Source organism: Sphingomonas sp. R86520, from assembly GCF_042466285.1.
Taxonomy (GTDB): domain Bacteria; phylum Pseudomonadota; class Alphaproteobacteria; order Sphingomonadales; family Sphingomonadaceae; genus Sphingomonas.
Map to the genome: position 1 here is coordinate 3,540,122 of NZ_JAXHBZ010000001.1, position 54,966 is coordinate 3,595,087.

Annotated in this window: 58 protein-coding genes, 2 tRNA genes and 1 riboswitch (1 of these 61 running past the window's edge); of the genes, 38 read left to right on the top strand and 22 right to left on the bottom strand. The window is 65.6% G+C overall.

What is annotated here, in order from left to right:
* Both SJY41_RS16245 and recQ read right to left on the bottom strand, forming a co-directional pair.
* Positions 1-128, bottom strand: the 5' portion of a protein-coding gene (locus SJY41_RS16245) for a TIGR01244 family sulfur transferase (protein WP_380783252.1). It extends 301 nt beyond the left edge of the window; 128 of the gene's 429 nt are visible here — the first part of the coding sequence; the start codon lies at positions 126-128; the stop codon falls past the left edge of the window.
* Entirely contained in the window at positions 125-1,894 is a 1,770-nt protein-coding gene (recQ, locus tag SJY41_RS16250) for a DNA helicase RecQ (protein WP_380783253.1), read from the bottom strand. The genes SJY41_RS16245 and recQ overlap by 4 nt, the downstream gene beginning before the upstream one ends.
* Positions 1,895-2,134: 240 nt before the next feature.
* Between recQ and SJY41_RS16255 the strand changes: the two genes are divergently transcribed.
* Positions 2,135-2,437: a metalloregulator ArsR/SmtB family transcription factor gene (locus SJY41_RS16255; RefSeq protein ID WP_380783254.1), complete on the top strand. Its 303-nt coding sequence runs from the start codon at positions 2,135-2,137 to the stop codon at positions 2,435-2,437.
* The gene (locus tag SJY41_RS16260) at positions 2,416-3,075 is read left to right on the top strand and encodes an SdpI family protein (protein ID WP_380783255.1); all 660 of its coding nucleotides are present in this window, start codon (positions 2,416-2,418) and stop codon (positions 3,073-3,075) included. The genes SJY41_RS16255 and SJY41_RS16260 overlap by 22 nt, the downstream gene beginning before the upstream one ends.
* 30 nt (positions 3,076-3,105) lie before the next feature.
* Here the strand turns inward: SJY41_RS16260 and SJY41_RS16265 are convergent, their stop codons facing one another.
* On the bottom strand, positions 3,106-4,935 hold the full coding sequence (locus tag SJY41_RS16265) for an ABCB family ABC transporter ATP-binding protein/permease (RefSeq protein WP_380783256.1): 1,830 nt from the start codon (positions 4,933-4,935) through the stop codon (positions 3,106-3,108).
* A 121-nt stretch (positions 4,936-5,056) separates the two neighbouring features.
* On the opposite strand from SJY41_RS16265, the gene SJY41_RS16270 reads away from it, so the two are divergent.
* The gene (locus tag SJY41_RS16270; RefSeq protein WP_380783257.1) at positions 5,057-5,287 is read left to right on the top strand and encodes a hypothetical protein; all 231 of its coding nucleotides are present in this window, start codon (positions 5,057-5,059) and stop codon (positions 5,285-5,287) included.
* A gap of 110 nt (positions 5,288-5,397) precedes the next feature.
* On the opposite strand, the gene SJY41_RS16275 is transcribed toward SJY41_RS16270, so the two are convergent.
* The 4 genes from SJY41_RS16275 to crtY all read right to left on the bottom strand — a co-directional run bounded on the left by SJY41_RS16275 (position 5,398) and on the right by crtY (position 9,909).
* Positions 5,398-6,348 (bottom strand): phytoene/squalene synthase family protein, encoded by a 951-nt coding sequence (locus SJY41_RS16275; protein ID WP_380783258.1) that lies wholly within the window; start codon positions 6,346-6,348, stop codon positions 5,398-5,400.
* A gap of 166 nt (positions 6,349-6,514) precedes the next feature.
* Positions 6,515-7,096 carry a TIGR00730 family Rossman fold protein gene (locus tag SJY41_RS16280; protein ID WP_380783259.1) on the bottom strand — a complete coding sequence of 194 codons (582 nt, stop codon included), beginning with the start codon at positions 7,094-7,096 and terminating at the stop codon, positions 6,515-6,517.
* A 174-nt stretch (positions 7,097-7,270) separates the two neighbouring features.
* Positions 7,271-8,749, bottom strand: a complete 1,479-nt coding sequence (locus tag SJY41_RS16285; RefSeq protein WP_380783260.1) for a phytoene desaturase — start codon at positions 8,747-8,749, stop codon at positions 7,271-7,273.
* On the bottom strand, positions 8,746-9,909 hold the full coding sequence (gene crtY / locus SJY41_RS16290; protein WP_380783261.1) for a lycopene beta-cyclase CrtY: 1,164 nt from the start codon (positions 9,907-9,909) through the stop codon (positions 8,746-8,748). The genes SJY41_RS16285 and crtY overlap by 4 nt, the downstream gene beginning before the upstream one ends.
* Before the next feature lie 227 nt (positions 9,910-10,136).
* On the opposite strand from crtY, the gene SJY41_RS16295 reads away from it, so the two are divergent.
* A complete protein-coding gene (locus tag SJY41_RS16295) occupies positions 10,137-10,655 on the top strand; it encodes a GNAT family N-acetyltransferase (protein WP_380783262.1) in 519 nt (172 codons plus the stop codon).
* A gap of 9 nt (positions 10,656-10,664) precedes the next feature.
* Here SJY41_RS16295 and SJY41_RS16300 read toward each other — a convergent pair whose 3' ends face one another.
* On the bottom strand, positions 10,665-10,829 hold the full coding sequence (locus SJY41_RS16300; RefSeq protein WP_380783263.1) for a hypothetical protein: 165 nt from the start codon (positions 10,827-10,829) through the stop codon (positions 10,665-10,667).
* A 127-nt stretch (positions 10,830-10,956) separates the two neighbouring features.
* Complete coding sequence (locus tag SJY41_RS16305) at positions 10,957-11,097, bottom strand: hypothetical protein (protein ID WP_380783264.1); 141 nt, start codon at positions 11,095-11,097, stop codon at positions 10,957-10,959.
* Between the two features lie 500 nt (positions 11,098-11,597).
* Between SJY41_RS16305 and SJY41_RS16310 the strand changes: the two genes are divergently transcribed.
* The 7 genes from SJY41_RS16310 (at position 11,598) to thiC (ending at position 19,445) form a co-directional block, all read left to right on the top strand.
* Complete coding sequence (locus SJY41_RS16310; protein WP_380784170.1) at positions 11,598-12,413, top strand: sterol desaturase family protein; 816 nt, start codon at positions 11,598-11,600, stop codon at positions 12,411-12,413.
* The gene (locus tag SJY41_RS16315) at positions 12,367-12,768 is read left to right on the top strand and encodes a DUF2141 domain-containing protein (protein ID WP_380783265.1); all 402 of its coding nucleotides are present in this window, start codon (positions 12,367-12,369) and stop codon (positions 12,766-12,768) included. Before SJY41_RS16310 ends, SJY41_RS16315 begins: the two co-directional genes overlap by 47 nt.
* A 68-nt stretch (positions 12,769-12,836) precedes the next feature.
* Complete coding sequence (locus SJY41_RS16320; RefSeq protein WP_380783266.1) at positions 12,837-13,700, top strand: MipA/OmpV family protein; 864 nt, start codon at positions 12,837-12,839, stop codon at positions 13,698-13,700.
* A 203-nt stretch (positions 13,701-13,903) separates the two neighbouring features.
* On the top strand, positions 13,904-14,896 hold the full coding sequence (locus tag SJY41_RS16325) for a ferritin-like domain-containing protein (RefSeq protein WP_380783267.1): 993 nt from the start codon (positions 13,904-13,906) through the stop codon (positions 14,894-14,896).
* Between the two features lie 50 nt (positions 14,897-14,946).
* Positions 14,947-15,975 (top strand): ferritin-like domain-containing protein, encoded by a 1,029-nt coding sequence (locus tag SJY41_RS16330; protein ID WP_380783268.1) that lies wholly within the window; start codon positions 14,947-14,949, stop codon positions 15,973-15,975.
* Between the two features lie 78 nt (positions 15,976-16,053).
* The gene (locus tag SJY41_RS16335) at positions 16,054-16,935 is read left to right on the top strand and encodes an outer membrane protein (protein WP_380783269.1); all 882 of its coding nucleotides are present in this window, start codon (positions 16,054-16,056) and stop codon (positions 16,933-16,935) included.
* A gap of 395 nt (positions 16,936-17,330) precedes the next feature.
* Positions 17,331-17,441: riboswitch (TPP riboswitch) on the top strand.
* Positions 17,442-17,480: 39 nt separating this feature from the next.
* Entirely contained in the window at positions 17,481-19,445 is a 1,965-nt protein-coding gene (thiC, locus tag SJY41_RS16340) for a phosphomethylpyrimidine synthase ThiC (protein WP_380783270.1), read from the top strand.
* A gap of 55 nt (positions 19,446-19,500) precedes the next feature.
* Here thiC and SJY41_RS16345 read toward each other — a convergent pair whose 3' ends face one another.
* Positions 19,501-19,800, bottom strand: a complete 300-nt coding sequence (locus SJY41_RS16345) for an alkylphosphonate utilization protein (RefSeq protein ID WP_380783271.1) — start codon at positions 19,798-19,800, stop codon at positions 19,501-19,503.
* Entirely contained in the window at positions 19,797-20,495 is a 699-nt protein-coding gene (gene ung, locus SJY41_RS16350; protein WP_380783272.1) for a uracil-DNA glycosylase, read from the bottom strand. The genes SJY41_RS16345 and ung overlap by 4 nt, the downstream gene beginning before the upstream one ends.
* Before the next feature lie 173 nt (positions 20,496-20,668).
* On the opposite strand from ung, the gene aguB reads away from it, so the two are divergent.
* Complete coding sequence (gene aguB / locus SJY41_RS16355) at positions 20,669-21,529, top strand: N-carbamoylputrescine amidase (protein ID WP_380783273.1); 861 nt, start codon at positions 20,669-20,671, stop codon at positions 21,527-21,529.
* A gap of 127 nt (positions 21,530-21,656) precedes the next feature.
* Here the strand turns inward: aguB and SJY41_RS16360 are convergent, their stop codons facing one another.
* Positions 21,657-22,232: a DUF4337 domain-containing protein gene (locus SJY41_RS16360; protein WP_380783274.1), complete on the bottom strand. Its 576-nt coding sequence runs from the start codon at positions 22,230-22,232 to the stop codon at positions 21,657-21,659.
* Between the two features lie 133 nt (positions 22,233-22,365).
* On the opposite strand from SJY41_RS16360, the gene SJY41_RS16365 reads away from it, so the two are divergent.
* Positions 22,366-23,343, top strand: coding sequence for an MBL fold metallo-hydrolase (locus SJY41_RS16365; protein ID WP_380783275.1), 978 nt, complete (start codon positions 22,366-22,368; stop codon positions 23,341-23,343).
* A 201-nt stretch (positions 23,344-23,544) separates the two neighbouring features.
* Here the strand turns inward: SJY41_RS16365 and SJY41_RS16370 are convergent, their stop codons facing one another.
* On the bottom strand, positions 23,545-24,294 hold the full coding sequence (locus SJY41_RS16370) for a uracil-DNA glycosylase (RefSeq protein WP_380783276.1): 750 nt from the start codon (positions 24,292-24,294) through the stop codon (positions 23,545-23,547).
* A gap of 22 nt (positions 24,295-24,316) precedes the next feature.
* On the opposite strand from SJY41_RS16370, the gene folK reads away from it, so the two are divergent.
* From folK to SJY41_RS16385, 3 genes are all read left to right on the top strand, one after another.
* The gene (gene folK / locus SJY41_RS16375; RefSeq protein ID WP_380783277.1) at positions 24,317-24,826 is read left to right on the top strand and encodes a 2-amino-4-hydroxy-6-hydroxymethyldihydropteridine diphosphokinase; all 510 of its coding nucleotides are present in this window, start codon (positions 24,317-24,319) and stop codon (positions 24,824-24,826) included.
* Positions 24,827-24,847: 21 nt separating this feature from the next.
* A tRNA-Lys gene (locus tag SJY41_RS16380) sits at positions 24,848-24,923 on the top strand.
* 227 nt (positions 24,924-25,150) lie between these two features.
* Positions 25,151-25,648: a phosphatase PAP2 family protein gene (locus tag SJY41_RS16385; protein WP_380783278.1), complete on the top strand. Its 498-nt coding sequence runs from the start codon at positions 25,151-25,153 to the stop codon at positions 25,646-25,648.
* Here the strand turns inward: SJY41_RS16385 and galE are convergent.
* Positions 25,645-26,643 (bottom strand): UDP-glucose 4-epimerase GalE, encoded by a 999-nt coding sequence (galE, locus tag SJY41_RS16390; RefSeq protein ID WP_380783279.1) that lies wholly within the window; start codon positions 26,641-26,643, stop codon positions 25,645-25,647. The two genes, SJY41_RS16385 and galE, sit on opposite strands and share 4 nt — an antisense overlap.
* Before the next feature lie 59 nt (positions 26,644-26,702).
* Here galE and msrA point away from each other — a divergent pair, with 59 nt between their 5' ends.
* On the top strand, positions 26,703-27,245 hold the full coding sequence (msrA, locus tag SJY41_RS16395) for a peptide-methionine (S)-S-oxide reductase MsrA (RefSeq protein ID WP_380783280.1): 543 nt from the start codon (positions 26,703-26,705) through the stop codon (positions 27,243-27,245).
* 97 nt (positions 27,246-27,342) lie between these two features.
* Here the strand turns inward: msrA and SJY41_RS16400 are convergent, their stop codons facing one another.
* Positions 27,343-28,362: an L-threonylcarbamoyladenylate synthase gene (locus SJY41_RS16400; RefSeq protein ID WP_380783281.1), complete on the bottom strand. Its 1,020-nt coding sequence runs from the start codon at positions 28,360-28,362 to the stop codon at positions 27,343-27,345.
* 46 nt (positions 28,363-28,408) lie between these two features.
* Here SJY41_RS16400 and SJY41_RS16405 point away from each other — a divergent pair, with 46 nt between their 5' ends.
* Positions 28,409-30,121, top strand: coding sequence for an acyl-CoA dehydrogenase (locus tag SJY41_RS16405; RefSeq protein WP_380783282.1), 1,713 nt, complete (start codon positions 28,409-28,411; stop codon positions 30,119-30,121).
* A gap of 173 nt (positions 30,122-30,294) precedes the next feature.
* Complete coding sequence (locus SJY41_RS16410; protein WP_380783284.1) at positions 30,295-31,125, top strand: arylamine N-acetyltransferase; 831 nt, start codon at positions 30,295-30,297, stop codon at positions 31,123-31,125.
* Between the two features lie 209 nt (positions 31,126-31,334).
* Here SJY41_RS16410 and SJY41_RS16415 read toward each other — a convergent pair whose 3' ends face one another.
* Complete coding sequence (locus SJY41_RS16415; RefSeq protein ID WP_380783285.1) at positions 31,335-31,691, bottom strand: GntR family transcriptional regulator; 357 nt, start codon at positions 31,689-31,691, stop codon at positions 31,335-31,337.
* Positions 31,692-31,729: 38 nt separating this feature from the next.
* Positions 31,730-32,305 (bottom strand): nitroreductase, encoded by a 576-nt coding sequence (locus SJY41_RS16420; RefSeq protein ID WP_380783287.1) that lies wholly within the window; start codon positions 32,303-32,305, stop codon positions 31,730-31,732.
* A gap of 117 nt (positions 32,306-32,422) precedes the next feature.
* Here SJY41_RS16420 and SJY41_RS16425 point away from each other — a divergent pair, with 117 nt between their 5' ends.
* Entirely contained in the window at positions 32,423-34,216 is a 1,794-nt protein-coding gene (locus tag SJY41_RS16425; protein ID WP_380783288.1) for a peptide MFS transporter, read from the top strand.
* A 118-nt stretch (positions 34,217-34,334) separates the two neighbouring features.
* Here SJY41_RS16425 and SJY41_RS16430 read toward each other — a convergent pair whose 3' ends face one another.
* A complete protein-coding gene (locus SJY41_RS16430; protein WP_380783289.1) occupies positions 34,335-35,327 on the bottom strand; it encodes an aldo/keto reductase in 993 nt (330 codons plus the stop codon).
* Positions 35,302-36,579, bottom strand: coding sequence for a dicarboxylate/amino acid:cation symporter (locus SJY41_RS16435; RefSeq protein WP_380783290.1), 1,278 nt, complete (start codon positions 36,577-36,579; stop codon positions 35,302-35,304). Before SJY41_RS16435 ends, SJY41_RS16430 begins: the two co-directional genes overlap by 26 nt.
* Positions 36,580-36,647: 68 nt before the next feature.
* Between SJY41_RS16435 and glmM the strand changes: the two genes are divergently transcribed.
* The 7 genes from glmM to SJY41_RS16470 all read left to right on the top strand — a co-directional run bounded on the left by glmM (position 36,648) and on the right by SJY41_RS16470 (position 43,529).
* Positions 36,648-37,988 (top strand): phosphoglucosamine mutase, encoded by a 1,341-nt coding sequence (gene glmM / locus SJY41_RS16440; RefSeq protein ID WP_380784171.1) that lies wholly within the window; start codon positions 36,648-36,650, stop codon positions 37,986-37,988.
* A complete protein-coding gene (locus tag SJY41_RS16445; RefSeq protein WP_380783291.1) occupies positions 37,988-38,203 on the top strand; it encodes a DUF1272 domain-containing protein in 216 nt (71 codons plus the stop codon). The genes glmM and SJY41_RS16445 overlap by 1 nt, the downstream gene beginning before the upstream one ends.
* A gap of 315 nt (positions 38,204-38,518) precedes the next feature.
* Positions 38,519-39,415, top strand: a complete 897-nt coding sequence (locus SJY41_RS16450) for a hydroxymethylpyrimidine/phosphomethylpyrimidine kinase (RefSeq protein ID WP_380783292.1) — start codon at positions 38,519-38,521, stop codon at positions 39,413-39,415.
* A gap of 1 nt (position 39,416) precedes the next feature.
* Positions 39,417-40,055, top strand: coding sequence for a ribonuclease HII (locus SJY41_RS16455; protein WP_380783293.1), 639 nt, complete (start codon positions 39,417-39,419; stop codon positions 40,053-40,055).
* 176 nt (positions 40,056-40,231) lie between these two features.
* Positions 40,232-41,371, top strand: coding sequence for a site-specific DNA-methyltransferase (locus SJY41_RS16460; protein WP_380783294.1), 1,140 nt, complete (start codon positions 40,232-40,234; stop codon positions 41,369-41,371).
* Between the two features lie 147 nt (positions 41,372-41,518).
* Complete coding sequence (gene folP / locus SJY41_RS16465; protein WP_380783295.1) at positions 41,519-42,577, top strand: dihydropteroate synthase; 1,059 nt, start codon at positions 41,519-41,521, stop codon at positions 42,575-42,577.
* Positions 42,578-42,644: 67 nt separating this feature from the next.
* Positions 42,645-43,529: a bestrophin family protein gene (locus SJY41_RS16470; protein WP_380783296.1), complete on the top strand. Its 885-nt coding sequence runs from the start codon at positions 42,645-42,647 to the stop codon at positions 43,527-43,529.
* A 30-nt stretch (positions 43,530-43,559) separates the two neighbouring features.
* Here the strand turns inward: SJY41_RS16470 and SJY41_RS16475 are convergent, their stop codons facing one another.
* Positions 43,560-44,975, bottom strand: coding sequence for a sigma-54-dependent transcriptional regulator (locus SJY41_RS16475; RefSeq protein WP_380783297.1), 1,416 nt, complete (start codon positions 44,973-44,975; stop codon positions 43,560-43,562).
* A 163-nt stretch (positions 44,976-45,138) separates the two neighbouring features.
* On the opposite strand from SJY41_RS16475, the gene SJY41_RS16480 reads away from it, so the two are divergent.
* The 7 genes from SJY41_RS16480 (at position 45,139) to SJY41_RS16510 (ending at position 50,005) form a co-directional block, all read left to right on the top strand.
* Entirely contained in the window at positions 45,139-45,261 is a 123-nt protein-coding gene (locus SJY41_RS16480) for an aa3-type cytochrome c oxidase subunit IV (RefSeq protein ID WP_380783298.1), read from the top strand.
* A gap of 4 nt (positions 45,262-45,265) precedes the next feature.
* Entirely contained in the window at positions 45,266-46,387 is a 1,122-nt protein-coding gene (locus SJY41_RS16485; RefSeq protein WP_380783299.1) for an NAD(P) transhydrogenase subunit alpha, read from the top strand.
* Positions 46,384-46,836: an endonuclease domain-containing protein gene (locus tag SJY41_RS16490; protein WP_380783300.1), complete on the top strand. Its 453-nt coding sequence runs from the start codon at positions 46,384-46,386 to the stop codon at positions 46,834-46,836. The genes SJY41_RS16485 and SJY41_RS16490 overlap by 4 nt, the downstream gene beginning before the upstream one ends.
* Before the next feature lies 1 nt (position 46,837).
* Complete coding sequence (locus SJY41_RS16495) at positions 46,838-47,143, top strand: NAD(P) transhydrogenase subunit alpha (protein WP_380783301.1); 306 nt, start codon at positions 46,838-46,840, stop codon at positions 47,141-47,143.
* Positions 47,144-47,284: 141 nt separating this feature from the next.
* Positions 47,285-48,781 (top strand): NAD(P)(+) transhydrogenase (Re/Si-specific) subunit beta, encoded by a 1,497-nt coding sequence (locus SJY41_RS16500; RefSeq protein ID WP_380783303.1) that lies wholly within the window; start codon positions 47,285-47,287, stop codon positions 48,779-48,781.
* Positions 48,782-48,881: 100 nt separating this feature from the next.
* Positions 48,882-49,823 carry a hypothetical protein gene (locus SJY41_RS16505; protein WP_380783304.1) on the top strand — a complete coding sequence of 314 codons (942 nt, stop codon included), beginning with the start codon at positions 48,882-48,884 and terminating at the stop codon, positions 49,821-49,823.
* Positions 49,824-49,929: 106 nt separating this feature from the next.
* Positions 49,930-50,005: transfer RNA gene (locus tag SJY41_RS16510), tRNA-Val, on the top strand.
* 3 nt (positions 50,006-50,008) lie between these two features.
* On the opposite strand, the gene SJY41_RS16515 is transcribed toward SJY41_RS16510, so the two are convergent.
* Complete coding sequence (locus SJY41_RS16515; RefSeq protein ID WP_380783305.1) at positions 50,009-50,572, bottom strand: helix-turn-helix domain-containing protein; 564 nt, start codon at positions 50,570-50,572, stop codon at positions 50,009-50,011.
* A gap of 85 nt (positions 50,573-50,657) precedes the next feature.
* On the opposite strand from SJY41_RS16515, the gene SJY41_RS16520 reads away from it, so the two are divergent.
* The 3 genes from SJY41_RS16520 (at position 50,658) to SJY41_RS16530 (ending at position 52,739) form a co-directional block, all read left to right on the top strand.
* Positions 50,658-51,122, top strand: a complete 465-nt coding sequence (locus tag SJY41_RS16520) for a DUF6456 domain-containing protein (RefSeq protein ID WP_380783306.1) — start codon at positions 50,658-50,660, stop codon at positions 51,120-51,122.
* 39 nt (positions 51,123-51,161) lie between these two features.
* Positions 51,162-52,100 (top strand): diaminopimelate epimerase, encoded by a 939-nt coding sequence (gene dapF / locus SJY41_RS16525; RefSeq protein WP_380783307.1) that lies wholly within the window; start codon positions 51,162-51,164, stop codon positions 52,098-52,100.
* A gap of 84 nt (positions 52,101-52,184) precedes the next feature.
* A complete protein-coding gene (locus SJY41_RS16530) occupies positions 52,185-52,739 on the top strand; it encodes a fasciclin domain-containing protein (protein WP_380783308.1) in 555 nt (184 codons plus the stop codon).
* Between the two features lie 117 nt (positions 52,740-52,856).
* On the opposite strand, the gene SJY41_RS16535 is transcribed toward SJY41_RS16530, so the two are convergent.
* Positions 52,857-54,122 carry a NupC/NupG family nucleoside CNT transporter gene (locus SJY41_RS16535; RefSeq protein ID WP_380783309.1) on the bottom strand — a complete coding sequence of 422 codons (1,266 nt, stop codon included), beginning with the start codon at positions 54,120-54,122 and terminating at the stop codon, positions 52,857-52,859.
* A 127-nt stretch (positions 54,123-54,249) separates the two neighbouring features.
* Here SJY41_RS16535 and SJY41_RS16540 point away from each other — a divergent pair, with 127 nt between their 5' ends.
* Entirely contained in the window at positions 54,250-54,912 is a 663-nt protein-coding gene (locus SJY41_RS16540; RefSeq protein WP_380783310.1) for a queuosine precursor transporter, read from the top strand.
* Positions 54,913-54,966: the final 54 nt, after the last annotated feature.

Below are 54,966 nucleotides of genomic sequence, written 5' to 3' on the forward strand. Positions count from 1 at the left end.
TGTCCCGCATCCTCGTCGTCGGGCCGGTTGTTGACGATCGTCTTGAAGCCCGCCACGGCGATCTCCGCGACCTGCTCGACCGCGATCTGCGGCGCGACCGAAATACTTTCGTTGATGTGCCGTATCATGCGGACTCGCGGATAACCTGGAGGAAGGCATCCCCATAGGCGTCGAGTTTCCGCGCGCCAATGCCTGAAATCAGGCTGAGCTCGGCACGCGACGCCGGCCGCTGCCGCGCAATGTCACGCAACACCGAGTCGTGGAAGATCACATACGGTGGAACGCCCGCTTCCTTCGCCAGATCGCGCCGTCGCACGCGCAGAGCCTCGAACAGCGGATCGTCTACGGGGTTCGGCACGGCGCCAACCGCGCCCTTCCGCCGCCGCTCGCGCTTGGGCGGCACGACGATCGACACTGCCGCCTCACCCTTGAGGATAGCCTTCGCCGCCGGTCCGAACTCTAGCCCGCCATGCGGATTGGTGCGCAGCGCATCCTTCAGCATCAGCGCGCGCGACACGGGTTTGAGCAACGCCACCTCGTCGCCATCGACGATTCCGTACACCGACAGGGCCTCGTGGCCGTTCATCAGGCTCCGCTCCGACGAAACGCCGGTCAGAATACCCTCGATATACCCCACCCCGAACATCTGCCCGGTCCGGAACACCGCCGACAGGAATTTCCGCGCGGTCTCGGTCGCATCCACCGCATCGACATTGCCGAGGCAATTGTCGCAATTCCCGCAATCCTCCAGCCGTTCCTCGCCGAAATGCTTGAGCAGGATTCGCCGCCGGCACCCGGCCGTCTCGACCAGCCCACCCATCGCGGTCAGCCGCTGTCGTTCGCCCGCCTGTCGCTCGGGTTCGACCTCGCCGATCCGCTGTCGCGCGCGCGCGAAATCCTCCGCGCCCCAGAACAGGTGCGCGATCGCCGGATCTCCGTCACGGCCCGCGCGCCCGGTTTCCTGATAATACGCCTCGATCGACTTCGGCAGCCCGGCATGTGCCACGAACCGCACGTCGGGCTTGTCGATCCCCATCCCGAACGCGACCGTCGCGCAGATCACCATGTCCTCGCTCGCGACGAAATCCGCCTGGTTCTTCGCGCGTACCTGCGGATCGAGGCCGGCGTGATAGGCCCGTGTCGGCCGCCCGCTCCGCCCCAGCGCCTCCGCTAGCTTCTCGGTCGCCGCGCGCGTCTGCGCGTAGACGATCCCCGGCCCCGGGATCCTCTCCAGGATATCCGCGATCTGCCGGTTGACGTTGTCGCGTCCGGAGATCGCATAGCGGATGTTCGGCCGGTCGAACCCCGACACGATCAATCCCTCCTGCGAGATCCCCAGCTGCTCGAGGATATCCGCCCGCGTATGCGCATCCGCGGTCGCCGTCAGCGCCAGCCGGGGAACCTCCGGAAAACTGTCGAGCAACGGCCGCAACAACCGGTAGTCCGGCCGGAAGTCATGCCCCCACTCGCTGACGCAATGCGCCTCGTCGATCGCAAACAAGCTGAGCTTGGCCTGGCTCAGCAGGTTCCGAAAACTTTCGTTCGAAGCCCGTTCCGGCGCCACGTATAGCAAGTCGAGATCGCCCGCACGAAACCGCGCGATCGTCTCCTCGCGGTTGGTATCGACGGAGGTAAGCGTCGCCGCCTTGATCCCGACCGCCGTCGCTGCGCGCAACTGGTCGTGCATCAGCGCGATCAGCGGCGACACGACCACGCACGTCCCCTCCAGCATCGTCGCCGGCAACTGGTAGCACAGCGACTTGCCCGCACCCGTCGGCATGACGGCCAGCGTCCGCTGCCCTGCCAGCACCCGATCGACGACATCGCGCTGCACGCCGCGGAAATCAGGAAAGCCGAAGATGCGCTGAAGGTCGGGAAGAGGGTCGAGTGCCATTACCGCCTAGGTAGCGATCCACGGGGCGATGTCGAGGAGAGCGGTGTTATCGTGACGAAGCACCGCTACCCTGGCGCAGGCCCGACCTAATTGTGAAGGGTGGCGTAACCGTACACCGTCTTCCATTGGCAACGCTTCCCAATTGAACTCCGGCTTCCGCCGAGGTGGTTCACAAGAGAACCGCAGGCAAATCTAATTAGCCACATTGCTAATTAGCCAGACTACTAATACAAGCCTCACATGGACTCGGTCTTCGACGCCCTCGCGCACCCGACGCGCCGCCGCATCCTCGAATTGCTGAAAAGCGGCGCGATGACCGCGGGCGCGCTGGCGGATGCGTTCGCGGTGTCGAAGCCGACCATGTCGAACCACTTCGCCAAGCTGAAGGCGGCGGGCCTGATCCAGGCTGAAAACCGCGGCACGTCGATCGTCTACACGCTCGACCTGTCGGTGATGGAAGACGTGGTGATGGGCTTCATGGGCCGGCTCCGCGTCGGCGATACGCAAAAGGGGGAGGACAGATGCGCTACCGAAACCTCATGATCGCGTCGGGACTGACCGCGGTCGGGCTCGCAATCGTCGCCGCCATCGCGCTCGGACGATTGCCCGCCGGCACGCAACTGCCGACGCACTGGGGGCCCGATGGCCTGCCCGATCGCTTCGCCGACGCCGACATCGCGCTGTTCATGCCGGTCGCGCTCACGCTGGTCGTTTCTCTGTCGATGGCTGCCTTGCCCTCGCTCGAACCGCTGCAGGACAAGCTCGAACAGTCTGCACCGCTCTACCGCACGGCCTGGATCGGCTTGCTAGGGATCATGATCCTGGTCGAGACGCTCGTCGCGGCACCCGCGTTCGGCATCGTTTTGCCTGCGACGACGATGCTCGCCGGCATGGGCGTGTTCCTTGCCGCGCTCGGCAACGTCCTCCCCAAATCGCGGCCCGGCTTCTTCGTCGGAATCCGCACGCCCTGGGCGATCATCGATCCCGACAACTGGATTGCCACGCACCGCTATGGCGGCCGGATCATGATGGCATCGGGGCTCGCGCTGATCGTCCTGGCAGCACTCCCGATGCAGAGCGAAACGCGCGCCTCGTTCGTGATCGCGCTGCTGCTGACGACCGTCGCGACCCCGATCCTCTACTCCTTCTTCTACTGGCGCCGTACCCGCCGCACCGGCTAGATCGACGATCGCGGTCGTCTGCCCCCGCGCCTATTCCGCCGCCAGCGCCCCATCATCCTCGCCAGCCCGCTCCTGCGCCTGGCGGTTCCACATTTCCGCATACACACCGTCCCGCCGCAGCAAGTCGGCATGCGTGCCCTTCTCTATGATCCGCCCGGCCTCCAGCACGACGATCTGGTCCGCATGCACCACGGTCGACAACCGGTGCGCGATCACGATCGTGGTGCGCCCGCGCTCGATCGCCTCCAGCGTGTCGAGGATCTCCGCCTCGGTCCGGCTGTCCAGCGCGCTCGTCGCCTCGTCCAGGATCAAGATCGGCGGGTTCTTCAGCAGCGTCCGCGCGATCGCCACGCGCTGCTTCTCGCCGCCCGACAGCTTCAACCCACGCTCGCCTACGCGCGTCTCGTACCCCAGGGGCTGGCGCTCGATGAACCCGGCAATCGCCGCGCCCTTCGCCGCCGCCTCGACCTCGGGCATCGCCGCCCCCTCGCGACCGTAAGCGATATTGTACCCGATCGTGTCGTTGAACAGCACAGTATCCTGCGGCACGATGCCGATCGCGGCGCGCAAGGACGCCTGCGCCACCTGCGAAATATCCTGCCTGTCAACGGTGATCCGCCCGCCGGTCAGGTCGTAGAACCGGTACAGCAACCGCGCGAGCGTCGACTTGCCCGCCCCCGACGACCCGACCACCGCCAGCGTCGATCCCGCCGGCACGTCCAGGTTCAGGTCGCTCAGGATCGGTCGTCCGGCGTCATACCCGAACGAAACCCCCTCGAACCGTACATGCCCCGCACTCACCGCCAGCGCCCGCGCGCCCGGCACGTCCACGACGGTAGCGGGCGTATCGATCAGGTCGAACATCGCCGCCATGTCGAGCGCGCCCTGCCGGATCGTGCGATACACCATCCCTAACAGGTCGAGCGGCCGGAACAGCTGAGCCAGCAGCGTCGACACGAACACCACGTCGCCCGCCGACGCCTCGCCCCGGCTCCACCGCCACACGACGAACCCCATGCCACCCGCCAGCATCACGTTGGTGATCAGCGCTTGGCCGAGGTTCAGCCACGCGAGCGAATTCTCGCTCTTCACCGCCGCCTCGGAATAGGCCGTGATCGCGCTGTCGTACCGCCGCGCCTCGCGCTCCTCCGCACCGAAATATTTGACCGTCTCGAAGTTCAACAGTGAATCCACCGCATGCGCGACCGCACCGGTGTCGAGATCGTTCATCCGCGCGCGCAGGGCGTTGCGCCAGTCGGTCACCATCCGCGTGAACGCGATATAGCCGACCACCATCACCACCGTCGCGACGACCAGAGGCCAGCCGAACTTGGTCCAGAACAGCCCCAGCACCAGCGTCAATTCGAACACGGTGGGCGCGATGTTGAACAGCAGGAAATACAGCATCGTATCGATGCTCTTGGTCCCGCGCTCGACCACCTTGGTGACCGCACCCGTTCGCCTGGACAGGTGGAAATCGAGACTCAGCGCATGCAGATGGCGAAACACCTGGGCCGCCAGCCGCCGCGACGCATCCTGCCCGACGCGCTCGAATACCGCATTGCGCAGATTGTCGAACAACGTCGTCCCGAACCGCGACGCGGCATACCCGACCACCAGCAGCACGACGAGCGTGAGCGCAGTGCGGTCGTTCCCCGCCATCCGGTCGACCGCGTATTTCAAGGTGAACGCCGCGCCAAAGACCTGGATCAGCTTCGAGGCGATCACGAGCAGCATCGCGACAACGATCCGCGCCTTCAGCTTGGGCTGCCCGGCCGGCCACAAGAACGGCAGGAAGCGGCGCAGGGTGGGGAGCAGCGGTTGATCCGTGCGGGTGGTTGAATAGCTGTCAGGGGGCATGGGTCGATGCGATGTAGGTGCAGTCAAGCCCCGGCGAAAGCAGTTGGGGGAACAATCCTGCCACTTCGTCGCTTTAATTACCGTGCCCAACGTCGGGCGCCGCGAGCCACTGGAGAATGAAATGGAACCGCTGTTCTACGTCATGGCCATCATGGGCTGCGGTGACGGCAACGTGAACTGCACTGAGGCGCGGGTCATCCCGGCGCGCTATGAGACGATGGCGCAATGTCGTGCGGCTCTGCCCGACCAGCTCGCGCAGAACACCGACGTTCCGTACCCGATGATTGGTGCGAACTGCCGTGCAAGCGGGCAGTTCATCGCCAAGACCGGCAAGGCCAAGTCGCAGGGCTGAACCAACCTTACTGTCATTCCCGCGGAGACGGGAACCCATACCGGCGAACGTTTCGAACGAATCGATACAGCATGAATTATGGATTCCCGAATTTGCGAGGATGACGAAGTTTAAACCCTAGGTCTGGTCCACAACCGTGCATCCCGCACAGTCCTTGGATACAGTTTCCCCCGTTGCCCTGCCTCTCGTGCTGCCGTCACGATAAATCCAAGCTTCTGTAATCCCGATGTGGTCACGCGGTGATCCCAGGCACGCTCTCCCCGCGCTGCAACGGTCCGCCCGATCGCGCCATAAATTCCCGCCGCCGACAACACTGCCCAGGCCGAGCGGAACGACAGCGCTGGCGTTCCCTGACGGGCACTCGCCTCGAACGCGGCGGCACGGTCGGCCATCCGCTTCGTCAACACCGCGAGCCTCGAACGAAACGGTGGCTTCATGTGCTGCCCCGGCGGGAAGTCCATCTCGACGAGCCATTCCTCAGGCAGATAGCACCGCCCGACCCGGTCATCTTCCTCGACGTCGCGCGCGATATTGGCGAGTTGGAACGCCATTCCCAGGTCGCACGCGCGATCGAGCGTATCCTCGTCCTCGGGATCGACGCCCATCGCCACCGCCATCATGCACCCGACGACGCCTGCGACATGATAGCAATATTTGTAGAGATCGTTCTCGGAGCGAGGCCGCCACTCACGCGCATCCAGTGCAAACCCCTCGACCAGATCGCGCGCGAACCGCTTCGGCAGCCGGCTCTCGGCCGCGAAGATCCTGAGCGCATCGAACGCCGGTTCGCCCACCACGTCGCCAGCCAGCGCCTGTTCGGTCATCGTTGACAGCGCCACCAGCCGGGCCGGGGCGTCCTCGACCACGGTCATCCCGTGCCCATGATCCTGCCCATCGGCGATATCGTCGCACCGACGGCACCACGCGTACAACAGCCACGCGCGCTCGCGCGTCGGTCTGTCGAACAACAGGCTGGCCGCAGCAAAACTCTTCGACCCGCGCGAGATCGATTCATGCGCAGTCGCGACGATCGCTTCGCGGGAGGGCAGGGTATAAGTCACGAGATCACCCCGCCAACTACCACCCCGGCGAAGGCCGGGGCCCAATTGGAAAGGTGAGAGTAATTGCGCGCAACGCTAACCAACTTGCGTTCCCCAATTGGGCCTCGGCCTTCGCCGGGGTGGCGGCGAGCGTTTGGGTGGCAGGTGTATAGGCGAGCCCGGAACCTCACAAATCCGACGCGTTCATCCGCACGATCGGCTGAGTCGGCACGTGCTCAGCCATCCGGTCGAGCAGCACGTCCAGCGTATCCGCGACGATCAGAAGATCCCGGTGCTGTGGCCGCAGAAAGCCGACCTCGCCCATCTTCTCCCAGAACGCGATAAGGTGATCGTAATAGCCAGCGGTATTCAGCAGCCCGACCGGATCCGCATGATACCCCAGCTGCGCCCAGCTCAGCGCCTCCCACAGCTCGTCCATCGTTCCCGTCCCGCCCGGGATCGTCACGAACCCGTCGGAAAGATCGGTGAACATCTGCTTCCGCTGGTGCATGCCGGTAACGACATGCAACTCGGTCAGCCCGCGATGTGCAACCTCAGCATCGACCAGCGCTTGCGGGATGACGCCGATAACCTCGCCACCGCCCTCCAGCGCGCCATCGGCAATTGCGCCCATCAACCCAAGCCGGCCCCCGCCATAAACGAGACCTATTCCCCGCTCGGCAAAAGTCCGCCCCAGCGCCCGCGCGCCCTCGATAAAAACAGGATCAGCCGGCGTCGCCGACCCACAATACACAGCAAGACGTTTCATACCGCCTCGCTACGGGAAGCGCGCGGGGTGCCGCAAGGGAAAGATTTTTCGCGCAGAGGCGCAGAGGAGAGTCGCCCGGAACGGGCATCAATGCCAACCCTAATTTGGCAATAAATCGCTCCGCGACAGGCGCAACACCTCAGCGTCCTCTGCGCCTCTGCGCGAAAAATCCTTCTACTTCTCGCCTTCCAGCATCAACCGCGCGGTAGCCTTGGCACTCCCCACGACCCCCGGAATGCCAGCCCCCGGATGAGTCCCAGCCCCCACGAAATACAGGTTCGGAATGTGATCATCCCGGTTGTGCACCCGGAAATACGCACTCTGCGTCAACACCGGCTCCAACGAGAACGCCGACCCCAGATGCGCGTTCAGGTCCTCCGCGAAATCCTTCGGCGCGTACGAGAATTTCGTCACGATCCGCTCGTGGATATCCGGGATCAACCGCCGCCCGATCTCGTCGAGGATGCGCTTCTCCAGGATCGGCCCGATCTCGTCCCAGTCGACCGGGAATTTCCCGAGATGCGGCACCGGCGCCAGCGCATAGAACGTGGAGTACCCCTCCGGCGCCAGCGAAGGATCGGTCACCGTCGGATGATGCAGGTACAGCGAGAAATCCTCGCTCAGCACGCCGTGATCGTAAATGTCCTCGAGCAGCCCCTTATAGCGCGGCCCGAACAGGATCATGTGGTGCGGAATGCCGGGCCACGTGCCCTTGATCCCGAAATGCACCACGAACAGCGACGGCGAATATTTCTTCCGCTCGAGCGACCCAGTCTTGCGCTTGGCACTGCGCGAGGTCGCCAGCAGGTCGCGGTACGTGTGCATGATGTCGCTGTTCGCCGCCACCGCATCCGCCTGCGCCGACCAGCCGCTCGCGCACGTTACGCCGGTCGCCCGGTCGCCCAGAGTCTCGATCGACGTTACCGGATCGTCGAGCCGCAGCACGCCGCCGAGCCGCTTGAACTGAGTCACCAGCGCCGCGACCAGACGGTTGGTCCCGCCACGCGCGAACCATACGCCGCCGTCGCGCTCCAGCTTGTGGATCAGCGCATAGATCGCGCTCGTCGTCATCGGATTGCCGCCGACCAGCAGCGTGTGGAACGACAGTGCCTCGCGCAATTTCTCCGACTTCACGAAGCTCGACACGATCGAATATACCGACCGCCACGCCTGGTATTTCGCCAGCGCCGGCGCCGCCTTGATCATCGACCCGAAGTCGAGAAACGCGACATGCCCGAGCTTCTCATAGCCTTCCTTGAACACGCCGGCGGAGTAATCGAGGAACTTCAGATACCCCGCCCAGTCGCCCGGATGCAGCTTCTCGATCTCCGACCGCATCAGCGTATCGTCGTTGGTATAGTCGAAGTTCGTCCCGTCGGGCCAGTTCAGCCGGTAGAACGGCAGCACCGGATCGAGCGTCACGTCCTCCGCCATGTCGCGCCCGGTCAGCGCCCACAGCTCGCGCAGGCAATCCGGATCGGTGATTACCGTCGGGCCCGCATCGAAGGTGAACCCGTCCCGCTCCCAGAAATACCCGCGCCCGCCCGGCTTGTCGCGGCTCTCGACGATCGTGGTCTGCACGCCCGCGGATTGCAGCCGGATCGCGAGCGCGAGGCCGCCAAACCCTGCGCCGATGACTATTGCGGTCTTCAAGAGCGTGCTCCGATGATAGCGCGAACGGCGCGCGAAATGGGGACCGGCGGCTTGCCGGTGAGAACTCGGGCCTTGTCGGTCATGGTCGATCGTCCGGCATAGAACCGCCCGATCAGCGCAGGCGACAGGCGGTAGAAGCGTTCGAGGATACGGTAGCGTTCCTCCGGCTCGGCGGCGCGGAACAACATCGTGTCGAGCATCCGGTAGAAGCCGCGGCTCTTCCACGTCGCCCGCGCCATCGCATGCGTCGCATCGTGCAGATTCGCGCCCGAGAAATCGCTGAGGCCAGCCAGCATCGCCGCGGTCCGCACCGCGTCGGGCAGTGAGTAGCCCGTGGTCGGATGAAACATTCCCGCGCGCATCCCGGCCTTAGCGACGCGTGCGCCACCGGACCGCCAATACGCCTCGAAATCGCCCCCCATCGCGACCGGCAGCACGCCCGACTCCTCCCGCACGACGCTCTCGACCGACCAGCCCCGCCCGGCGACATACGCGTCGATCCGACCGCCCAGCACCGCCACGTCGAGATCGGGCGTATCGCTATAATAGGTGTCCTCGACGAACATCCGCTCGGCCGAGAACGGCAGGCAGTAGACGAAGCGATACCCGTCGATCTGCGGAATGGTGGCGTCCATCACCATCGGCCGTGGGCTCGCGTGCGGCACGGCCAACGCCAGCTCGCGCCCGAGAAACTTTTGCCACGCCAAGTCCAGCAGCGACAGATCGCCCGGACCCCGCGTGTCGATAACCCCGGTCGCCTCGATCCGGTCGCCATCCGCCAGCACCACTGCGGTCGCACTCGCGCCCAGCACCTTCCGCCCCAGCATCAGCGCGTGAGCCGGCAACGCCTGGCGCACTTCGCGGTCGAGCCGCTCGCTCTCGATCGAATAATAGGTCGCATCGATCGTCCGCGCATGTGCCGGAAAGCGCACATCGTATCCGCGCCAGGCATGCACCACGAGCGGCGCGACGATCCAGCGATCGGCCTGCGCCACGTCGCTCCCAAAGAACGACCAGAGGTGATTGCCGCCGACGACTCCGGCCGAGTCGATCAGCCGCACGTCGAGCACGGGATGCTTTGCTTTCAGCGCCAGCGCGATCATCCCGCCGGCCAGGCCCGCGCCGACGATCGCAACGTCGCAGGAGATCGTCGATGCCATCCGCTCGGACTAGCGCAAAGCAGGGCCCCCGAAAACAACCTTTCCCGCCCGAAGACAACCTGCGTTGCCGTGGTGAGAGAGGGCAGGGCGGTATGCGGGGACCATCCTCAACCCATCACCGCCTCACGGAGTCTCTCCCTCTTTCAATGGACCAGGGAAGGCGCCCGCGACGGCTTCGTGGTGGGAAGGGTGAGGACGGCCCGAGGCAAAGTCGCTAGCTTGGGCCAATGTCCGTCCCCACGCTCACCACCTCTCGTCTGACCCTGACTGGCCATGCCGCGCCCGACCTCGAAGACTGTGCGACAATGTGGACCGACCCGCGCGTCTATACGATGATCGGCGGCCAGCCCCGCTCCCGCGAGGACGTCTGGATCCGCCTGCTCCGCTCGGTCGGCCAATGGACCTTGTTCGGCTACGGCAGCTGGATCGCGCGCGAAACCGCGACCGGCAAGCTGATCGGCGAACTCGGCCTGATCGAAGCCCGTCGCGCAATCCAGCCGTCGATCGACGCCACTCCCGAAGTCGGCTGGACGCTCACGGGCGACGCGCACGGCCAGGGCTATGCCTCCGAAGCGCTCGCCGCGATCTTCGCCTGGGCCGATGCGCGCATCCCGCGGACGGCGTGCATCATAGACCGCGCCAACGCCCCCTCGATCAAGCTCGCCGACCGCCTCGGCTACCAGTTGCAGACCGAAGGCCGCTACCGCGAAGCCCCGATCCTGATTTTCGGTCGCGACGCTCGTTGAGCGCCGGCGTTACTTCTGCGCGGTGACGATCGCAGGATGTGCGGTCGGGGCAACCGGATCGCCGTGATGGCCATAGAATGCCATCATCAAGACGCCGGCCGCCAGGACTCCGCCGGTGATGGTATAGATCAGGCCCTTATGGTCCTTGCTCGCGATGTCGCTGCGATTTGCCATGCATCTCTCTCCGAATCCGGCAGGTCATCCTGCTCTGATGACCGAAGCTACAGTGAATCCTGCCGTTGCATAGTGGCTTTTTCGCTGGGACTTTCGCATCGTCTCAAGCATTTCGCGGGCGAAACTCTCAGACCTTCCAGTCCTCGATCGCCGCGTCGTAGCGAGTCTTCTCGTCCTCGACGCTATCTCGCGCCGCCGTCAGGTCCGCGTCGCGCGCGTGTTCGAGATCGCGCCGTTCGCGCGCCAAGGCCGCCTCGCGCTCGGCCAAGGCGCGCAGCTTGTTCCGGTACGCTGCTTCCTGCGTTTCGAGTAATGCCTCGGCTGCGGCCAGTTTGGCTCGGCTTGGGCTTGGGCTGGGGCTGGGGCTTGGGCTTGGATTTGGACTCAACCTTGGGTTTCGGTGCAGGATCTGTCTCGCCCTCCGCCTGCGCCTTGACCGATCGCACCGCCCGCGCCGGCAACGCCGCGATCTGTTCCGCCGACGTCCCGCGAGATCGCTTGATGACCACGCCCGGCGACGCGAGTGGCTCCGCGGACAGGGCCGGATCCGTCACCAGTTCGGCGATCCCCCGCGCGAACAGGTCGTGATCGCTACCCCAGGCCGCCAGCGCCGCCTTCTGGCTCGGCGCCGCAACATAGGCGTCGTGGAAACCCGCAGCGGTCCGATACACCTTCAATTTTGCCGCTCGCGCCATGGCTCAGGCTACCGCCACCACGCGAACGAAGCCACCCATTACCCGGGAGGACGAACTCGCCTATAAGAGCGTCATGTGGCTCGCCATCCTCCTCTCCGCCGCGGCGATGACCGCGATCGTCGGTGTTCGGTATCTGATCGTCTCGGGCGCATTCGCGGCCGCCACCCGGGCCCGTCACCCAGGTCTTTACCGCGGTCTCGATACGCAGATGCGGCGCGAGATCCTGTGGAGCATCGCCTCGGCCGCGATCTACGGCGTGCCAGCGGGGATCGTCGCCTGGGGCTGGCAGAATCGTGGCTGGACCAAGGTCTATACCGACGTCCACGCCTACCCGCTCTGGTATCTGCCCGTCTCGGCGCTGCTGTTCCTGTTCGCGCACGATACCTGGTTCTACTGGACGCATCGCTGGATGCACCGGCCGGCGCCGTTCAAGCTGGCACACGCGGTCCATCACGCCAGTCGCCCGCCGACCGCATGGGCGGCGATGGCGTTCCACCCGATCGAGGCGATCACCGGCGCTGTGATAATTCCGCTACTGGTGTTCTTAATTCCGATCAACGTCGCCGCCTTGGGTTTGGTCCTGACGATCATGACGGTTATGGGTGTGACCAATCACATGGGATGGGAGATCTTCCCACGGTTCATGTGGCGGGGAGCATTGGGGGGATGGCTGATAACGGCCAGCCACCATCAGCGTCATCATGAACAATACGGATGCAATTATGGGCTATATTTCCGAGTCTGGGATCGGCTCTGCGGCACCGACCGGGGGCTCGGCGACTTCGCGAAATCGCATGCCAGGGCGCATGCGAAAGCTGTCGCGCGTGGCGGTGGGCGCGGCAATGGCCTGGGCGACACTGGCAGCGGCGGCACCGGTCACGCGGCTTGACGTCCACGTCGACAATCTCCGCTCGGCAAAGGGCCTGATCCGGATCTGCCTTACCGCCGATCCTAAGAACTTTCCTGCCTGTGTCGACGATGCCGACGCGCTCACCCGCTCGATCCCGGCCAGCGTCCATACCACCAGTTTCCCCGGCCTTCCGCAGCGCGGCTATGCGCTCGCCGTGATCCACGACGAGAACAGCAACGCCAAGCTCGACACCTTCGCCGGCATCCCGCGCGAGGGCTATGGCTTCTCGCGCGACGCCGCCGTCCGGTTCGGTCCGCCGCGGTTTGCCGCCGCCCGGTTCGTGCTGGCGGGTGATGCCGAAATGCAACAGGTGAAGATGCGTTACATCTTCTGACGAATCGTTACGGACCGAAACCACTCTTACGGCGTTCCGCGATGGAACCTTTTCTCCGGAGCATTTCCTTGCGCGCATTCTCTCTCATACTGACTGCCGCAACCGCGGCGGTCGCCGTCGCCACCCCGGCGCTCGCTCAGACCGACCCGAACCCGTCGCCGCCGATCACCAACCCGGCGGACAATAACCGCATCACGGTTGCCGTCGGCGTCGCGTCGCTACCCGATTACGAGGGTGCCGACAGCAACAGCTTCACGCCAGCCGGCGCCGTGATCGGCACGGTCCGCGGGCATGATTTCTTCACGCGCGGTACGCAGCTCTACGTCAATCTGATCCCGAACACGGGCAATGTGGGCATCAACTACGAATTGGGCGTCATCGGCGCGGTTCGCACCGATCGCACCGGCAAGGTCGACAATCGTCAGGTTCGTGCGCTCGGCAAGATCGACACCGCCTACGAAGTCGGCGGCTATGTCGGCATCGGCAAGACCGGCGTCATCACCAGCGACTACGACACGCTCACGGCACGCGTCGCCTATGTCCACGACGTGTCGGGCACGTATGACAGCTACGTCATCACGCCGCAGGTCAACTACACCACGCCGCTTTCGGTCCGCACGCTCGTTTCGCTCGGCGTCGCGGCGGACTATGTAGGCAAGGGCTATGGCCGCACCTATTCGTCGGTGACGCCGATCGGCACGCTCGCCAGCGGCCTGCGCACCTATGACATCGACGACAGCGGCTTCCGTCGCGTCAACGCGTCGTTCTTCGTTCTGCAGAGCCTGTCGGGCGATCTGCGCCACGGCTTCGGCATTGGCGCGGGCGTGCTCTACGGTCGCATGCTCGGCAAGTACAAGGACAGCCCGATCGTCGCCGATGTCGGCTCGGCGGACCAGTGGATGGGGGCCGCAGGCCTCACCTACACCTTCTAACCGAAAAATATTTTCGCACGGGTCTTGAACCCTGCATCCAAAAGCCGTCCGCAGTCGTTACTCGACCCGGACGGCTTTTTTTATGTCCGTAACAGAGCGGGTTACGAATGAGTTCCGGTAAACGGGACCGGTCGGATTCTGGGATGTTGCGTCATCGCCGCAGTGAATTTCGACGTCCGCAACAGCAAGGGGAGGACCCTGATATGACCGAGAGCGTGCACCTTATCGAAGCCCTCGATGCCCGCGTAGAGCGACGCAACGACCGGCGTGATTTCTTCAAGAACGCGCTTGGCGCCGCTGCGATGACCGCAGCCGGTGCGACCGCATTGTCCTTTTCCACGTCGGCCTCGGCACAGTCCGTCACCGATGCGGACGTTCTGAACTTCGCGCTCAACCTCGAATATCTCGAAGCGCAGTTCTATTCCTACGCCGCAACCGGCAACGGTCTCCCCAACTCGATGCTCACCGGCACCGGCACACAGGGCGCCGTCCTAGGCGGTCGCCAGGTCGCGTTCACCGACCCGATCGTCGCGCAATATGCCAAGGAAATCGCCGCCGACGAGATCGCGCACGTCAATTTCCTGCGCACCGCCCTCGGCGCGTCGGCAGTATCACAGCCGGCGATCGACGTCAGCGTCACCGCCACCAGCGCCTTCTCGAACGCAGCACGCGCTGCCGGCCTGATCGGCGCCGGCGCCTCGTTCGACGTCTATGCGAACGACGAGAACTTCCTGCTCGGCGCGTTCATCTTTGAGGACGTCGGTGTCACCGCCTACAAGGGTGCTGCCCCGCTGCTGACCAGCAAGGCGTATCTGGAGGCCGCAGCCGGCCTGCTCGCGGTCGAGGCGTATCACGCCGCGATCGTCCGCACGACGCTATACGGCAAGGGTATCGCGACGCCGTCGCTGCGCACGTCGGCCGATGCAATCTCGAACGCACGCGACAGCCTCGATGGCTCGACCGATCTCGATCAGGGTATCTCGCCGGTCACGCAGACGCCGATCAATCTGTCGACAACGCAGGCTGCGGTCACCGCATCGAACATCGTCCCGCTGGACGCCAACGGCGTCGCCTTCAGCCGTTCGACGAGCCAGGTGCTCAACATCGTGTACCTCAACAAGGGCGCAGCATCGGCAGGCGGGTTCTTCCCGGCTGGCATGAACGGCAACGTCAAGACGAGCACCGCAGCAGTCTGATCGCATCAGTCTGACCGCGCGCCTTCTTCGATATTTAGGGGATTAACCCAATGACCGATCTCAATACCAAGCTCGAAATATTCGACGCGATCGCCAGCCGTCGCAACGAACGCCGCAACTTCCTCCGCTTCGCCGGTGGCAGCGCCCTAGCCGTTGGTGGTGCATCGCTGCTCGCCGCCTGCGGCAGCGACGATCAGGACCTCGCGCCTGCACCGACGCCTACGCCGACCCCGGCCGCTGCGCTCAATGACGCGGACGTCCTGAACTTCGCCCTCAACCTCGAATATCTCGAAGCGCAGTTCTACGCGTTCGCAGCGTTCGGCGTCGGCCTGAACGCCAGCCTGCTGACCGGTACCGGTACGCAAGGGTCCGTCACGGGCGGCGCGCAGGTTCCCTTCACCGACACTGTCGTCCGTGAATACGCCCGCGAAATCGCGATTGACGAAGTCGCACACGTCGCGTTCCTTCGCACCGCGCTCGGCACTGCTGCCGTCGCACAACCTGCGATCGATATCTCGGCCGGCACGGCAGCCGCACCGGGTGCCTTCACCGCTGCGGCACGCGCTGCCGGCGTCGTCGGCGCAACCGGGATCTTCAACCCGTACGCGGACGACAACAGCTTCCTGCTCGGCGCGTATATCTTCGAGGACGTCGGCGTTTCGGCCTATAAGGGCGCCGCACCGCTGATCGCCAACAAGACGTATCTCGAGGCGGCTGCCGGCATCCTCGCGGCCGAGGCCTATCATGCGGGCCTGATCCGCACGATCCTGTACCGCAAGGGCCTGACCGTGCCGACGCTGCGTACTGCCGCCGGCCAGATCAGCGACGCGCGCGATAGCCTCGACGGCACCGTTACCAACGCCGCGACCGGCGTTATCGGCGACGACGATCAGGGCATCACCGGCACCGACGCCACCATGTCGAACATCGTGCCGACCGATGCCAACGGGCTCGCCTACAGCCGCTCGACCGGCCAGGTGCTCAACATCGTCTATCTCAACAAGGCCGCCGTCGCGATGGGCGGGTTCTTCCCGGCCGGCGTCAACGGCAACATCAAGACCAGCGCCGCCAATCCGTGATCGCCATCACCGATTGAAACAGAAATCTCGGGTCGCGGCGAACATCGGGAGCGCCGCGGCCCAAGTTTGGGGAATGACATGAAGCACCTTACGAAGCTCACCACGCTCGCCGGCCTTACGGTCGCGGGCCTTTTCGCCGTTCCGGCCCAGGCCCAGATGCTATCGCAGGAAACCACTGCAGACCGCCCGTTCTCGGGCGTCTATGTCGGCGCGGCCGGCGGGTATGACGTGCAGAAGAACGATGTCGGCTCGTCGATCCTGTTTGACCGCAATGGCGATGGCAATTTCAACGAGAACGTCAACACCATCACCGGCGCCAACGCCTTCTCGCCGGGCTTCTGCAACGGCTCCGCACGCACCGGCGCCGCGGCCTATGGTTGCCGCAACGACGACGACGGCTGGGCCTATTACGGTCGCGCCGGTTTCGACGCACAGCGCGGCAACATCGTCGTCGGCGTCGTCGGCGAATTCGGCAAGACCGAGATCACCGACAGCGTCTCGGGCTTCTCGACCACGCCCGCCAGCTACACCATGTCGCGCAAGGTCGACTGGGAAGCCTCGGTCCGTGGCCGCGCCGGCTATGCGATCAACACCACATTGTTCTACGGCACGTTCGGTGCTGGCTACGCCAAGATCGACAATCTGTTCTTCACCACCAACACCGCCAACGCCTTTGCGGCCACCGGTTCGAAGAACCAGTGGGGCATCCTCGGCGGCGGCGGCATCGAGCAGAAGCTGACCAAGCACATCTCGATCGGCATGGAATACATGTACCATCAGTATCAGGACAACGACGCCCGCGTCCGCGTCACCGCTGGTACGGCGCTCGCCGGCAGCCCGGTGTTGCTCGCCAACAACCCGTTCCTGATCGCGCCGAACACCACCGGCACCACCTTCCGCCGCAGCGATGAGTATCTGCGCTGGCATTCGCTCCGTGGTACGGTGAGCTTCAGGTTCTGAGGCGAAGGGCGGCCTGCACCAACTAGGTGCAGGACTCGCCCAATCTCGGGCAGCGCAGCAAAGCACGCCACAAGGCGCAGCTTTGCTACGACTGACGGCGCGCGGAAAAAGGAAGGCCGTTGCCCCAAACCGGGCAGCGGCCTTTCTCGTTTCAGCAGACGTGCGCTCACCATAAAAACGCGCCACCCCCGATACCACCACCACGGCGCAGGCCGGGGCCCAATTGGCGAGGTGGATATAACGAAGCACATCGCGTCGTTATCGCCATCCCCCAATTGGGCCCCGGCCTTCGCCGGTGTGGAGCATTATCGAGCGTGCAATGATCACGGAGCCTCGCACACCCCGCACCGCCAACCCGCTTTTCCCATTGCACCCCATCCCCACGCCCCTATGCTCACCCCACCCCGGGGGAGCGCTTTATCCGCGCTTGAGAGGAAGGCAGGAGCCTTCGACCCGCTGAACCTGATCCGGTTGATACCGGCGGAGGGAGGGAGCGGTCGCCACAGAACCGTAAACCTTGCTCCGAGACCCGTAGGAGCAAGCGCATGGCCGTCGATACGCAATCCAAGACCGCAGACATCGGCGTAACCACCGGCCCGATCCGAGGCTCGCGCAAAATCCACGTCGCAGTCCCGACCAGCCCAGACGTCCGCGTAGCCATGCGAGAAATCGTCCTAGACCCGTCATGCAGCGAACCCCCGTTACGCGTCTACGACACCAGCGGCCCCTACACCGACCCCCGCGCGACAATCGACATCAACGCCGGCCTCCCCCAACTCCGCCGCGCCTGGATCGAAGCCCGAGGTGACGTGGAATCCTACGAAGCCCGAGAACTCCGCCCCGAAGATAACGGCTATCTTGCCGCCAGCCGGCTCGGCACGGACCGCACCGCCCAAGCGGCAGCGCAGGGCGGCAACAAAGACTCCGGCGTCCCCCAATTCCCCGCCACCATCAAGCGCCCCCTCCGCGCGCGCGCCGGCGCCAACGTCAGCCAGATGCACTACGCCCGCCGAGGCATCATCACCCCAGAAATGGAATACGTCGCCACCCGAGAAAACCTCGGCCGCGCCATGCTGAAAGACTACGCCCGAGACGGCGAATCCTTCGGCGCGCAGATCCCCGACTTCGTAACCCCCGAATTCGTCCGCGACGAGATCGCCCGCGGCCGCGCGATCATCCCCAACAACATCAACCACCCCGAATCCGAACCGATGGCGATCGGCCGCAACTTCCTCGTCAAGATCAACGCCAACATCGGCAACTCCGCAGTCGCCTCCAACGTCGCCGCCGAAGTCGACAAGCTCGTCTGGTCGATCCGCTGGGGCGCGGACACGGTGATGGACCTCAGCACCGGCCGCAACATCCACGACACCCGCGAATGGATCCTCCGCAACTCGCCCGTCCCGATCGGCACCGTCCCCATCTACCAGGCGCTCGAAAAGGTCGGCGGCGTCGCCGAGGACCTCACCTGGGAGATCTTCCGCGACACGCTTATCGAGCAGGCCGAACAGGGCGTCGATTACTTCACGATCCACGCCGGCGTCCGCCTCGCCTACATCCCCATGACCGCGAAACGCGTCACCGGCATCGTCTCACGCGGCGGCTCGATCATGGCGAAATGGTGCCTCAGCCACCACAAGGAGAGCTTCCTCTACGAGCGCTTCGACGAGATCACCGAGATCATGAAGGCGTACGACATCGCCTACAGCCTCGGCGACGGCCTGCGCCCCGGCAGCATCGCCGACGCCAACGACGAAGCGCAGTTCAGCGAACTCTACACGCTAGGCGAACTCACCCACCGCGCGTGGAAGAGCGACGTCCAGGTCATGATCGAAGGCCCCGGCCACGTGCCGATGCACAAGATCAAGGAGAACATGGACAAGCAACTGGAAGTCTGTGGCGAAGCACCCTTCTACACGCTAGGGCCGCTCACCACCGACATAGCCCCAGGCTACGACCACATCACCAGCGGCATCGGCGCCGCGATGATCGGCTGGTACGGCACCGCGATGCTCTGCTACGTCACGCCGAAAGAGCATCTAGGCCTCCCCGACCGCGACGACGTGAAAATCGGCGTAGTAACCTACAAACTAGCCGCCCACGCGGCCGACCTCGCCAAAGGCCACCCCGCCGCCCAGATGCGCGACGACGCGCTGTCCCGCGCAAGGTTCGAATTCCGCTGGAGAGACCAGTTCAACCTCTCCCTCGACCCCGACACCGCCGAACAATACCACGACCAGACGTTGCCGGCAGAAGGCGCCAAGACCGCGCACTTCTGTTCGATGTGCGGCCCGAAATTCTGCTCGATGAAGATCACGCAGGAGGTGAGGGACTTCGCGGCAAAGCAGAACAACCCAGCCGATACATTTCTAGCGGCCGACGTCGACTCAGCCGACACTAACCGGGCGATCTTCGCCAAGGGCACGCACGCCGACGCCGAGAAAGGCATGGCGGACATGAGTGAGAAATTCCGCGAAAAGGGCAGCGAAATCTACCTGCCGGCGGAGTGATGTCGCGCGGGGGCGGGGGGAATCCCTGCCCCCGCGCGTCAAAAACGCGAAAGCATTACCGCTTGCGGACGAACTCCGCGCGCAGCACCAGCCCCTTGATCCCCTCGTAGCGGCAGTCGATCTCCTGCGCGTCGCCGGTCAGCCGGATCGACTTGATCACCGTCCCGCGCTTCAAGGTCTGCCCAGCGCCCTTGACGGTCAGGTCCTTGATCAACGTCACCTGATCGCCATCCGCCAGCACATTGCCGACCGAATCCCGCACCTCGACCGCGCCGTCATCCGCTGGCACAGCCGTCGCCGAACCACCCGCAACCCATTCGCCAGTCGCTTCGTCGTACACATATTCGTCGCTCATCGGTCGGTCTCCGGCAGCGCCCAGTCGATCGGCGCGCGCCCATGGGTTTCGAGAAAGGCATTGGCCCGGCTGAACGGCCGCGATCCGAAGAACCCGGTCCGCGCCGCCAGCGGCGACGGATGCGCCGACTGGATCACCAGATGCCGCCCGCCCTTCGGAACGTCGTCGACGAACGCCGCCTTCTTCTGCGCATACGCCCCCCACAGCAGGAACACGACCGGTTTGTCCTGCGCGTTCACCGCCGCGATGACCGCGTCGGTAAACTGCTCCCACCCCCGCTTCTGGTGCGACGCAGCCTCGCCCATCCGCACGCTCAGCACCGCGTTCAGCAACAGCACGCCCTGCGCCGCCCAATGATCCAACATGCCGTGAGACGCGCGCGGGATGCTAAGATCGGCCTCCAGCTCCTTGTAGATGTTGACCAGGCTCGGCGGCGTCCGCACGCCTTCGCGTACCGAGAAGCTCAGCCCATGCGCTTGCCCTGCGCCATGGTACGGGTCCTGCCCCAGGATCACGACCCGCACCTGATCCAACGGCGTCAGTTCCAGCGCCCGAAAACGATCCGCATCCTCCGGAAAGATCCGAGCCCCCGCCGCCCGCTCGGCCTTCAGGAACGCGTCGAGCGCGCGCATGTACGGCGCCTCGAACTCGGTCGCGAGCGCTTGCCAGCTTGCGGGGAGAGAGTGATCGATCATCCCCGGCGCATGTCGGAGAGGGCAGGGCAGTGTCAATCGCCGCTCCAGTTCCCCCGCGAAGGCGGGGGCCCAGGATCACACACACTATCGCCCGCAACCCTGGACACCCGCCTCCGCGGGGGAACAGCAAGCGAAGGCTCGCACAACGCGCTTCGCCTCATTATGTGAGCGCCATGACCGAGATCACCGTCGCCGCGCTGCAGCTGGGCTTCACGTCCAACATCGACCGCAACATCGCCAACGTGTCGCGCCTCGTCCACGAGGCCGCCGCGAAGGGCGCGCAGGTGATCCTGCCGCCCGAGCTGTTCGAAGGCGAGTATTTCTGCCGTGTCGAGGACGAGGGGCTCTTCGCCAACGCTGCCCCCGTCACCGAACACAAGGCGGTGCTCGCGATGCAGGCGCTCGCCGAAGCGCTCAAGGTCACCATCCCAACCAGCTTCTTCGAGGCGGACGGCCCGCATCATTACAACAGCCTCGCAATGATCGGCCCCGACGGCAACGTGCAGGGCGTCTACCGCAAGAGCCACATCCCCGACGGCCCCGGCTACGAGGAGAAGTTCTACTTCCGCCCCGGCAACACCGGTTTCAAGGTCTGGCCACATGCGTCGGAGGCGGGGCGTACGACGCTCGGCGTCGGCGTCTGCTGGGACCAATGGTACCCCGAGACCGCCCGTGCGATGATGCTGATGGGCGCGGAAGTGCTGTTCTACCCGACCGCGATCGGCAGCGAGCCGCATGATACCAGCCTCGATACCGCACGGCTGTGGCGTCGCGCGATGGTCGGTCACGCGGTCAGCAACGTCGTGCCGATCGTCGCCGCCAACCGCGTCGGCGTCGAGCACGGCCAGACCTTCTACGGTACCAGCTTCATCGCCGACGAGCGCGGCGACATCCTCGCCGAACTCGGCCGCGACGACGAAGGCGTGATCACCGCGACGATCGACCTCGACATCGTCAAGCGCCACCGCGCCGCGTTCGGCTTCTTCCGCGATCGCCGCCCCGATTTGTACGGCCGGCTGGTCCAGGACATCTGACGACTTGATCCTCCTCCGCGAGGGGGAGGGGGCTGGCGTTTGCCAGATGGAGGGAGAGGAGGCGGTAATGTAGCTTCCGTGTTCTCCCGTCCGTCACCTTCGGCGCCATCTCCCTTGCGGGTGAGGATCAGAACCAGGCCAGCCCCGCCAGCAGCGCACCCGCCAACGCAGCCGTCCCCGCCACCCACAACAGCCACCGTCGCCCGGTGAGCGCGGTGATTGAGGCCAGCGCGATCGCCACCTGCAACGCGGTCACCGCCAGCGCCAGCATCGTGTGCGGCCGCAGCGCGTCGTCCGACTCCGCATTCGCCGCCGCGGACTGCCGATCGAGCACCTGCGCCTGAGTCTTCAACGCCGTCCCTCGAGCCTTGTACCGCGCGATATCCGTCCGATGCGTCGCCAGTAGCGTCGCACTGAACCCAGGCGGCGCAAGGTCCACCTCCATCTCCGCCAGATGCCGCTTCAGGTCCTCCGCCTGGTAATAGCCCCACGCATCCGACGCCTGCGCCTTGATGAGCACCGCCTCGTTCTTGTGCAGCAACGCCTCGTTCTGCGTATGCCCGCCAAGGAAGCTCGTCACCGCCGCCAGCGTCGCCAGCACGGCCGTGAACAACGCGATCCGCTGATCCAGCGCGAAGCCCTTCTCTGCACGCTCCTCGGCCAGTTGCTCATGCAACCCGCGCACTTCGTAATCGTCGTCCATGCGATCTACCGTGGCACCTCGCGCGTGACTGGACGCTGATGATCGGGTGACATAATTTTAAGCGCCTATGACCCGGATCCGCTCCGCACCCATGCTTGCTCTCACGCTCCTTGCCGGATGCACGACGCCATCAATGAAGGGCGTCGCGCCGAGCGATCATTTCGACGGCCAGCGCTTCTTCAATCCGGACGGCGTGCAAGGCAGCGTCGGCGAGCAGAAGCAGGGTCCGGTCGCGCTGTTCCGCAATCTCGTGAAGCCGCCCTATCGCACATGGCCGCAGCACGTGCCCGTCATGCCCTCGCGTCCGCCGGCTCGCGTCGAGGGGCGGACGATGCGCGTCACCTGGATCGGCCATTCGACCGTGCTGGTGCAGACGCAGGGGCTCAACATCCTCACCGACCCGCTCTGGGTAGAGCGCGCGTCGCCCGTCCAGTTCCTCGGCGTGAAGCGCGTCCGCGAACCCGGCGTGCGACTGAAGGATCTGCCGAAGATCGACCTGATCCTGCTCAGCCACGATCATCGCGACCATCTCGACATGCGCGCGATGCGAGTGCTCTGGCATCGTGACAGGCCGCTGATCGTCACCGGCCTCGGCAACGACCAGATCCTGCGGCGCAGCAGTATCCGGGCGATCGCGCGCGACTGGGGCGGCCGGGTGACGCTGCGCCCCGGAATCGACGTGATCGTCGACCGCGCGCATCACTGGAGCGAATACGACCCCGGCGACCGCGACCGGACGCTATGGGCCGGCTTCACGGTGACGCTGCCAGGCGGCAATCTGTATTTCGCGGGCGACACCGGCCCGGGCGACATGCGCTGGGCGATCGAAGCGCGCGCGGCAGGACCGGTTCGCTTCGCGATCCTGCCGATCGGTGCCTATCATTTTGCAGGCCACGAGACCGACAATCATATCGGCCCGGATCAGGCCGTGACCGCGTTCGGGCAACTCGGTGCGGCGTACGCGATCGGTGTCCACTGGGGCACGTTCGAACTGACGTCGGAAGGCATCAACGAACCCCCGGAGCACCTCCGCGCGGCGCTCGCTCGAGAACACGTCGCAGCAGCCCGCTTCCGCACGCCCGAAGCTGGCGAGGCGTGGGTGATCGAGTAGCGTTCGATCGCTGCAAGCTATGCAGAGCCCCGCCCTTCAGCACCTCCCCGGCGGAGGCCGGGGCCCAGTTGGGAAACGCCGCCAATTGGCCGTTGCGCTCCGTTACCGCGGCCTTACCAGCTGGACCCCGGCCTTCGCCGGGGAAGGTACGTCTTACATGACTGAAGAGGCACCGACCGCGGCAGGAATTGCCCTCTGGCGTCAAACCGTCTCGCGCAACTCCAGCGCGCGCTTGAACACCGCGTCGAACATCTCCGCCGTCAGCACACCTGTGTTCACGTTGTACCGCGAGCAGTGATAGCTATCGATCAGGATGCGGCCATCGGGCATCACATGCTCCGCGCCGTGTGCGAACCGCGCCTTGGGCAAGCGTCCGCCGAGCATCTTCACCGCCGACTGGTGCGCGATATGCCCCAGCGCCACGAACACGCGCGCGCTTGGCACCGCATCCGCCTGCGTTTCCAGGAACGGCCGGCACGTGCGGATTTCTTCCGGAGTCGGCTTGTTCTCGGGCGGCAGGCACTTCACCGCGTTGAGGATGATCGCGCCGTCGAGCGCCAGCCCGTCCTCGGCCTTCGCACCGTAGGTCCCGGTCGCAAGCCCGAACCGCCCCAGCGTCTCGAACAGGAACTGCCCCGAATAATCGCCGGTGAACGCGCGGCCCGTGCGGTTCGCGCCGTGTTTGCCGGGCGCTAGGCCGATGATGCCGAGCCAAGCGGACGGATCGCCGAACGCAGGAACCGGTGCGTTCCACCATGTCGGGAACTCGGTACGCAACTGCTCGCGCACCGCGACGAGCCGCGGGCAGAGCGGGCAGTCGTGTGGCGGCTCGGTCTCGGGCAGTGCGGAGACGGGCGCAAAGACGGTCGTGACGTCGATGTCGCCGGCGAGTTCGTCGGCCGAGTCGATCGCGTGCTCGGGAAGCTCGGTGCTGTAAGGTGTGGAATCCATGGGATTGCGCTAGGCGGACCAAATGTCGCCTGCAACCCCGCTCCCGACGATCGCGCCCGCCGCGACCATTTACGCGATCGGGCTCGGCTCCAACCGACGCGGACGCCACGGTGCTCCAGAGCGCGAGATCGCCGCCGCGTTGGAAGAACTCGGCGACGTCGTCGCCCGATCGCCGACCGTCGCGAGCGCTCCTCTGGGCCCCTCGAACCGCCGCTACGCCAACGCCGTCGCGTTGATCGAGACGGCTGAAGATCCCGCCACGCTGCTCGTCCGCCTGAAAAGTATCGAACGCGCGTTCGGCCGTCGCTCGGGACGCCGCTGGGGCAGCCGCGTGCTGGACCTCGACATCGTCCTGTGGTCGGGCGGCGCATGGTCGTCACCCGGCCTCACCGTACCACACGCGGCGTTTCGAGAACGCGGGTTCGTCCTTGCCCCCCTCGCGGGGCTCGTCCCGACATGGCGCGATCCGCTAACCGGCAGAACGATCCGGCAATTGGCGCAATCGGTTGACCGAAAGCGGCCACGCGATTAGGTGCGCGGTCCACGATGGCGGGGGTCCGTAGCTCAGTTGGTAGAGCAAGCGACTTTTAATCGAGAGGTCCCGGGTTCGAGCCCCGGCGGACCCACCATCGATGCCTCGGGCGATGCGCCGAGCAGGCGGAGGCATGTCCCGGCGATTCTCGCGGGCGCATCGGTCGCCGCGGTCGGCATCATCTTCATCCTGCTGGTCGGTCTCGCGGTAGATCATTGGCCGTTCGCGTTCGACCGCGCGATCATCCTCGGCCTGCGCGCGTGGCATGGGCCGTCTTGGCTGCCGAACGTCGCGATCGACGTCACCGCGCTAGGTGGCGGCATTGTGTTGACGATCGTCGTGGTCGTCGTCACGGGCCTGCTGGTCGTCCAGCGGCTATGGCTGACCGCGCTGGCGATGCTCGCATCCAGCATCACCGGGGGACTGATCGTCGATTTCGTCAAGGCGCAGGTCAACCGCCCGCGGCCCGACATCGTCGAGCACCTCGTCACCGTCTCGAACATGAGCTTCCCGAGCGGGCATTCGGCGAACAGCGCGATCGTCTATCTCACGCTCGCCGGTCTCGCCTCGCAGGTGACGGAACACCGCGCGGCGCGGCGGTACTTGCTGGTCGTCGCGATCCTGCTGGTCGGCGCGATCGGGTGCAGCCGCGTATATCTCGGCGTCCACTGGCCGAGCGACGTGCTGGCCGGATGGAGCTTCGGCACGCTCTGGGCGCTCGCCTGGTGGCTCGCCACCGCGCGCGCGCGGCGGGCGATCGGCGGCGAGCGCCACGCGTTCGGCACCCCGCCCGCCGATCTGCCGGCGGACCCGGCCTCCTAGCGACCCTTCTCGGCCAGTGCCCGCTCCCACGCCAACGCGTCGCGGACGATGCCGTCGAGATCGGCATGGCGCGGCGTCCAGTCGAGCCGGTCCAGGATCGCGCTGTTGTCGGAAATCAGCATCGCCGGATCGCCCGCCCGACGTCCTTCGAGACGGCGTTCGATCGTCCGGTTGGTGATCTTGTCGACCGCATCGAGCACGTCGAACACCGAGAACCCCTTGCCATAGCCCGCATTGAGCGTGTGGTTCTGCGCAGGGTCGGCGATCAGGACTTCCAGCGCCGCGACATGCGCGGCGGCGAGGTCGGTGACGTGGATATAGTCGCGCACGCCGGTACCGTCGGGCGTGTCGAAATCGGTGCCGTAGACGCCGACATGGCCGCGCTTGCCGGTGGCCGCCTCGACCGCGATCTTGATCAGGTGAGTCGCGCCGATCGTCGACTGCCCGCTGCGGCCCTGCGGATCGGCACCGGCGACGTTGAAATACCGCAGTGCCGCGTAATTGATCGGATGCGCCGCGGCGACGTCGCGCAGCATCGCCTCGGTCATCAGCTTCGACATGCCGTAGGGGTTGATCGGCACGGTCGGATCGCCCTCCGCGACGGGGACCTTCTCGGGCGTGCCATAGGTTGCGGCGGTCGACGAGAAAATGAAGTGGGGGACGCCCTCGACCACCGCGCTCTCGATCAGCGCGCGGCTGGCGGCGGTGTTGTTGCGGTAATATTTGAGCGGATCGCTGACCGATTCGGGGACCACGACGGAGCCGGCGAAATGCATGATCGCCTTGACGTTGTGCTCGCGGATCGCTGCGCGCACCTTCGCATCGTCGGCGACGTTCGCCTCGACCAGCGTGGCGCGCGGATCGACCGCCCAGTCGAACCCGGTGACCAGATTGTCGAGCACGACGACCTCATATCCCGCGTCTAGCAACGCCAGCACCGCGTGGCTGCCGATATACCCAGCCCCGCCCGTCACCATCACCTTACCATCGATCATGCGCGTCTCCTCTTTGTTGCGCGGTAGCGACTTCCTATCTTGGGAGAAAGGAGATCGTGATGACGGATTATGTAACGCTCGCCGGCGGCTGCTTCTGGTGCACCGAGGCTGTATTCAAGGATGTGATCGGCGTGCAGTCGGCCGAGAGCGGCTATATCGGTGGGCAGGTGCCCAACCCGACCTACAAGCAGGTCTGCGGCGGCGACACTGGCCACGCCGAGGCGATCCGGATCGGTTTCGATCCCGAGCAGCTGAAGCTCGGCGACCTGCTCGACATCTTCTTCGCGACGCACGACGCGACGACGCTGAACCGGCAGGGCAACGACGTGGGGACCCAGTACCGCTCGGCGATGTTCCCGGCGGACGATGCGCAGAAGGCCGAGATGCAGGCGGCGCTGGAGCGGGCGCAGGCCGACTCGCCCAAGCCGATCGTCACGACGATCGAGCCGATGGATACGTGGTACGAGGCCGAAGGCTACCATCAGGATTACTGGGAGACGTCGGGCCGCTCGAACCCGTATTGCATGGCGGTGATCCCGCCCAAGCTGCAGAAGCTGCGGAAGAGTTTCGCCGCACGGTCGAAAGCGGCAGTGAACGCGTAACGGTAGTTCAGTTGTTCTCCCGCGGAAGCGGGGGCCCTTCTAGATACCGTAGTCCGACCTGTCTCCTGGACCCCCGCCTCCGCGGGGGAACAGGTAGTTAGCGATGCGCAGCACGGCGAAGACGATCGTTGACCGCTTCGCCGATACCGTCGAGCGGGATCGGTGCGATAGCGATCTTCGGACGGTCGTTCGCATCGGCAGCATGAAGCAGGTCGAAGAGCTTGGCGGCGGCCTCGACGAGGTCTCCCGATGCGGAGAGGGTTACGTTGCCCGTCACTTCGCCAAACCCGATTAGCCACTCACCCGACCCGGCCTCGGTCGCATTCAAACGAAGCGCTTTATTCGGCGCATAATGGCTCTCAAGCTGCCCCGGCGCAGTGACCACATCCTCACTCCCCCCCGGCGAAGGCCGGGGCCCAATTGGGGGAAGGTCATGACGCAGGCCGTTCCCGGTTACATCCGACGTTCCAATTGGGCCCCGGCCTTCGCCGGGGAGGTGCTGGAGGTGCGTCAGGATAGCCTCCGCAGTAACCGGCCCCGGCCGCAGCACCGTCCGCCCGGCCACGATCGTCGACTCCAACCCCGCCTCGGTAGCCCCGTCGTCGAGGATCAACGGCACGTTCCCCGCCAGACTCCCCGCAACATGAGCAGCGCTGGTTGGACTGATCCCCCCACTCACATTGGCCGAAGGCGCCGCCAAAGGCCGCCCCGACGCCGCGATCAACTCCTGCATAGCCCGATGTCGTGGCACCCGGATCGCGATCGTATCCAACCCTGCCGTCACCAGCGAAGCGATCCCCGAATCCCCCCTTACCGGAAGCACCAACGTCAAAGGCCCCGGCCAGAAAGCCTCGGCAAGCGCCAACGCATCCGCATCGAACACCGCGATCCGCTCCGCCGCCGCGAGATCCGCGACATGCACGATCAGCGGATTGAAACTCGGCCGACCCTTGGCCGCATAGATCCGCGCCACCGCCTCCGCATTCGTGGCGTCCGCCGCCAGCCCGTATACCGTCTCGGTCGGCACTGCGACGATGCACCCTGCGCGGATCAGCGCGGCGGCCTGCGCCAGCGCGGCCGTTCCGTAGCGGCGGATTTGTGGGTGTGGACGGACCATTTCGGAGGCCTATAGCGGGTCCAAACCGTAGCGATAAGAGGATGCGATGGCCTTCACTCCAGCAACCACCGAACAGCGTTTCGTGCTCGACCATGTCGTGCGGATCGGCGAGATCGCCGCGACCGAACGCTATGCCGCCGCCAGCGACGACGTCGTCGATGCGGTCCTCGAAGGCGTGGGGCAGTTGGCCTCGGGCGAATGGGCGCCGCTCAACCGCACCGGCGACACCGTCGGCGCGAAGTGGACCCCGGACGGCGTGGTCATGCCCGACGGTTTCGCGCAGGCGTACAAGGATTATGTCGAGGGCGGCTGGGGCGGAATCGGCGTCGAGGAGGAATGGGGCGGGCAGGGCCTGCCGTTCGCGATCCAGACCGCGGTGCTCGACACGCTCGGCTCGGCCAACATGGGCTTCGCGCTCTGCCCGACGCTGACCGTCGGCGCGATCGAGGCGCTCCAGCATCACGGGTCCCCTGAGCAGCAGGCGCTGTATCTCCCCCATCTCGCGACCGGCGAATGGACCGGCACGATGAACCTCACCGAGCCGCAGGCCGGCTCCGACGTCGGTGCATTGCGTGCTACCGCCACCCCGCTCGGCGACGGCAAGTGGTCGATCAAGGGCACCAAGATCTACATCTCGTTCGGCGACCATGACATGGCACCGAACATCGTCCACCTCGTCCTCGCACGGACCCCCGGCGCGCCGGCGGGTACGAAGGGCATCTCGCTGTTCCTCGTCCCCAAGTACCGCCTTCAGGAAGACGGCACGCCCGGCGACTTCAACGACGTCCGCGTCGTCTCGATCGAGCACAAGATGGGGCTTCACGCCTCCCCGACCTGCGTGCTGAGCTTCGGCGACAACGACGACTGCATCGGCGAGCTGATCGGCGCAGAATTGGGCGGCATCCGCGCGATGTTCACGATGATGAACAACGCACGTCTCAACGTCGGCCTCCAGGGCGTTCAGGTCGCCGAGGGCGCGACGCAGGGCGCGGTCGCCTACGCGCTCGATCGCGTGCAATCCGCGCGCGCAGGCTCGCCGAACAAGGACTCGGTCAAGATCGTCGAGCATCCCGACGTCCGTCGCATGCTGATACGGATGAAGGCGCAGACCCAAGCGGCGCGCGCGCTCGTCTACTACGCAGCGGGCCAAGTCGACCGCGCCAACCTCGGCGACCGTGCCGCGCGCAACCGCCTCGAACTCGTCACGCCGCTCGCCAAGGCGCACGGCACCGATCTCGGCAACGAAGTCGCCTCGCTCGGCATCCAGGTCCACGGCGGCATGGGCTATGTCGAGGAAACCGGCGCCGCCCAGTATTTCCGCGATGCCCGCATCACGCCGATCTACGAGGGCACGAACGGCATCCAGGCGGCAGACCTCGTCGGGCGGAAACTCGGCCTCGACAATGGCGGCGCGTTCGCCGCGCTGATCGCCGACATCCGCGCGGAAGCGAAGGACGAGCGCCTGCTGGCCTTGGTCGACGCGTGCGAAGCGATCGGGCGTAAACTCGTTACCGCGGACGCCGACGACAAGCTCGCCGCGAGCTACCCGTTCCTCACCATGCTGTCGGTTGCGACCTGCGGCTGGCTGATGGAGCGGCAGGGCGGGTTAGCCGGCACTGACGATTTCGGCCGGATGAAGACTGCGGCGGTGCGGTTCTATCTCGATCAGATCGTCCCCGAGGCGATGGGGCTGAATGCGGCGGCGAACGCCAGCGCGGCGGTGCTGTATTCGATCGAAGCGGAGCTGTTCGCGGCCTGAGCTGGGAAAGGGGAGTTGTCGCCTAAACCTCTGCCGTTCGTGGTTCGTATCGAGGTACAGGCCCCGCGCACCTGTCCTTCGATACGCCATCTCGATACGCGGCGTCGCCGCTACTCGACGGCTACTCGGGACGAACGGTAAGAGGGTTCACCAACCAAGGAACCTGACGACCGATGTTCGATCTCGACGCCTACCTCCTCCGTGTCGCCATGCCTGCGCGGCCGACGCTCGACTCGATCGGGCTCGGTCGCCTGCAACACGCGCACCGGCTCGCCATCCCTTTCGAGGACCTCGACGTCGTTCTCGGTCGCGGCATCGCAATCGACAGTGACTCCGTCTTCGCCAAGCTCGTGACCGCCCGTCGCGGCGGCTATTGTTTCCAGCACAACCGCCTGTTCCTGGACGCGCTGAACGAACTCGGATTCGCCGCCCGCCCGCTGCTCGCGCGCGTCTGGATCGCCGCGACCGACGTACCGCCGCTGACGCATACCTTCGCGCTGGTGACGATCGACGGACAGGACTGGATCGCCGACACCGGTTTCGGCGGCAGCTACACGCCGGTCCTGCCGCTGGCGGATGGCGCCGAAGCCAATGCCCCTGACGGCGCACGCTTCCGCCTCGAAGCCACCCGGCAAGACGGGGGCGAACAAGGCTGGATGCTGCTCCGCGACGGCGATCCAATGACGACCGACGGTCGCGGCGAGACGGGAGGATTCCAGCCGCAATACAGCTTCACGCTCGCGCAAGTGTTCGACGCGGACCTCGCCATGTCGAACCACTGGACCTCGACCGCACCCGCCAGCCGCTTCACCCATACCGCGATCGCCAGCATCGTCCTCCCGAACGGCTTCGCGTCGCTGATCGGGCGGAATTATCGCCGGCGCTCGGGGACCGACACGACGGTCGGCGAGATCACCGACCCGCGCGTGTACCGGATTCGCATGAGCCTGTTGTTCGGGATCGACCTGAGCGTCGAGGATGTCGCTGCACTGGGGTTGTTCTGAAGTATGAGCTGACCCTGCCCCCCAATTCCGTTCGTGCTGAGTAGCGACCGAGTAGCTCCGTCGGGAGCGTATCGAAGCATGGGTTCCGCGCGCCAACCTGTCCTGCGATACGTCCTCTCGATACGCGGCTTCGCCGCTACTCGATGACTACTCAGGACGAACGGAAGAGGGGCAGGGCGGACGGCGGTGGGCGATCTGAATAGAGGCGCTCAGGCCCGCTCGCGCTCCAGCAGATCATGCGCATCGAGCCCCAGCAGGTCGATATGCCCGAGGATCCGGGGCCACTGAGTCGTCAAGAAATTCTCGCGCTCGGCCACCCGCAACGCCTCCGCCGCGCCCGGCATCACGAACATGCCGACACCGCGCCGCACCTCGACATAACCGTCGTCCTGAAAGCTCTGATACGCCTTGGCGACCGTCAGCGGGTTGGCCCCCTGCTCGGCCGCGAACGCGCGAACCGACGGCAATTGATCGCCCGCGCGATAGTCCCCGCGAAGGATGCCTGCGGCGATCGTGCTGCGGAGGCGGATATATACGGGGCTGTCGTCGCTGCTGAGCGCTGTCATGGTGGCTTAATACAGTAATTGAGTAGCAAGTCGAGTCGTCAGGATCCCCAATGACTTACCAGCCGTGCCATATCGGGGCGGGGGCGTTCGTCGAGCGGACGGGAAGGCGTGCCGATGAACATGAAGCCGGCGATCTTCTCCGACGCCGAGCCGAACGCGTCGCGAACCACGTCCGAGAACGCCGACCACCCCGTCAGCCAGCCACCCGCAAAGCCTTCCGCGTGCACTGCGTGAAGCAAATTCATGCACGCCGCGCCCGTCGACAGTTCCTGTTCCCACACCGGGATCTTGCTCTCCTTGGGCGACGAAAGCACGACCACCAAGGTCGGCGCCTGACGCGCGAACTGGTCGAGCGACTCGAGCTCCAGCCGCGATGCCTCGGGACGCTCGGCGCGGTACGCGTCGGTGATCAGCGTCGACAGCTCCCCCCGATGCTCCTCGCCCACCACCACGAACCGCCAGGGCGCGAGCTTGCCGTGATCGGGCGTCCGCGCCGCGATCTCGAGGATCGTCGCCAGCTGGTAGGAATCGGGACCGGGCGCGATCAGGTCGCGGGGCTTGCCCGAGCGGCGGGTGGCGAGCAGCGAGAGCGGCGTGGAGCGATCATTGAGCATGCCGGCTGAAATAGGCTTTGGCGTCTGATATTTACAGTCCGGCCTTTGTCGTTAAGCTGCGCGCGCATAACGGCGCCGCGCTCGACGGCACCAGTACGAGTTTCAGGGAGCGTAAAGATGGTGGACACCCCGACCGCGGATACCCCGCGAGAGCCGGATATCACCCATATCAACCCGGCGTCCGGCGAAACCTGGTTCGGGCATCCCCGCCAGCTCGCGCGGCTATTCACCACCGAAGCGTGGGAGCGGTTCGGCTATTACGGCATGCGCGCGCTGCTCACGCTGTATCTCACCAAGCATTTCGTGTTCGGCGACCGCGAGGCGACCGGGCTCTACGGTGGCTACACCGCGCTGGTGTATCTGACGCCGCTGGTCGGCGGCTATCTCGCGGACCAGTATCTTGGCTCGAAGCGCGCGGTGAAGTTCGGCGCGATCATCATGGCGCTCGGCTACCTACTGCTTTGCTTCGGCGGCGATACCGCCAAGCCGTACGCGACGATCGCCAACCAGCGTTACGCGATCGAAGTTGTCGACCAGGCCGACAGCGAAGTCCGCTATCTCGTCGATGGCGCGAACAAGCTGAAGATCAAGGGCAACGACGACGGCACCGTCTCGCTGCTCGCCCCCGACGGCTCGACCACATGGACGGTGGAGAAGGGCGGCTTCGAATCGGGTGCCGAACGCAGCAGCTTCTACGTCACGATCATGCTGCTCGCTTTGTGCATGATCTCGGTGGGCAACGGCTTCTTCAAGCCCAACATCTCGACGATGGTCGGCGAACTCTATGCCCAAGGCGACAAGCGCCGCGATGCCGGGTTCACGATCTTCTACATGGGGATCAACCTCGGCTCGCTGTTCTCGCAGCTGCTCTGCCCGTTCCTTGCGGTCGCAGTCGGCTGGTGGGCAGGCTTCGGGCTCGCGGCGATCGGCATGCTCGCTTCGTGGACGCTGATCCAGTTCGATGGCGGCAAGCTCGACGGTTACGGCGAGCCTCCGGTCCGCACCGGTCCCGATCGCGCGCTCGGCATCTATGCCGCAGCCCTGCTCGGCATCCCGATCTTCTACCTGCTGTTCGTCAACCTCATGAACGCGGTCCCGCCGGTGCCGGGCTCCGGGATCGTCGGCTACATCGTCTCGCTGTCGCTCATGGGCAAACTGCTGTTCGGCACGTTCCTGATCGCGGTGCCGGGCATCCTGATCTGGTCGTTCGTAAACGGCGAGCGTCGCGAGTTCCAGATGATGCTGGCCGCCATGGTGCTAATCGTGTTCAACGTTGTGTTCTGGACGCTGTTCGAGCAGGCCGGCTCGTCGCTGACGCTGTTCGCGGATCGCAACACCGATCTCAGCGTGTTCGGGCTGTTCAGCATCTCGGCCGGCCAGACGCAGTTCTTCAACGCGTTCTTCATCGTCGCGCTGGCGCCGGTGATGTCGATCCTGTGGACCAAGCTCGCCGCCAAGGGCTTGGAGCCGTCGATCCCGGTCAAGTTCGGCATCGCGCTGATCGGCGTCGGCGTCGGTTTCCTGTTCCTGGTCTGGGGCGCGAGCATGGTCGGGCCTTCGTTCAAGGTCGCGATCTGGTGGCTCGCCGGGCTGTATTTCATCCACTCGTTCGCCGAGCTCTGCATCTCGCCGGTCGGTCTCAGCATGATCACCAAGCTGTCGATCGCACGCGTCGTCGGGCTGATGATGGGCGTGTGGTTCCTGTCGATCTCGGTCGCGCAATATGTCGCCGGCGTCGTCGCGCAGGTGGCGAGCGTCGAGACGGTCGGCGGCCAGGTGACCAATCTGAAGGTCAGCCTCGATACCTATGCCGGCGTGTTCTGGACGATCGGTCTGGTCTCGGCCGGGATCGGCGTCGTGCTGCTGCTGATCTCGCCGCTGATCAAGAAGTGGATGCACGGCGTCCAGTAAGGCCAAATTCCCCTCCCGCTTGCGGGAGGGGTTAGGGGAGGGCGCGACGTACGTACTGGCGTCCGGTGTGCGAGGCACGCCCCTCCCCCTACCCCTCCCGTAAACGGGAAGGGAGAAGTCAGATCCGTGTCATCGACAGCGCCTTCTCGCCGTAGCGCGGCCCGGCAGTCCCGCCCCGAGGCGCGGCCGCATCGAGCTTCGTCAGATCGTCCGCCGACAGCGCAACCTCCGCCGCCTTCATGCTATCCTCCAGCGTAACCCGACGCTTAGACCCCGGAATCGGCACGATGTCGTCGCCCTGCGCCAGCAACCACGCGAGCGCTACCTGCGCAGGCGAAGCCCCGTGCGCATCGGCAATCGACTTCACCACCGCGACCATCTCCATGTTCTTGGCAAAGTTCTCCTCCGAATACCGCGGATCGTTCCGCCGATAGTCGCCCTCGGGAAGATCCGACCGAGCCGTAATCTGCCCCGTCAAAAACCCGCGTCCCAGCGGCGAATACGGCACGAACCCGATCCCCAACTCGCGACACAGCGGCAGAATCTCGTCCTCCACATCCCGCTCCCAAAGCGAATACTCACTCTGCAAAGCCGCGATCGGATGCGTCGCCGCCGCCCGCCGGATCGTCTCGAGGCCAGCCTCCGACAGCCCAAGATGCCGCACCTTGCCCTCGCGAACGAGGTCGGCCATAGCGCCGACCGTATCCTCGATCGGCACCCCCGGATCGACCCGGTGCTGGTACAGCAAATCGATCGTCTCGACGCCCAGCCGCTTGAGCGATCCCTCGCAGGCACGCCGCACATTGGCTGGCGTGGAATCGACCCCCGTCATCCCGTTCTTGTCATAGCGGAAGCCGAACTTTGTCGCGATCACGACGCCGTCGCGCTTGCCCCGGATCGCCTTGCCGATCAGCTCCTCGTTGACCAGCGGGCCATAGATCTCGGCGGTGTCGAACAGCGTCACGCCCAGCTCGATCGCGCGGTGGATCGTGGCGATGCTCTCGTCGGCGTTGGCCTCGCCGTACATGCCCTTGCCGATGCCGGCCATCGGCATGCAGCCGAGACCCAGTGCGGAAACCTCGAAATCAGGGCCAAGCGTGCGATATTTCATGGGGAATCTCCTGAGTGCCGTCCGGGGTGACCCCCGTTCTGGCTGACACGGAGATGGTAACGGCGGTGTCCATCGTCACGTTCCCGACGGTGCGAAACAGGTCGGGTATGGTCTCCACTGCGATGAGCAGACCCAGCACCTCGAGCGGGATGCCCATCGCCAGCGCCACCGGCGCGACCGACGCGACGAAGCTGATCGTGCCCGGCAGCGAGATCGACCCCATCGTCGTGATCGCCGCAGTCGCCACGCCCGCCGCCATCTGTCCCGGCCCGATCGGCAGCCCCAGCCAGTGCGCGACGTACAACGCGACCGCGAGGTTCATCGCCGGGCTGGTCGCACGGAACACCGCGACCGACAGCGGCAGGACGATCCCCGCGGTGGCGGGCGACGCACCGAGATCGGTCGACGCCTTCAACATCGCCGGCAGCGAGGCGAGCGACGACTGCGTGCTGATCGCCACCGCCTGCGCCGGCGCGACCGCGCGCGCAAAGCTGAGGAAGCCGACGCGTCCGCCGATCATCCCGATTGGATAGGCGCAGAGCAGGACGATGAAGCCGATCGCCGAGACACAGACGATGTAATGGAGCAACGCGCCGAACGCCGCCGTCCCGGTGCGCGCGCCGACCCCGTAGGCGAGCGCGAAGATGCCGATCGGTGCCAGCTTCAGCACCCATGTGATGATGATCAGCAGCGCATCGACCACCGCCTGGAAAAAGCCGGTCAGCACGCGGCGGCGATCGTCGGGCAGCTTCGTCACCGCAAACGCGAAGGTCAGCGCGAAGACGGTTAGCGGCAGGAACGAGTCGCTTGATGCGGCCGCGACGATGTTGGTCGGCACGATCGTGTCGAAGAACGCGCCGATCCCCGGCACCGGCCCGACCGGCGCGGCGCCGGTCAGTGCGGCGCGCAACGCGGAGCCTAACGCGTGCGGCAACGGGAAGGCATCCAAGATCAACGGCATGACCAATGCCGACATGATCGTCGTGCTCCACAGGATGACGACGATCATCACCATCGCGCGCACCGTGATCCGCCCGGCCCGCGCCGCCTCGGTAGTTGCGCCGATCCCGGTCACGAGCAGCCCAACGACCAGCGGCACGATCACCATCTGCAAGCCATGCAGCCATGCCGAGCCGATCGGCTGCGTCACCGCCGTCACCGCGATCGCGTTCGCCGGCGACCAGGCGGCCGCGGCGATGCCCATCGCGATGCCGCCGATCAGGGCTGCCAGGATCCGTGTAGTCTGCGACATGCTCGCCCTTCGTGTTCGACCGCGCTATCAACGCGTCGGACACCGATACGGGACGGAAAGCGCACGCGATGGCAAGGAAATATTTCGGCACCGACGGCATTCGTGGCGCCACTAACGTCTCGCCGATGACGGCGCAGATGGCGATGAAGGTCGGCATGGCGGCCGGCGCATACTTCCTGCGTGGCGATCACCGCCACCGCGTCGTGATCGGCAAGGACACGCGGCTGTCGGGCTACATGCTCGAATCCGCGCTGGTCGCAGGGTTTACGAGCGTCGGCATGGACGTGGTCATGGTCGGGCCGATGCCGACGCCTGCGGTGGCGATGCTCACCCAGTCGATGCGCGCCGACATCGGCGTGATGATTTCTGCCAGCCACAATCCCTATGCCGACAACGGCATCAAGCTGTTCGGGCCCGACGGCTACAAGCTGTCGGACGAGGCCGAGGAGGCGATCGAGGCGCTGATCGACGGTGACATCCCGTTGGTGGCATCGAGCCAGATCGGCCGAGCGCGTCGCATCGACGACGCACAGGGCCGCTACATCCACTTCGCCAAATCGACTTTCCCCGAGAACCTTCGGCTCGACGGCATGCGGATCGTGATCGATTGCGCGAACGGCGCTGCCTACAAGGTCGCACCCTCGGCCTTGTGGGAGCTCGGCGCAGACGTGGTCGCGATCGGCGTGACGCCCAACGGCACCAACATCAACGACGGCGTCGGCTCGACCGCCCCGCAGACGCTCGCCGAGACGGTGGTCGCGAGCGGCGCGGACATCGGCATCGCACTGGACGGCGACGCGGACCGGTTGATCGTGGTCGACGAGACCGGCACGATCGTCGACGGTGACCAGTTGATGGCGACGATCGCGGCAAGCTGGGCACGGCAAGGGCGGCTCGCGGGCGGCGGCCTGGTCGCGACGGTGATGTCGAACCTCGGCCTCGAACGCCATCTTGCCGCGCAGGGCCTCGGGTTGGTCCGCACCAAGGTCGGCGATCGCCACGTGCTCGAGAAGATGCGCTCCAGCGGCTATAATGTCGGCGGCGAGCAGTCCGGCCACATTATCCTGAGCGACTATGCGACGACCGGCGACGGCCTCGTCGCAGCGCTGCAGATCCTCGCCGAGGTGAAGCGTTCGGGGGCGCCGGCGAGCGAGGTGCTGCACCGGTTCGAGCCGTTGCCGCAGCTGTTGAAGAACGTCCGGTTCGCAGGCGGCAAGCCGTTGGACGACGACACGGTCAAGGCGGTGATCGCCGAGGCCGAGGCCGAACTCGCCGGCAAGGGGCGGCTCGTCATCCGCCCGTCGGGCACCGAACCCGTGATCCGCGTGATGGCGGAAGGCGACGATCTCGCTCAGGTCGAGCGCGTCGTCGACCGGATCTGCGACGCGGTACGGACGGCGGCCGCCTGATGCTCGAGATGCGCCCCATCTGCGAACGCTGCGCTGCCGACCTTCCGGCGGACGCACCCGGCGCGTTCATCTGCTCGTTCGAATGCACCTTCTGCGCGGAATGTGCCGACGCGCTCGACGAGCGTTGTCCGAACTGCGGCGGCGAATTGCTCGACCGGCCGACACGGCTGGGCGAAGCGCCGCCCCAGAGGCCGGCAGCGGGGCGGCGGCACTAGCGCTCTCTTTCGAAAACGGTCCCGACACCTCTACCACCTCCCTTCCTACCACCCCGGCGAAGGCCGGGGCCTAATTGGAAAGGCTGGTGTAACGGAGCGCCACCGTCCGTTAGCGACGTTCCCCAGTTGGGCCCCGGCCTCCGCCGGGGTGGTAAAGGAGGAGCATGACCCTGTCCTACATCCCACCGATCATGACATAGCCCAGCGTATGACCACCAACCGCGCCAAACCCTGCTCAGCGGTCTTGGACAGTCCCGCGACAAAACCGCGCCAGCGTGTGAACTTCCTGCACTTCCGCGCAATGAGCGACACCCAATGACCGCTAGAATCCTCGTAATAGCCGGCTCCGACTCGGGCGGCGGCGCTGGCATCCAGGCCGATATCAAGACCGTAGCCATGCTCGGCGGCCACGCGCTGACGGCCGTGACGGCGATCACCGCGCAGAACACGCTCGGCGTGCAGGCAGTCCACCCTATCCCGACCGACATGGTCCTGGCGCAGATCGACTCGGTCGCCTCGGACATCGGCGTCGACGCGGTAAAGATCGGCATGATCGGCTCAGCCGAAACCGCCAACGCCGTAGCTGACCGCCTACTAAACTTGTTCTCCCGCGAAGGCGGGAGCCCAGCCTGGACTCCCGCCTTCGAGGGAGAACAAGGAAGGGCAGGGCAAGGTCGGCCAGCACGCATCCCTATCATCTTCGATCCCGTCATGATCGCCACCAGCGGATCAGTCCTTGCTGACGCCAACACCATCGCCGCTTTCACCCGCCTCATGCGGATCGCCACGCTTGTAACTCCCAACCTTCCCGAACTCGCGGCACTCGGCGGCGAGTCCACGATCCGCGCGCTCGGCCCCGCAGTCCTTATAAAGGGCGGCCATGGCGAAGGCTCCGACATCACCGACCGCCTCGTCACCGACGCCGGCAAAACCCTCTGGACCAACCCCCGCATCGACACCCGCCATGCCCACGGCACGGGCTGCACGCTCGCTAGCGGGATCGCGACCGGGCTCGCCCAAGGCATGGCACTCGACGCCGCCGTTGACCGCGCCATCGCGTTTGTCCGCGCTGCACTTGCGGCTGCCCCAGGTATCGGCCAGGGGCACGGCCCGATGGGGCACGCGCTCGACACCATCCCCTTTTACCACCTGCTTGCGGCGACGAACGCCGACGGCTGGGATGCGCAAGCTCTCGCCGCGCGATGGAGTTAGTATGCCCGGCATGAAACACGAAAAGCTTTGCGTCGGCCCCGTCGCCGGTGTCGACGAAGCCGGTCGCGGACCGCTCGCGGGACCGGTGGTCGCAGCGGCGGTGATCCTCCCGGCAAAAGGCGTCCCCCGCGGTATCGACGATTCGAAGAAGCTCTCCGCCTCGACACGCGAGCGGCTGTGCGCGCGGCTCAAAGGCTGCGCGATCGTCGGGATCGGGATCGTCCAGCCGGAAGAGATCGACACGCTCAACATCTACTGGGCGACGATGAAGGCGATGACGCTCGCGGTCGACGCGCTGTCGGTCGAACTTGGCTGCGCGCCCGGCCATGTCCTGGTCGACGGCAACCGCCTCCCACGCTGGACCTACCCCGCCACGCCGCTCGTCGGCGGCGATGCCAAGTCGCTGTCGATCGCCGCCGCGTCGATCGTCGCCAAGCACACACGCGACCTCATCATGATCGCCGCCGCCGACGTGCATCCCGAATATAACTGGCATTCGAACAAGGGCTATGGCTGCGCGCACCACATGAAGGCGCTCCGCGATCACGGCCCGACGCCGATTCACCGCCGCAGTTTCGCACCGGTCGCCGCCGCCTATCTGGCGCGCGAGGGACTTTTCGCACAGGAAACGACGAGCTGAGTCTTTCGCGCCACACCGCAAGGGCTTGAGCCTCGAGTCTCCGACGACTCAACATCTGGGCAACGGAGACTCGTTTCGTCGAAGCCACGGAATCCCGCGAAAACGCCGTTAACGAAAGTTTGCTTGACGGAGTCGGACAATTCCGCAGCTATGGGCGCCGACAAGGGGCGGAAAACATGGGTTTGATCGACACGATCGCACGGCCGCGTGCGAAGAAGGCAGCGGAGCCGGCGGTTCAAGCCGTCCTTCCGCTCGACCAGATCCTGCGCGGCGACTGCATCGAGCACATGAAAGCGCTCCCGTCGAACTCGATCGACATGATCTTCGCGGACCCCCCCTACAACCTGCAGCTCGGCGGCGAACTTTATCGTCCCGACGGCAGTCATGTCGACGCCGTGACCGACGACTGGGACAAGTTCGACACCTTCGCCGCCTATGACCGCTTCACCCGCGCCTGGCTCAAGGAAGCACGCCGCATCCTCAAGGACGACGGCGCGCTCTGGGTCATCGGCAGCTACCACAACATCTTCCGCGTCGGCGCGGCGGTGCAGGATCTCGGCTACTGGATCCTCAACGACATCGTCTGGCGCAAGACCAACCCGATGCCGAACTTCCGCGGCACCCGCTTCACCAACGCGCACGAAACGCTGATCTGGGCGTCGAAGGGCGAGAAGGCGAAGTACCACTTCAACTACCGCGCGATGAAGACGCTCAACGACGAGCTCCAGATGCGCAGCGACTGGGAATTCCCGACCTGCGGCGGCGGCGAGCGGCTGAAGAAGAACGGCACCAAGGTCCACCCGACGCAAAAGCCCGAGGCATTGCTGTACCGCATCCTGCTGGCGTGCACGAAGCCTGGCGACGTGGTGCTCGACCCGTTCTTCGGCACCGGCACCACCGGCGCAGTCGCCAAGCGCCTCGGCCGCAGCTGGATCGGCATCGACCGTGAAGGCGATTACATCGAGGCCGCGCAGGAGCGCATCGAGGCCGCGTTGCCGTTGGACGAATCCGCGCTCGCGACGATGATGAGCCCCCGCACGCAGCCGAAGGTCGCATTCGGCGTACTGGTCGAGAACGCGTATCTCGCGCCCGGGGCAGTGCTGACCGACTCGAAGCGACGCTGGCGCGCGACGGTCCGCGCAGACGGTTCCTTGCTCAGCGACTGCGGCACCATCGGCTCGATCCACAAACTCGGCTCGACGCTCCAGAACGCGCCTGCCTGCAACGGCTGGAGCTTCTGGCACTACGAAAGCGACAAGGGGCTGAAACCGATCGACGATCTTCGCCAGACATACTTGTTGGCGAACACTATCTGATCTTCAGCGTCATCCAATCATTCGCGTCATTCAACGAAGGCCCGTCACCCCGGCGAAAGCTGGGGTCTCCCTCCATGAAGCGGCACCCAGGCGGCGGGATATCCCAGCTTTCACTGGGATGACGGATTGCGCTAAGTCAGCGCGATAATGACCAGTCTCCACCTCCGCCCCGTCCAGTTCGTCGACACGCCCGTCGGCCACGAAGACGGTACCATCGCGCGCCTGGCAGGCGGCCTGCAATGGTTCGCCGCGTATGAAGTCATCGAAGGCCGCAGCCGCCGCACGATCCCGGTTGCCGAAGTCGCAACGCTCGGCAAGCGTGCCGCGCATCTCCACGCTGCCATCACCGCCCCCCGCGCGCCACTCCAGCTCGGCGAACGCATGCTCCGCTTCGACCAGCCGATCGTCGCCGGTATCCTCAACGTCACCCCCGACAGCTTCTCCGACGGCGGCAAGCACGTCGATGATCCAGCCGCCGCTGCCGCCGCCGGGATCGACATGGCCGCCGTGGGGGCGACGATGATCGACGTCGGCGGTGAATCGACCCGCCCCGGCGCTCCGACGGTTTGGGAAGGCGACGAGATCGCGCGGCTCGTGCCCGTCGTCGAACGCCTCGCACGAGCCGGCGCGATCGTCTCGGTCGACACCCGCAAAGCCGCGGTCATGGAGGCGACGCTCGCCGCCGGCGCGCATATCGTCAACGACGTTGCCGCGCTCCTCTGGGACGATCGTGCGCTCGACGTGGTCGCAAAGAGCGGCTGCCCGGTCGTCCTGATGCATTCCCCCGACCCGAAGAAGGGCGGCCACGGCGATGGCGGTTATGGCAACGTCCTGACCGACGTGTTCGACCGGCTCGAAACCCGTATCGCTGCAGTCGTCGCAGGCGGCGTCGACCGATCGCGGATCATGGTCGATCCAGGCATCGGCTTCGGCAAGACGCTCGGCCAGAATCTCGCCTTGCTGAACGGCCTTGCCATCTTCCACGGGCTCGGTTGCCCGATCATGCTCGGGGTCAGCCGCAAACGCCTGATAGGCGCGCTTTCGAACGAGGCACCGGTCGGCGAGCGACTGGCCGGCTCGCTCGCGCTGGCGTTCAAAGGCGCCGAGGCGGGCGTCCAGATCCTGCGGGTCCACGATGTACCGGAAACGGTCCAGGTGTTGAAAGTCTGGCGCGGACTACGCGACCAGGCGCTCGTCGGGGGCTGATTGTCGCTGCGTTGCAGCAAAAAGCGTGTTCGCGCATTAGGTCCTGCGTGAACAAGGAGGCTTTCGTTTGATCGTTACAGCTACCCCGCGCATCAGCCAGATCGTCAGCGAAGTATGGCTCCCGCTGCTAGGCCTATTCGTCTGGGACGTCGTCGTGACCGTCACTTACTATGTCCTGCCCTTCCATGCGCCGTCCCTCCCACTGACCCTGTTCGGCACCGCGCTCGCGCTGTTCCTCGGGTTTCGCGATAACTCGGCGTATCAGCGCTGGTGGGAGAGCCGTGGACTGTGGGGGCTGATGATCAATGCCTCGCGCAGCCTTGCCCGTATGACGCGCAATATGCTTCCCGAGCCCGAGGGGCATGACATGAAGCGGACGATCGTGCTTCGCCAGATCGCCTATGTGAACGCGCTGCGGTGCCAGTTGCGGCGTCAGCCGGTCGCGCCCGAGGTCTTGCGCTTCCTGTCGGAGGACGAGGCGGCGTTCGCGCTCGCGCGTACCAACCCCGCAAACGGCCTGCTCGACGGTACCGGGCGGCGTATCGACATCGCGCGACGCAAGGGCTGGATCGATACCATCCAGCAAACCCAGTTCGAGGCCGTCCTAGTCGATATCGCCAACGCGCAAGGCGGCATGGAGCGGATCAAGAATACGCCGCTTCCCAACCAGTATCGCTTCTTTCCCAGCATCTTCACGCGCCTGTTCTGCATCCTGTTGCCGATCGGCCTGGTCGAGACGCTGGGCTTCGCGACGCCGATCGGTTCGACGATTGCCGGGCTGATGTTCCTGGCGGTGCTGCAGATCGGCGACGACCTGGTCGATCCGTTCGCGGACACGATCCACGACGTGCCGTTGAACGCGATGTGCCGGACGATCGAAATCGACCTGCTTCAGGCGATCGGCGACGAGGCGCCGGAACCGCTCACGCCCGTCCAGGGCGTACTCTGGTAGGATAGCGACAACCGGCCGCGGCGTGCGAAGTCAGGCAGCGTTGTCGATGCCGAGTTCGCCGAGCTTTCGGTAGAGGGTCGATCGCCCGATCCCGAGCCGCCGTGCCACCTCGGTCATGCGTCCGCGGTAATGACCGATCGCGAGGCGGATGACGTCCGCCTCGATCTCGTCCAGCGCGCGAAGGTTGCCGTCGGGGCGGAACAGCGTGACGCCACCACCGCCCAGCGCTGCAGCAGCCGGGATGCGCTGGCGATTACCGAGCGAAGCGATCTGGGGAAAATCATCTTCGGTCAGCGCCGAGTCCTCGCACAGCACCGCAGCGCGAAACAGGGCATTCTGCAGCTGCCGGACGTTTCCCGGCCAGTCATATTGCACCAGCAACGCAAGCGCCGCGTCGGTGATGCCCAGCGACCGCAACCCCGGTTGTTCGGCGATGCGCGCGAGCAGGTGGCGGGCCAGCGCAGGAATGTCGCCGGTCCGTTCGCGCAGGGGCGGGATCGATACCTGGACAGCGTTGAGGCGGTAATACAGGTCTTCGCGAAACCGTCCGGCATCCACTTCGTCGATCAGCCGCTTGTTGGTAGCGGCAATGACCCGGACGTCGACTTCGCGTGGGTGCCGCGCGCCGATCGCGTGCACCTCGCCGGTCTGCAGCACGTGCAACAGCTTGACCTGCGCGTCGAGCGGCATCTCGTCGATCTCGTCGAGGAACAGCGTAGCGCCGTCGGCTTCCTGAAAACGACCGACCTTGCGTTCGAACGCGCCGGTGAACGCGCCTTTCTCATGACCGAACAACTCCGATTCGACGAGATTGGCGGGGATCGCGCCGCAATTGACCGTGGTCATCGGCTTCTTGGCGCGGGGAGAAGCGGCATGGATCGCTTCGGCGATGACTTCCTTGCCGACGCCGATCTCGCCCTCGAGCAGGATCGCGACTCGCGCGCGTGCCGCCTTTGCGGCGATCGCCAACGCAGCCCTGAAGTCGGGCGACGATCCGACGATTTCATCAAAGGCGAGCAGCGCCGGGATCTTCTCCGTCAGCGGCCGCAGCTCACCCGCAGACGTGCCGACGACGGCCGCCTCGAGCGCTGCCAGAAAACGATCGGGGGCCAGCGGCTTCACCAGAAAATCGGTGGCTCCGGCGCGCATTGCCGACACCGCGTGCGACACCGATCCGTTGGCCGTCAGCATCAGGATGGGCAGCGCCGGCCGGCGTTCGCGCAAGCTCGCGATCAGGCTCGTGGCGTCCGCACCGGGCGCCCAGTGATCGAGCACGATCGCATCGAGCTGCATTCCGTCCTGGGTTCCGAGCGTCGCGATCGCGGTCTCGCCGTCCGCTGCAAAGATCGCGCGCCAGCCTCCCCGCGCGGCAAGCGCAGCCACCAGCCGCCGCTGCGCGGGTTCGTCGTCGATCAGCAATAGAAGGCGCTGGCCGTTGCGCGTCATGGCGAATCCTGTCCCGTTCCGGTACGTACAATAGCGATGCTAAGTAAAGGGCGACTTAAATGTCGATCCCGGATGTCCGCTGTGTCGGGCTTGGCGAGATCGCATGTGACGGGTAAGGTCCGTTGCACAAGAGGATGACACTCAAGGACTGGGGGCACGAACCATGGCCGGTAACGGGGACATGAAGGCGCACGTCGCGACCTATTCGAGCGTGACGGGAATGATGAAATGGGGTGCCGTCGGGTGCGCGATGGTCGTCGCGCTCGTCATCTGGCTGATCTCGTAACGGCATGAAGATCGCCGTCCTGAAAGAGCAAGCGGACGGCGAGCGGCGGGTGTCCGCGACGCCGGAAACGGTAAAGAAGTTCATCGCGCTGGGTGCTACGCTCGCTGTGGAAACGGGGGCGGGCGATACCGCTTCGATCGCCGATGCGGCGTATTCGGATGCAGGCGCCTCCGTCGGCGACCGTGCAGCGACGCTGGCCGGCGCGGAGATCGTGCTTGGCGTGCAGGGTCCAGACCCCGCGTCGCTCGACGGTGTTGCGCCGGGCGCTTGGATCGTCGCCAGCCTGAATCCTTTTGCAGACCGTGCGCGGATCGAGGCTTATGCCGCGGCCGGCTACGAAGCGCTGGCGATGGAATTCATGCCGCGCATCACGCGCGCGCAGTCGATGGACATCCTGTCGTCGCAATCGAACCTGTCGGGGTACAAGGCGGTGCTCGACGCGGCTTCCGAATATGGTCGCGCCTTCCCGATGATGATGACCGCGGCGGGGACGATCAGCGCGGCGAAGGCGTTCGTGATGGGCGTCGGCGTGGCCGGGCTCCAGGCGATCGCGACCGCGCGGCGACTCGGGGCCCAGGTCTCGGCGACCGACGTACGCGCCGCGACCCGCGAGCAGATCCAGTCGCTCGGTGCGAAACCGATCTTCGTCGAGAACGTCGCCGGGATCGAGGGCGAGGGGACGGGCGGGTATGCCGGCGAGATGTCACCCGAATATCAGGCAGCGCAGGCGGACCTCGTGTCGGGCCATATCGCCAAGCAGGATATCGTCATCACCACCGCGCTGATCCCGGGGCGTCCGGCGCCGCGGCTGATCTCGGCGGCACAGGTCGCGAGCATGAAGCCGGGCTCGGTGATCGTCGATCTCGCGGTCGAGCAGGGTGGCAATGTCGAGGGTTCGGTTGCAGGTGAAGTGGTCGTGGTAAACGGCGTGACAATCGTCGGGCACCGCAACGTGCCGTCGCGGTTGGCGACGGACGCGAGCGCGTTGTTCGCGCGCAACCTGTACAATTTCCTCAACGCCTTCTGGGACAAGGATGCGGGGCGCCCCGTACTCGATGCGGAGATCGGCGACGCGATCCGTCTGACGCAAGGCGGAAAGATCGTGAACCCGCGGCTGACGTCGTGATAATCCTCCCCGGCACGGGGAGTGGGACCGGCGCAGCCGGTGGAGGGGGCGTCCCGCACGCGCTACGTCCCGAAGTAGCGCTTGCGCGCAAAGTATGCCGCAAGATGAGCCGTTCGGAGGTGCTGCTGTGGAGGCAGCTCCGAGGACAGAAGACCGGCTTCAAGTTCCGTTACCAGCATCCTATCGGCGCCTATGTCTGCGACTTCTACTGCGCCGCAACGCATCTGGCGGAAGAGGTCGATGGCGAATTCCACGGACGCGGCGACCGGCCCAAACACGACGCCGATCGCGACCGATTTTTTGAACTGAATGGCTACCGGGTGCTGCGACCGGCGGCAGGCGACGTGCTGAGGGATATCGAAGCGGTAGTGACGATGATCGTATCGTCTGCGGCGCGCCCCCTCCACCAGCCTGCGGCCGGTCCCCCTCCCCGTGCCGGGGAGGAATAGAATGGACTTTATCGCGATCCTGTCGATCTTCGTGCTGGCGTGTTTCGTCGGGTATTTCGTGGTGTGGGCGGTGACGCCCGCATTACACACGCCGCTGATGGCGGTGACCAACGCGATCTCGTCGGTGATCATCGTCGGTGCACTGATCGCCGCGGCGGCTGCCGGCATCGGTGCCGGATCGGGTGTGGCAAAAGCGCTCGGGCTGGTTGCGGTGGTATTGGCGAGCATCAACATCTTCGGTGGCTTCGCAGTCACTGCGCGGATGCTGGCGATGTACAAGAAGAAGGAACGGCCGGTCGCCAAGTAGCGACCGTCATTCCAGCGGACGCTGGGATCTCGTGCGGCTCCAGCTCCGCGCGAGCGACCGGGAGACGCCAGCCTTCGCTGGCATGACGAAGTGGCTTAGTCGGGGTGGCTAAGTCGGGGTGGCTAAGTGGGGACGAACGCGATGCATGAACTGACGGTCAGCCCCTGGGCATCGCTAGCCTATCTGGTCGCGGGGGTGTGTTTCATCCTCGCCCTGCGCGGGCTGTCGAGCCCGGCGTCGAGCCAGCGCGGCAACCGCTTCGGCATCATCGGCATGACGATCGCGGTCGTGACGACGCTGGTGACGCATGTGCCATTGGTTCGGCATCTTCTGGTTTCCGATACCGGACCTGCAATCGTTGCGCTTACAATCGACTGGATCGCTGTCGTCGAAATCGTCGCGGCTATCGGCCTCGGTGCCGCGATCGGCCTCGTCACCGCGCGACGCATCGCGATGACCGCCATGCCGCAACTCGTCGCCGCGTTCCATTCGCTCGTCGGCCTCGCCGCGGTGCTGGTCGGCGTCGCCGCCTATCTCAACCCGCAAGCGTTCGGAATTTCCGACCTCGTCATCCCGCTGATCGGCCAGCCCTTCGCCGTGATCCACCCGGTCAGCCGGATCGAACTCGGGCTCGGCGTCGCGATCGGCGCGATCACCTTTTCCGGCTCGGTCATCGCGTTCCTGAAGCTCAACGGCAACATGGGCGGCAAGCCGATCATGCTGCCCGGGCGCCACGTCATCAATCTCGCGCTGATCGCCGGCATCCTCGGACTGATCGCGTACTTCGTCAGCGATCAGTCGGCGTGGATCTTCTGGACGATCACGGTGCTGAGCTTCGTCATCGGCTTCCTGTTGATCGTCCCGATCGGCGGCGCGGACATGCCTGTGGTGGTCAGCATGCTCAATTCCTACTCGGGCTGGGCGGCGGCGGCGATGGGCTTCACGCTGCACAATAGCGCGATGATCATCACCGGCGCGCTGGTCGGCAGCTCGGGCGCGATCCTGAGTTACATCATGTGCCGCGCGATGAATCGCAGCTTCATCAGCGTCATCGCCGGCGGCTTCGGCCAGTCGTCGGACGCCGGCGGCCCCGCGGCGGCGAGCGATCGTCCGTGGAAGCGCGGCTCGGCAGAGGATGCCGCGTTCCTGTTGAGCCAGGCCGAGCAGGTCATCATCGTCCCCGGCTACGGCATGGCGGTCGCGCAGGCACAGCACGTGCTCCGCGAAATGGGCGACAAGCTGAAGGCCGAGGGGGTCCGCGTGAAATACGCCATCCACCCCGTCGCGGGGCGCATGCCGGGGCACATGAACGTGCTGCTGGCCGAAGCGAACGTGCCGTATGACGACGTGTTCGAGCTCGAGGACATCAACAGCGAGTTCGCGCAGACTGACGTCGCGTTCGTGATCGGTGCCAACGACGTGACCAACCCGGCGGCCAAGACCGACAAGTCCTCGCCGATCTACGGCATGCCGGTGCTCGACGTCGAAAAGGCCAAGACCGTGCTGTTCATCAAGCGTTCGATGGGCGGCGTCGGCTATGCGGGGGTCGATAACGAGCTGTTCTACCGCGACAATACGATGATGCTGCTCGCAGACGCGAAGAAGATGGTCGAGGACATCGTCAAGGCGCTGGAATAAGCCTTGGTCTAGGGATCCTGGTTCCAACGGAACTCGATCCAGTTCGGGTGTAACTCATGGCCTGACGCAGGTTAGTCTTCGCACCACAGCGGAGATCGTGATGACCGGACCCGACGACGCGCCTGACGCGGCAGATTACGATACAGGGATCGACGCGGTCCTGATCGCCGCGCCGGGGGCACCGGACCGGCTTGTCGTCGCGCTCGCTGCGCTCCACTGTCGGATCGTTGCGCAGCGCGACTGGCAAGCGGCGTTCGGCGATCATGCGACGCCGCACGTGATCGTCGTCGAGGCGGCCGGAGTCGATCCGGCGTTGCTTTCCGAAATTCTCCCTTCGATCGTCGACCAGGCGGCAGCGATGCAGGTCGGGCTGGTCATTGCCTTGAGTGTCGACGAGATCGACGTCGTCGCTTCGGTGACGCTGGGCGGCGGGACGCGGTTGCTGGTCGATCCCACCGTCGGCGATTGCGTCGCGGCGATCGTGGTCGCAGCGGAGGCTGCGCGCATCCCGGCGGGCGTGTTCGATGTTCACCGCGAGACCGATGGCACGCGTCTGGAGCGGCTGAACACCGAGGTCGCGCGGATCGCGGAGGCGCTGGCCCGCCTGACGCGCGCGGAGATCGAGGGTGATGTGCCTGCCGCGCCGATCGTCGGGGATCGGACCAACCGCTATGGCGCGCCACCGAGCCTGTCCGAACCAACCGCGGGCGACGTGCGTCGAGCGATACGGGCCCGACGGCTCCGCGACCAGTTCTTCGGCGCGACGCTATTCGAGGATCCGGGCTGGGACATGCTGCTCGACCTCTACGCCGCGCAGTTGGAGCGGACCCGGGTTTCCGTATCCAGCCTGTGCATCGCGGCGGCCGTGGCGCCGACGACCGCGCTGCGCTGGATCGCGCGGATGACCGACACGGGACTGTTCGAACGCCGCCCCGATCTGCTCGATCGCCGTCGTGCGTTCATGGTGCTGTCCGATCGCGCCAGCGAGGCGATGCGCGGGTACATCGTCGCCACGCGAGGCGCGGATCTGCGGATTCCGTAACCCGGCTTCCGATTTTCGTAACGTTGACGGGCCCGGCAGTTGCGGTTGCAGCGTTTAAGGGCTTGCCGAGACCGCCCGGCTTTGGCATCGCGCTGATACCCGAGAGGGGCGATTAGCTCAGTTGGTAGAGCGTCTCGTTTACACCGAGAATGTCGGCGGTTCGAGCCCGTCATCGCCCACCATTCCTACAGTTCGCGGACCAGCCGTACAGCGACCGCGATCCAGGCAGGGTCCTTGATCGCTAGCGCCTGCGTTCCTGCGCCTGGTGGCACTATCGTCAATCCCCGCGGGTCGTGTTGCAGCAGCCTGCCGAACGCGAAGCTGCCTGCGGGTTGCGGCACCAGCACGTCGCGGTTGAGGGCGTTGGCGAACGCCGCTGGCGGGGTCGTCTGGCACCAGATGACGTCGCCGGTGCGATAGTCGCCGACCCCGGCCGCGACCGTCACCGCGATCTGCCCACCAGCGACCTGAAACGGCGGCACGATCGTCGTGCGGCGAGGGGCATGCGCGCCGCGCGCGTCCAGGACCGCCGCTACCGCCAGGTCGGCGCGATCGGGCAAGGTCACGAGGTCGGCCGCCGCGACGTCCAGCGCCGCGGCGATCCGGTTGAGCCAGCCCACGGACACCGTGCGTGTTCCGGTCTCCAGTCGGCCGACCGTCTGCGCCGTCGTCGGCGGCATGCAGCGTCGCGCGACGTCGTCGAGTGTCAAACCTTTGGCGCGGCGGACTTCGCGAATAGCCGTGATCATCGAACAGTTCCAAACCAGATGGGTTATTCTCCTGTCCTACAACCCTGCGGATATGGCAATCGGCAAGCGCAACGGGAGATGGCGAATGCGCGAACTGGTGGAGCGGTCGATCGACTCGGAGGGCGTGCTCCAACCGCCGGGTACGCGCCGCGGCCGCATGGTCACCGTCAACCTCGCCGAGTCGCCGCTCGGCTGGCTGCGGTCGCGCGCGCTGGTCGATGCGCGGCAATTCGAGGCGGGGGAGCGGTTGCGCGCCGATTACGAACGGGCGTCGATCGCACCCAGCGTGACCATGCGCTGGGCGCAGCGGATCGATGGTGGCGGGCATGACGCGCTGGACCCGACGTCGGCACAGATCGCGGCGAAACGCCGGTTCGACGAGGCGTTGGCGGCGGCGGGCCCGGGCCTCGCGGACATTCTCTGGCGGGTTATCTGCGCCGGCGAAGGTTTGCCCGCGGCGGAGAAGGCGCTGCAGTGGCCGGCGCGAGCCGGGCGACTGGTGCTGACGCTGGCACTGGATCGGCTCGCCGCGCATTACGGGATCGGTTAGGCGCTCGCATTGCCGCGTGTGCGTGACTAGATGGCGGGCATGCGCTTCGAACTCGTCAAATGTCATGGCTCCGGCAACGATTTTCCGCTGATCGACGCGCGTGCGTCGGCGCTCGACGACGCGGCATGGGCCGCGGTCGCCCGCGCGCTCGCCGATCGCACGGGGCTGGTCGGAGGCGACGGACTGCTGCTGCTGACTGCCGGCGATGACGACCACGCGTTCGGCATGCGGATGTTCAATTCGGACGGCAGCGAATCGGAGACCTGCCTCAACGGCCTGCGCTGCGTCGCGCGGGCGGGGTTCGCCGCGACCGGGTCGGAGACTGCAACGGCGCTGTTGAAGACGAGCGATGCGGTCGTCGTGCGCGATGCCGATATCGTGCAAGGCGTGTTCACCGTGCGGGAAATCGCCGGCCCGGCCTCACTCGATATCGCGGCGTGGCCGATGGCAGTGGACGCCGACCGCATCGTCGACGTCCCGATCGCTGGTTTGCCGAGCAACCGCAGCTTTACTGCGGTCGCTATGCCCAACCCGCATCTCGTGACGTTCGTGGAGGCGATCGACGAGGCCGAACTCGTCCGCGTCGGCGAGGCTTGCGAAGCCGCGCCCGCATGGCTTCCCAATCGTGCCAATGTCAGCTTCGTCGAGGTCCGGCGCATGGATCTGTTCGTCCGGACGTTCGAGCGCGGCGTCGGCCTGACCGACAGCTGTGGCAGCGCGATGGCGGCGTCGACCTATGCTGCGTGCCTGACCGGGCGGATCGCGTACGACACGCCGACAACGGTTTTCAACAAGGGCGGGCTGGTCCGCGCCGAAGCGAGCGAAGCGGCGATGGTGACGCTGTCGGGCAATGCCACGTTCGAATGGACGGGCACGATCGACGTCGATCTCGCCACCGGGACCGCGAGCGACCTGATCGTCACGCGACATCATGACGAGGAAATCGCGGCTTGGGCAGGGCTTCGCGCGGCGATCTGATCGCCGCCTGCGTCCTTCTCCGCGGGCGCCCGTATCTCCCTGCAGTGGCGCCGCACACCGGCTCCGCACGCAGGAGAGCATGCCATGAACCACTTCATTCGTACCGCGATCGTCGCCACCGCATTTGCCGTCAGCGGCAGCGCGATCGTTGCCGCCCAGACCAACCCGATGGTCGGTGGTGCCGCGATGTATCCGACCAAGACGATCGTCGAGAACGCGGTCAATTCTAAGGATCACACGACACTGGTCGCGGCGGTCAAGGCCGCCGGCCTGGTCGAGACGCTGTCGGGCCCAGGACCGTTCACCGTGTTCGCGCCGACCAACGCCGCGTTCAAGAAGCTGCCGGCCGGCACCGTCGACACGCTGCTCAAGCCCGAGAACAAGGCACAGCTCGCCAGCGTCCTGACCTATCACGTCGTTCCCGGCACGATCACCGCCGCCGACATCGCCGCCAAGGCGAAGGCGAACGGCGGCACCGCGACCTACACGACCGTTCAGGGCGAGCCGCTGATGTTCAAGAAGGTCGGCACCGGCTGGGGTATCATGGATGGCAAGGGCCACAAGGGTAAGATCACGATCGCCAACGTCATGCAATCGAACGGCGTCATCCACGTCGTCGACACGGTAATGCTGCCGTAATCGGCTACCAAGCGAGTTAGCTGCCTCGATTCCCCCACGAGGCGGTTTTCGTCGGGCCCGTCGCCGAAAGGTGGCGGGCCCGATTGCATTTCATGCGCCGTGCGACGGGCTGCGGGGTCAGCCGATCAGCAGGCCTGCGAGCGCGGCGGACATCAGGTTGGCCAGACTTCCGGCGGCGAGCGCGCGAAGGCCAAGCTTGGCGATCATCGGGCGCTGGTTCGGCGCGAGGCTGCCAGTCACTGCCATCTGGATCGCGATCGACGAGAAGTTCGCGAAACCGCACAGCGAGAAGGTGACGACCGCGATCGTCCGCGCACTGAGCCCCTGCTGCGTGCCGAGCGAGATATACGCGACGAATTCGTTCAGCACGATCTTCTGCCCGAACAGCCCGCCGGCGATTCCCGCCTCGTTCCACGGCACGTTCAGGAGGAACATGATCGGCGCGAAGACATAGCCGAGCAGGCCCTGGAAGCTCAGACCCGGCAACCCGATCATGTTGCCGAGCCCGCCGAGCAGGCCGTTGGCCAGCGCCACCAGCGCCACGAAAGCCAGCACCATCGCGCCGACCGCGACGGCGAGGCGCACGCCGGTCTGCGCGCCCTGCGCGGCCGCCATGATCAGATTGGCGGGCTTTTCCTCGTCGTGCGTGGCTTGCGGCATGGGTTCGCCCGCCGACGACTCGCCGGGCATGTCGCCGAGCGCGAGTTCGCCTTCGGGCGGCATCACGCGGTCCGGCATGATGATCTTCGCCATCAGGATCCCGCCGGGTGCCGCCATGAAACTCGCCGCGAGTAGATAATCGATGCGGATGCCCATCGACGCGTAGGCCGCGAGGATCGTGCCCGCGACGCCGGCCATGCCGCTGGTCATCACCGTGAACAACTGCGCGGGCGTTAGCCCTGCGAGATACGGCCGGATGACAAGCGGCGATTCGCTCTGGCCGACGAAGATGTTCGCCGCCGCGCACAGCGATTCGACTTTCGACACGCCGATGACCTTCTCGATCCCGCCGCCGACCCAGCGCACCACCAGCTGCATGATGCCGAGATAATAAAGGATCGAAACGAGGCTGGCGAAGAAGATGATCACCGGCAGCGCGGCGATCGCAAAACTTTGCCCGCCGATCTCGGGTGTCGCCATCTTGCCGAACAGGAACTCGGTGCCCTTCTGCGAATAGCCGAGCAGGTTCGCGACGCCGCCGGACATGCCGCCCAGCACCACTTTGCCGATGCTCGAATACAGCACGAGCACCGCGATCCCGACTTGAAGTGCGAAGGCCGCACCGACGATCCGCAGGCGGATCGCGCGGCGGTCGGTCGATAGCAGCACGGCGATGCCGAGAATGACGGCGATGCCTGCAAGGCCGATGAATAGTCTTTCCATGGACGCCCTGCGCTTTTCTCGGATCACACACGCGGCCCCCCGGCCACGCAAGCGACCGACATGACACGCGAGCGGCCTCGTCGCTAGTTATTTGACGGGGCGGCGGTTTTCGCTAGCGTCCCGGGCGATGGATAAGCCTCCCCCTAGCAATCAGGCCGCCGCGTTTCCGCGTTCGCTCTTCGTTTTCTCGGTCCTGTACGGCGGCATGGTGTGCATCGCCGGCGTGCTGGGGGTGAAGCAGGTCGCGCTCGGGCCGCTCGCGGTGGAGGCGGGGATCTTCGGCTTCCTGTTGCTGGTGGTGTTGAGTAGCGCGATCTCCGAACTGCACGGACAGAAGACCGCGACGTTCCTCGTCCGGCTCGGCTTCATCCCGCTGCTGGTGTCGGCGGCGCTGATCCACCTGGTGCTGGCGCTGCCGCACGATCCGGGAATGTATCCGCCCGCGGTCGACGCGTTCCCGATCGTGGTAGGACAAAGCTCGCGGATGATGATCGCGGGGCTGATCTCCTACGGTATCTCGCAAACGCTCAACGTCCTGATCTTCTCGAAGCTGTCGGGGCAGGTCGGCAGCGGCGACGGCAAGCTGGTGTGGCTCCGGGGCATGATCGCGAGCATCATCTCGCAGATCATCGATACGATCCTGTTCATCACCATCTCGTTCCTCGGCGAACGGCCGATCGTCGGTCTGATGGAGGGGCAGATGCTGACCAAGGTGGTGCTGTCGATCGTGCTGGTGCCGTTCATGATCACGTTCTTCGTGCGGCTGGGGCGGCGGCTGGACCGGGTTTGAGACTTAGTCCCGTCACCCCAGCGAAAGCTGGGGTATTCCCGTTGGCGAGCGCTG

What these genes read in the sequence shown, in the direction of transcription:
- SJY41_RS16265 (WP_380783256.1), bottom strand. Translation starts at nt 4,935, where the DNA reads ATGCCCCCTGACAGCTATTCAACCACCCGCACGGATCAACCGCTGCTC.
- thiC (WP_380783270.1), top strand. Translation starts at nt 17,481, where the DNA reads ATGGCCGTCGATACGCAATCCAAGACCGCAGACATCGGCGTAACCACC.
- SJY41_RS16280 (WP_380783259.1), bottom strand. Translation starts at nt 7,096, where the DNA reads ATGAAACGTCTTGCTGTGTATTGTGGGTCGGCGACGCCGGCTGATCCT.
- SJY41_RS16335 (WP_380783269.1), top strand. Translation starts at nt 16,054, where the DNA reads ATGAAGCACCTTACGAAGCTCACCACGCTCGCCGGCCTTACGGTCGCG.
- recQ (WP_380783253.1), bottom strand. Translation starts at nt 1,894, where the DNA reads ATGGCACTCGACCCTCTTCCCGACCTTCAGCGCATCTTCGGCTTTCCT.
- SJY41_RS16310 (WP_380784170.1), top strand. Translation starts at nt 11,598, where the DNA reads ATGTGGCTCGCCATCCTCCTCTCCGCCGCGGCGATGACCGCGATCGTC.
- SJY41_RS16370 (WP_380783276.1), bottom strand. Translation starts at nt 24,294, where the DNA reads ATGGATTCCACACCTTACAGCACCGAGCTTCCCGAGCACGCGATCGAC.
- SJY41_RS16410 (WP_380783284.1), top strand. Translation starts at nt 30,295, where the DNA reads ATGTTCGATCTCGACGCCTACCTCCTCCGTGTCGCCATGCCTGCGCGG.
- SJY41_RS16505 (WP_380783304.1), top strand. Translation starts at nt 48,882, where the DNA reads ATGACCGGACCCGACGACGCGCCTGACGCGGCAGATTACGATACAGGG.
- msrA (WP_380783280.1), top strand. Translation starts at nt 26,703, where the DNA reads ATGACGGATTATGTAACGCTCGCCGGCGGCTGCTTCTGGTGCACCGAG.
- glmM (WP_380784171.1), top strand. Translation starts at nt 36,648, where the DNA reads ATGGCAAGGAAATATTTCGGCACCGACGGCATTCGTGGCGCCACTAAC.
- SJY41_RS16450 (WP_380783292.1), top strand. Translation starts at nt 38,519, where the DNA reads ATGACCGCTAGAATCCTCGTAATAGCCGGCTCCGACTCGGGCGGCGGC.
- crtY (WP_380783261.1), bottom strand. Translation starts at nt 9,909, where the DNA reads ATGGCATCGACGATCTCCTGCGACGTTGCGATCGTCGGCGCGGGCCTG.
- SJY41_RS16455 (WP_380783293.1), top strand. Translation starts at nt 39,417, where the DNA reads ATGCCCGGCATGAAACACGAAAAGCTTTGCGTCGGCCCCGTCGCCGGT.
- SJY41_RS16420 (WP_380783287.1), bottom strand. Translation starts at nt 32,305, where the DNA reads ATGCTCAATGATCGCTCCACGCCGCTCTCGCTGCTCGCCACCCGCCGC.
- SJY41_RS16260 (WP_380783255.1), top strand. Translation starts at nt 2,416, where the DNA reads ATGCGCTACCGAAACCTCATGATCGCGTCGGGACTGACCGCGGTCGGG.
- aguB (WP_380783273.1), top strand. Translation starts at nt 20,669, where the DNA reads ATGACCGAGATCACCGTCGCCGCGCTGCAGCTGGGCTTCACGTCCAAC.
- ung (WP_380783272.1), bottom strand. Translation starts at nt 20,495, where the DNA reads ATGATCGATCACTCTCTCCCCGCAAGCTGGCAAGCGCTCGCGACCGAG.
- SJY41_RS16425 (WP_380783288.1), top strand. Translation starts at nt 32,423, where the DNA reads ATGGTGGACACCCCGACCGCGGATACCCCGCGAGAGCCGGATATCACC.
- SJY41_RS16415 (WP_380783285.1), bottom strand. Translation starts at nt 31,691, where the DNA reads ATGACAGCGCTCAGCAGCGACGACAGCCCCGTATATATCCGCCTCCGC.
- SJY41_RS16330 (WP_380783268.1), top strand. Translation starts at nt 14,947, where the DNA reads ATGACCGATCTCAATACCAAGCTCGAAATATTCGACGCGATCGCCAGC.
- folP (WP_380783295.1), top strand. Translation starts at nt 41,519, where the DNA reads ATGACCAGTCTCCACCTCCGCCCCGTCCAGTTCGTCGACACGCCCGTC.
- SJY41_RS16535 (WP_380783309.1), bottom strand. Translation starts at nt 54,122, where the DNA reads ATGGAAAGACTATTCATCGGCCTTGCAGGCATCGCCGTCATTCTCGGC.
- dapF (WP_380783307.1), top strand. Translation starts at nt 51,162, where the DNA reads ATGCGCTTCGAACTCGTCAAATGTCATGGCTCCGGCAACGATTTTCCG.
- SJY41_RS16325 (WP_380783267.1), top strand. Translation starts at nt 13,904, where the DNA reads ATGACCGAGAGCGTGCACCTTATCGAAGCCCTCGATGCCCGCGTAGAG.
- SJY41_RS16540 (WP_380783310.1), top strand. Translation starts at nt 54,250, where the DNA reads ATGGATAAGCCTCCCCCTAGCAATCAGGCCGCCGCGTTTCCGCGTTCG.
- SJY41_RS16400 (WP_380783281.1), bottom strand. Translation starts at nt 28,362, where the DNA reads ATGGTCCGTCCACACCCACAAATCCGCCGCTACGGAACGGCCGCGCTG.
- SJY41_RS16300 (WP_380783263.1), bottom strand. Translation starts at nt 10,829, where the DNA reads ATGGCAAATCGCAGCGACATCGCGAGCAAGGACCATAAGGGCCTGATC.
- SJY41_RS16435 (WP_380783290.1), bottom strand. Translation starts at nt 36,579, where the DNA reads ATGTCGCAGACTACACGGATCCTGGCAGCCCTGATCGGCGGCATCGCG.
- folK (WP_380783277.1), top strand. Translation starts at nt 24,317, where the DNA reads ATGTCGCCTGCAACCCCGCTCCCGACGATCGCGCCCGCCGCGACCATT.
- SJY41_RS16405 (WP_380783282.1), top strand. Translation starts at nt 28,409, where the DNA reads ATGGCCTTCACTCCAGCAACCACCGAACAGCGTTTCGTGCTCGACCAT.
- SJY41_RS16515 (WP_380783305.1), bottom strand. Translation starts at nt 50,572, where the DNA reads ATGATCACGGCTATTCGCGAAGTCCGCCGCGCCAAAGGTTTGACACTC.
- SJY41_RS16365 (WP_380783275.1), top strand. Translation starts at nt 22,366, where the DNA reads ATGAAGGGCGTCGCGCCGAGCGATCATTTCGACGGCCAGCGCTTCTTC.
- SJY41_RS16460 (WP_380783294.1), top strand. Translation starts at nt 40,232, where the DNA reads ATGGGTTTGATCGACACGATCGCACGGCCGCGTGCGAAGAAGGCAGCG.
- SJY41_RS16345 (WP_380783271.1), bottom strand. Translation starts at nt 19,800, where the DNA reads ATGAGCGACGAATATGTGTACGACGAAGCGACTGGCGAATGGGTTGCG.
- SJY41_RS16480 (WP_380783298.1), top strand. Translation starts at nt 45,139, where the DNA reads ATGGCCGGTAACGGGGACATGAAGGCGCACGTCGCGACCTATTCGAGC.
- SJY41_RS16255 (WP_380783254.1), top strand. Translation starts at nt 2,135, where the DNA reads ATGGACTCGGTCTTCGACGCCCTCGCGCACCCGACGCGCCGCCGCATC.
- SJY41_RS16315 (WP_380783265.1), top strand. Translation starts at nt 12,367, where the DNA reads ATGGCCTGGGCGACACTGGCAGCGGCGGCACCGGTCACGCGGCTTGAC.
- SJY41_RS16485 (WP_380783299.1), top strand. Translation starts at nt 45,266, where the DNA reads ATGAAGATCGCCGTCCTGAAAGAGCAAGCGGACGGCGAGCGGCGGGTG.
- SJY41_RS16295 (WP_380783262.1), top strand. Translation starts at nt 10,137, where the DNA reads ATGTCCGTCCCCACGCTCACCACCTCTCGTCTGACCCTGACTGGCCAT.
- SJY41_RS16475 (WP_380783297.1), bottom strand. Translation starts at nt 44,975, where the DNA reads ATGACGCGCAACGGCCAGCGCCTTCTATTGCTGATCGACGACGAACCC.
- galE (WP_380783279.1), bottom strand. Translation starts at nt 26,643, where the DNA reads ATGATCGATGGTAAGGTGATGGTGACGGGCGGGGCTGGGTATATCGGC.
- SJY41_RS16495 (WP_380783301.1), top strand. Translation starts at nt 46,838, where the DNA reads ATGGACTTTATCGCGATCCTGTCGATCTTCGTGCTGGCGTGTTTCGTC.
- SJY41_RS16360 (WP_380783274.1), bottom strand. Translation starts at nt 22,232, where the DNA reads ATGGACGACGATTACGAAGTGCGCGGGTTGCATGAGCAACTGGCCGAG.
- SJY41_RS16530 (WP_380783308.1), top strand. Translation starts at nt 52,185, where the DNA reads ATGAACCACTTCATTCGTACCGCGATCGTCGCCACCGCATTTGCCGTC.
- SJY41_RS16500 (WP_380783303.1), top strand. Translation starts at nt 47,285, where the DNA reads ATGCATGAACTGACGGTCAGCCCCTGGGCATCGCTAGCCTATCTGGTC.
- SJY41_RS16445 (WP_380783291.1), top strand. Translation starts at nt 37,988, where the DNA reads ATGCTCGAGATGCGCCCCATCTGCGAACGCTGCGCTGCCGACCTTCCG.
- SJY41_RS16270 (WP_380783257.1), top strand. Translation starts at nt 5,057, where the DNA reads ATGGAACCGCTGTTCTACGTCATGGCCATCATGGGCTGCGGTGACGGC.
- SJY41_RS16430 (WP_380783289.1), bottom strand. Translation starts at nt 35,327, where the DNA reads ATGAAATATCGCACGCTTGGCCCTGATTTCGAGGTTTCCGCACTGGGT.
- SJY41_RS16520 (WP_380783306.1), top strand. Translation starts at nt 50,658, where the DNA reads ATGCGCGAACTGGTGGAGCGGTCGATCGACTCGGAGGGCGTGCTCCAA.